This is a genomic window from Hyphomicrobium sp. (genome assembly GCF_035548195.1).
Taxonomy (GTDB): domain Bacteria; phylum Pseudomonadota; class Alphaproteobacteria; order Rhizobiales; family Hyphomicrobiaceae; genus Hyphomicrobium_B.
Window position 1 is genome coordinate 162501 of record NZ_DASZTY010000035.1, and the last position, 57671, is coordinate 220171.

At 59.3% G+C, this 57671-nt stretch carries 49 protein-coding genes, 1 tRNA gene and 1 pseudogene (2 of these 51 cut by a window edge); 21 read left to right on the plus strand and 30 right to left on the minus strand.

The window, feature by feature from the left end; translation table 11 throughout:
* A protein-coding gene (locus VHB22_RS14375; protein WP_325457666.1) for a M23 family metallopeptidase crosses the window boundary here: on the plus strand, nt 1-1405 show its 3' portion. 641 nt of this gene lie to the left of the window's left edge; 1405 of the gene's 2046 nt are visible here — the last part of the coding sequence; the start codon falls outside the window, past its left edge; the stop codon is at nt 1403-1405.
* 30 nt (nt 1406-1435) lie between these two features.
* On the opposite strand, the gene VHB22_RS14380 is transcribed toward VHB22_RS14375, so the two are convergent.
* The gene (locus VHB22_RS14380) at nt 1436-2017 is read right to left on the minus strand and encodes a hypothetical protein (protein ID WP_325457667.1); all 582 of its coding nucleotides are present in this window, start codon (nt 2015-2017) and stop codon (nt 1436-1438) included.
* A 208-nt stretch (nt 2018-2225) separates the two neighbouring features.
* Here VHB22_RS14380 and VHB22_RS14385 point away from each other — a divergent pair, with 208 nt between their 5' ends.
* Nucleotides 2226-2474, plus strand: coding sequence for a hypothetical protein (locus VHB22_RS14385; protein ID WP_325457668.1), 249 nt, complete (start codon nt 2226-2228; stop codon nt 2472-2474).
* A 6-nt stretch (nt 2475-2480) separates the two neighbouring features.
* Here VHB22_RS14385 and VHB22_RS14390 read toward each other — a convergent pair whose 3' ends face one another.
* Nucleotides 2481-2816, minus strand: coding sequence for a hypothetical protein (locus tag VHB22_RS14390; RefSeq protein WP_325457669.1), 336 nt, complete (start codon nt 2814-2816; stop codon nt 2481-2483).
* Between the two features lie 533 nt (nt 2817-3349).
* On the opposite strand from VHB22_RS14390, the gene VHB22_RS14395 reads away from it, so the two are divergent.
* The gene (locus tag VHB22_RS14395) at nt 3350-4222 is read left to right on the plus strand and encodes an AraC family transcriptional regulator (RefSeq protein WP_325457670.1); all 873 of its coding nucleotides are present in this window, start codon (nt 3350-3352) and stop codon (nt 4220-4222) included.
* Between the two features lie 71 nt (nt 4223-4293).
* Here the strand turns inward: VHB22_RS14395 and clpB are convergent, their stop codons facing one another.
* Entirely contained in the window at nt 4294-6891 is a 2598-nt protein-coding gene (clpB, locus tag VHB22_RS14400) for an ATP-dependent chaperone ClpB (RefSeq protein ID WP_325457671.1), read from the minus strand.
* Between the two features lie 194 nt (nt 6892-7085).
* Here clpB and VHB22_RS14405 point away from each other — a divergent pair, with 194 nt between their 5' ends.
* A complete protein-coding gene (locus VHB22_RS14405) occupies nt 7086-7859 on the plus strand; it encodes an MOSC domain-containing protein (RefSeq protein ID WP_325457672.1) in 774 nt (257 codons plus the stop codon).
* Between the two features lie 21 nt (nt 7860-7880).
* Here VHB22_RS14405 and VHB22_RS14410 read toward each other — a convergent pair whose 3' ends face one another.
* From VHB22_RS14410 to VHB22_RS14435, 6 genes are all read right to left on the minus strand, one after another.
* On the minus strand, nt 7881-8732 hold the full coding sequence (locus VHB22_RS14410) for a DUF4167 domain-containing protein (RefSeq protein ID WP_414652745.1): 852 nt from the start codon (nt 8730-8732) through the stop codon (nt 7881-7883).
* Between the two features lie 514 nt (nt 8733-9246).
* On the minus strand, nt 9247-10134 hold the full coding sequence (prmC, locus tag VHB22_RS14415) for a peptide chain release factor N(5)-glutamine methyltransferase (RefSeq protein WP_325457674.1): 888 nt from the start codon (nt 10132-10134) through the stop codon (nt 9247-9249).
* Between the two features lie 22 nt (nt 10135-10156).
* Entirely contained in the window at nt 10157-11236 is a 1080-nt protein-coding gene (prfA, locus tag VHB22_RS14420; protein WP_325457675.1) for a peptide chain release factor 1, read from the minus strand.
* A gap of 63 nt (nt 11237-11299) precedes the next feature.
* Nucleotides 11300-12031 carry a helix-turn-helix domain-containing protein gene (locus VHB22_RS14425; protein ID WP_325457676.1) on the minus strand — a complete coding sequence of 244 codons (732 nt, stop codon included), beginning with the start codon at nt 12029-12031 and terminating at the stop codon, nt 11300-11302.
* A gap of 88 nt (nt 12032-12119) precedes the next feature.
* Nucleotides 12120-14414 (minus strand): phosphoenolpyruvate--protein phosphotransferase, encoded by a 2295-nt coding sequence (gene ptsP / locus VHB22_RS14430; protein WP_325457677.1) that lies wholly within the window; start codon nt 14412-14414, stop codon nt 12120-12122.
* Nucleotides 14415-14484: 70 nt separating this feature from the next.
* Nucleotides 14485-15747, minus strand: coding sequence for an aspartate kinase (locus VHB22_RS14435; protein WP_325457678.1), 1263 nt, complete (start codon nt 15745-15747; stop codon nt 14485-14487).
* A 230-nt stretch (nt 15748-15977) separates the two neighbouring features.
* Between VHB22_RS14435 and ubiG the strand changes: the two genes are divergently transcribed.
* From ubiG to VHB22_RS14450, 3 genes are all read left to right on the plus strand, one after another.
* Complete coding sequence (ubiG, locus tag VHB22_RS14440; protein WP_325457679.1) at nt 15978-16763, plus strand: bifunctional 2-polyprenyl-6-hydroxyphenol methylase/3-demethylubiquinol 3-O-methyltransferase UbiG; 786 nt, start codon at nt 15978-15980, stop codon at nt 16761-16763.
* Between the two features lie 17 nt (nt 16764-16780).
* Complete coding sequence (locus VHB22_RS14445; RefSeq protein ID WP_325457680.1) at nt 16781-17440, plus strand: rhomboid family intramembrane serine protease; 660 nt, start codon at nt 16781-16783, stop codon at nt 17438-17440.
* A gap of 132 nt (nt 17441-17572) precedes the next feature.
* A tRNA-His gene (locus tag VHB22_RS14450) sits at nt 17573-17649 on the plus strand.
* A 24-nt stretch (nt 17650-17673) separates the two neighbouring features.
* On the opposite strand, the gene VHB22_RS14455 is transcribed toward VHB22_RS14450, so the two are convergent.
* Both VHB22_RS14455 and mprF read right to left on the minus strand, forming a co-directional pair.
* Entirely contained in the window at nt 17674-19038 is a 1365-nt protein-coding gene (locus tag VHB22_RS14455; RefSeq protein ID WP_325457681.1) for a virulence factor family protein, read from the minus strand.
* Between the two features lie 15 nt (nt 19039-19053).
* A complete protein-coding gene (gene mprF, locus VHB22_RS14460; RefSeq protein ID WP_325457682.1) occupies nt 19054-21687 on the minus strand; it encodes a bifunctional lysylphosphatidylglycerol flippase/synthetase MprF in 2634 nt (877 codons plus the stop codon).
* 612 nt (nt 21688-22299) lie between these two features.
* Here mprF and VHB22_RS14465 point away from each other — a divergent pair.
* The 4 genes from VHB22_RS14465 to VHB22_RS14480 all read left to right on the plus strand — a co-directional run bounded on the left by VHB22_RS14465 (nt 22300) and on the right by VHB22_RS14480 (nt 25169).
* Nucleotides 22300-22563: a DUF5985 family protein gene (locus VHB22_RS14465; RefSeq protein ID WP_325457683.1), complete on the plus strand. Its 264-nt coding sequence runs from the start codon at nt 22300-22302 to the stop codon at nt 22561-22563.
* The gene (locus tag VHB22_RS14470; RefSeq protein WP_325457684.1) at nt 22560-22835 is read left to right on the plus strand and encodes a DUF5985 family protein; all 276 of its coding nucleotides are present in this window, start codon (nt 22560-22562) and stop codon (nt 22833-22835) included. Before VHB22_RS14465 ends, VHB22_RS14470 begins: the two co-directional genes overlap by 4 nt.
* A 253-nt stretch (nt 22836-23088) precedes the next feature.
* Entirely contained in the window at nt 23089-24327 is a 1239-nt protein-coding gene (locus VHB22_RS14475; protein WP_325457685.1) for a HAMP domain-containing sensor histidine kinase, read from the plus strand.
* A 317-nt stretch (nt 24328-24644) separates the two neighbouring features.
* Nucleotides 24645-25169 carry a hypothetical protein gene (locus VHB22_RS14480; protein WP_325457686.1) on the plus strand — a complete coding sequence of 175 codons (525 nt, stop codon included), beginning with the start codon at nt 24645-24647 and terminating at the stop codon, nt 25167-25169.
* A 16-nt stretch (nt 25170-25185) separates the two neighbouring features.
* Here VHB22_RS14480 and glpD read toward each other — a convergent pair whose 3' ends face one another.
* Both glpD and VHB22_RS14490 read right to left on the minus strand, forming a co-directional pair.
* A complete protein-coding gene (gene glpD, locus VHB22_RS14485; protein ID WP_325457687.1) occupies nt 25186-26679 on the minus strand; it encodes a glycerol-3-phosphate dehydrogenase in 1494 nt (497 codons plus the stop codon).
* Nucleotides 26680-26743: 64 nt separating this feature from the next.
* Nucleotides 26744-28669: a sodium:solute symporter family transporter gene (locus VHB22_RS14490; RefSeq protein ID WP_325457688.1), complete on the minus strand. Its 1926-nt coding sequence runs from the start codon at nt 28667-28669 to the stop codon at nt 26744-26746.
* A gap of 529 nt (nt 28670-29198) precedes the next feature.
* Here VHB22_RS14490 and coaBC point away from each other — a divergent pair.
* The 5 genes and pseudogenes from coaBC to VHB22_RS14515 all read left to right on the plus strand — a co-directional run bounded on the left by coaBC (nt 29199) and on the right by VHB22_RS14515 (nt 34323).
* On the plus strand, nt 29199-30443 hold the full coding sequence (gene coaBC / locus VHB22_RS14495) for a bifunctional phosphopantothenoylcysteine decarboxylase/phosphopantothenate--cysteine ligase CoaBC (protein ID WP_325457689.1): 1245 nt from the start codon (nt 29199-29201) through the stop codon (nt 30441-30443).
* Nucleotides 30440-30907: pseudogene (dut, locus tag VHB22_RS14500) on the plus strand (dUTP diphosphatase); the annotation flags it as partial. The gene coaBC and the pseudogene dut, both read left to right, overlap by 4 nt.
* 242 nt (nt 30908-31149) lie before the next feature.
* Nucleotides 31150-32151 (plus strand): cysteine synthase A, encoded by a 1002-nt coding sequence (cysK, locus tag VHB22_RS14505; protein ID WP_325457690.1) that lies wholly within the window; start codon nt 31150-31152, stop codon nt 32149-32151.
* Nucleotides 32152-32168: 17 nt separating this feature from the next.
* Nucleotides 32169-33005 (plus strand): HesA/MoeB/ThiF family protein, encoded by an 837-nt coding sequence (locus tag VHB22_RS14510; RefSeq protein WP_325457691.1) that lies wholly within the window; start codon nt 32169-32171, stop codon nt 33003-33005.
* Nucleotides 33006-33099: 94 nt separating this feature from the next.
* Nucleotides 33100-34323: a site-2 protease family protein gene (locus VHB22_RS14515; protein WP_325457692.1), complete on the plus strand. Its 1224-nt coding sequence runs from the start codon at nt 33100-33102 to the stop codon at nt 34321-34323.
* Nucleotides 34324-34327: 4 nt separating this feature from the next.
* Here the strand turns inward: VHB22_RS14515 and VHB22_RS14520 are convergent, their stop codons facing one another.
* Nucleotides 34328-35326 (minus strand): D-glycerate dehydrogenase, encoded by a 999-nt coding sequence (locus VHB22_RS14520; protein ID WP_325457693.1) that lies wholly within the window; start codon nt 35324-35326, stop codon nt 34328-34330.
* A 185-nt stretch (nt 35327-35511) separates the two neighbouring features.
* Here VHB22_RS14520 and VHB22_RS14525 point away from each other — a divergent pair, with 185 nt between their 5' ends.
* The gene (locus VHB22_RS14525) at nt 35512-36105 is read left to right on the plus strand and encodes an SH3 domain-containing protein (RefSeq protein ID WP_325457694.1); all 594 of its coding nucleotides are present in this window, start codon (nt 35512-35514) and stop codon (nt 36103-36105) included.
* A 24-nt stretch (nt 36106-36129) separates the two neighbouring features.
* Here the strand turns inward: VHB22_RS14525 and irrA are convergent, their stop codons facing one another.
* The gene (gene irrA / locus VHB22_RS14530; RefSeq protein ID WP_325457695.1) at nt 36130-36570 is read right to left on the minus strand and encodes an iron response transcriptional regulator IrrA; all 441 of its coding nucleotides are present in this window, start codon (nt 36568-36570) and stop codon (nt 36130-36132) included.
* A 265-nt stretch (nt 36571-36835) separates the two neighbouring features.
* Here irrA and fabA point away from each other — a divergent pair, with 265 nt between their 5' ends.
* From fabA to VHB22_RS14550, 4 genes are all read left to right on the plus strand, one after another.
* Nucleotides 36836-37360, plus strand: a complete 525-nt coding sequence (gene fabA, locus VHB22_RS14535) for a 3-hydroxyacyl-[acyl-carrier-protein] dehydratase FabA (RefSeq protein WP_325457696.1) — start codon at nt 36836-36838, stop codon at nt 37358-37360.
* A gap of 64 nt (nt 37361-37424) precedes the next feature.
* Nucleotides 37425-38657, plus strand: a complete 1233-nt coding sequence (fabB, locus tag VHB22_RS14540) for a beta-ketoacyl-ACP synthase I (RefSeq protein ID WP_325457697.1) — start codon at nt 37425-37427, stop codon at nt 38655-38657.
* Nucleotides 38658-38789: 132 nt separating this feature from the next.
* Nucleotides 38790-39668, plus strand: coding sequence for an enoyl-ACP reductase FabI (fabI, locus tag VHB22_RS14545; RefSeq protein ID WP_325457698.1), 879 nt, complete (start codon nt 38790-38792; stop codon nt 39666-39668).
* 50 nt (nt 39669-39718) lie between these two features.
* Nucleotides 39719-40564 carry a glutamate racemase gene (locus tag VHB22_RS14550; protein ID WP_325457699.1) on the plus strand — a complete coding sequence of 282 codons (846 nt, stop codon included), beginning with the start codon at nt 39719-39721 and terminating at the stop codon, nt 40562-40564.
* 113 nt (nt 40565-40677) lie between these two features.
* Here VHB22_RS14550 and pnp read toward each other — a convergent pair whose 3' ends face one another.
* The 15 genes from pnp to VHB22_RS14625 all read right to left on the minus strand — a co-directional run.
* The gene (pnp, locus tag VHB22_RS14555) at nt 40678-42879 is read right to left on the minus strand and encodes a polyribonucleotide nucleotidyltransferase (protein ID WP_325457700.1); all 2202 of its coding nucleotides are present in this window, start codon (nt 42877-42879) and stop codon (nt 40678-40680) included.
* A 172-nt stretch (nt 42880-43051) separates the two neighbouring features.
* A complete protein-coding gene (gene rpsO, locus VHB22_RS14560; RefSeq protein ID WP_325457701.1) occupies nt 43052-43333 on the minus strand; it encodes a 30S ribosomal protein S15 in 282 nt (93 codons plus the stop codon).
* A gap of 211 nt (nt 43334-43544) precedes the next feature.
* The gene (gene truB, locus VHB22_RS14565) at nt 43545-44465 is read right to left on the minus strand and encodes a tRNA pseudouridine(55) synthase TruB (RefSeq protein WP_325457702.1); all 921 of its coding nucleotides are present in this window, start codon (nt 44463-44465) and stop codon (nt 43545-43547) included.
* 49 nt (nt 44466-44514) lie between these two features.
* A complete protein-coding gene (rbfA, locus tag VHB22_RS14570; protein WP_325457703.1) occupies nt 44515-44919 on the minus strand; it encodes a 30S ribosome-binding factor RbfA in 405 nt (134 codons plus the stop codon).
* 139 nt (nt 44920-45058) lie between these two features.
* Nucleotides 45059-47779: a translation initiation factor IF-2 gene (gene infB, locus VHB22_RS14575; RefSeq protein WP_325457704.1), complete on the minus strand. Its 2721-nt coding sequence runs from the start codon at nt 47777-47779 to the stop codon at nt 45059-45061.
* An 11-nt stretch (nt 47780-47790) separates the two neighbouring features.
* Nucleotides 47791-48471 (minus strand): RNA-binding protein, encoded by a 681-nt coding sequence (locus tag VHB22_RS14580; protein WP_325457705.1) that lies wholly within the window; start codon nt 48469-48471, stop codon nt 47791-47793.
* Between the two features lie 34 nt (nt 48472-48505).
* Entirely contained in the window at nt 48506-50149 is a 1644-nt protein-coding gene (gene nusA, locus VHB22_RS14585; protein ID WP_325457706.1) for a transcription termination factor NusA, read from the minus strand.
* Nucleotides 50150-50153: 4 nt separating this feature from the next.
* Nucleotides 50154-50792: a ribosome maturation factor RimP gene (gene rimP / locus VHB22_RS14590; protein ID WP_325457707.1), complete on the minus strand. Its 639-nt coding sequence runs from the start codon at nt 50790-50792 to the stop codon at nt 50154-50156.
* Nucleotides 50793-50918: 126 nt separating this feature from the next.
* A complete protein-coding gene (trmB, locus tag VHB22_RS14595) occupies nt 50919-51587 on the minus strand; it encodes a tRNA (guanosine(46)-N7)-methyltransferase TrmB (protein ID WP_325457708.1) in 669 nt (222 codons plus the stop codon).
* A gap of 195 nt (nt 51588-51782) precedes the next feature.
* On the minus strand, nt 51783-52988 hold the full coding sequence (gene metK, locus VHB22_RS14600) for a methionine adenosyltransferase (protein WP_325457709.1): 1206 nt from the start codon (nt 52986-52988) through the stop codon (nt 51783-51785).
* 210 nt (nt 52989-53198) lie between these two features.
* Complete coding sequence (locus VHB22_RS14605) at nt 53199-53663, minus strand: helix-turn-helix transcriptional regulator (RefSeq protein ID WP_325457710.1); 465 nt, start codon at nt 53661-53663, stop codon at nt 53199-53201.
* 111 nt (nt 53664-53774) lie between these two features.
* Complete coding sequence (gene lnt / locus VHB22_RS14610) at nt 53775-55400, minus strand: apolipoprotein N-acyltransferase (RefSeq protein ID WP_325457711.1); 1626 nt, start codon at nt 55398-55400, stop codon at nt 53775-53777.
* Nucleotides 55400-56428 (minus strand): hemolysin family protein, encoded by a 1029-nt coding sequence (locus tag VHB22_RS14615; RefSeq protein WP_325457712.1) that lies wholly within the window; start codon nt 56426-56428, stop codon nt 55400-55402. The genes lnt and VHB22_RS14615 overlap by 1 nt, the downstream gene beginning before the upstream one ends.
* A gap of 20 nt (nt 56429-56448) precedes the next feature.
* A complete protein-coding gene (ybeY, locus tag VHB22_RS14620; RefSeq protein ID WP_325457713.1) occupies nt 56449-56961 on the minus strand; it encodes an rRNA maturation RNase YbeY in 513 nt (170 codons plus the stop codon).
* Nucleotides 56961-57671, minus strand: partial view of a PhoH family protein gene (locus VHB22_RS14625; protein WP_325457714.1) — the 3' portion only. The gene runs 291 nt beyond the window's last position; only the last 711 of its 1002 coding nucleotides appear in the window; its start codon lies beyond the right edge, outside the window; it ends in the stop codon at nt 56961-56963. Before VHB22_RS14625 ends, ybeY begins: the two co-directional genes overlap by 1 nt.

Below are 57671 nucleotides of genomic sequence, written 5' to 3' on the forward strand. Positions count from 1 at the left end.
TCCCGAGGAAGACGGCCAGGAGCTCGACACGCAGGAAGTCCAGGACATCGTCGAACGCAGCGCGAAAGATGCCGCCAGCGTCCAGGCTGTCGATGGCTCCGGTGCCCCGATGGATGGCAACTCTGGCGCAAGCGCTAGCCCCGCTGTCCCGGCGGCCGACGGCTCTTGGCAACCCGCATCCGCGACGGCTGATAATCTCAATACCACGGAAATTTACAAAACCGTCGAAGCTCCGGACGATCCGTCTGACGACATCGAAGGCGGAGAGGTCATTGTCGTCAAGGTCGGACCCAAGGACACGCTCGCGAAGATTCTCTCGAAGGCTGGTGCGCCCGAATGGGATGTCCATAGCATGATCGAAGCGGGCCACGCGATCTTCCCTGAAAATGCACTTGTTCCCGGCCAGGAAGTCCGCATCACGCTCGTGCCATCGCTGGCCGATCCGAATAAGAAAGAGCCCGCACGCTATTCGATTTTCTCCGACGGACATGACCACCTCGTCACGGTCAGCCGCAGCGCCGCGGGTGAATTCGTCGGCTCTTCGCAACCGCCCTTCAATGCGGAACTGCAACAACTCGCGAGAAACGAAAACGACGATCCGCAAAGTTCGAGTCTTTACTCGGCCGTCTACTATGCCGGGCTCGCACAGCATCTTTCGCCCGACACGATCACACAAATATTGCGCATCAACGCTTTTGACACGGACTTCCGGCGCCACGTACGCCCCGGAGACACGCTCGAAATGTTCTTTGACATGAAGGACGAGCAATCGACCGACGGGCCGCCCGGCGAGCTTCTCTATACCGCGATCAGCAGCGGCGGAGCGCTCTATAAATTCTATCGTTTCCGCTCAGAGGACGGCGTCGTCGACTTCTACGACGACGCCGGCAACAACTCGAAGAAGTTCCTTCTTCGCAAACCCGTTCGCGGCAGCGACGTGCGCATCACATCGGGCTTCGGCGTTCGGTTCCACCCGCTCCTCAACACGCGAAAGATGCATACTGGCGTCGATTGGGCCTGCGCGACGGGCACACCGATTATTGCCGCTGGCAACGGCACGATCGAAGAAGTGGGTCGCAAGGGATACTACGGCAACTACGTCCGCATTCGCCACGCCAACGGCTATCAGACGGCCTACGGCCATATGAGCCGCTTTGCGCATATTCGCCCAGGCATGAAAGTCCGCCAGGGCCAAGTCATTGGTTACGTCGGCTCGACCGGATTATCGACGGGTCCGCATGTCCATTTCGAAGTTCTGGTCAACAACCGTTTCGTCGATCCGATGTCGATTCAAGTGCCGCGCGAGCGCAAACTCGAAGGCAAGGATCTCGTCGAATTCCAGAAAGAGCGCGCCCGCATCGACGAGCTGATGCACCGCGCCCCGGTTATGACCGCGAACAAGTGAGCATCACCGCGTTTCACAGCGGGCGATCGTTCACGCTTTGAATGAAAGCGCATAGTTGAAAGCAATCAACAGTGCGAACACCGCAAGAATTCCAACAAACTCACGGCGAACGTCCTTGGACGCGGGAACGAATTCGTCCGCGTCCAAATTGCGAAATCCGAATTCGTAGGTAGCCCAGACCAGAAACGCAGCAGCCGCGAGAATTCCGAACATGCCGGGCAACAGGGCAACCGCGAAAACGACCGGAAGCACCACCGCCACAAGCGCTCCTTCCAACGCTCCGATAAATGCAACGAACGGCTTCTGACCATGCTTTATCTGTTCTTGCATGCTGGCTCTCAGCGTTGCGGAACCTAAAAGAATCGACAGAACGATCAGATGAACTTCATTCGTGTCGATCTTGATCCAACGCCAATCGATCCAGCCGAACAAAACTCCGGCGATCTTCTCAACGAGCGCCTCGTAGCCGGCCGCCCAATCCTTGACGAGTCCATAAAGCTTCACCGGACTCAAATCGTGAATAAGGTTGAGAACACTCAGTCCCCCAAGCACCCATCCGAGAATGCTAAGGCCGTTAAATCCGCGCGATTGCGTATCAGTATGCTCAGACAAGGCTTCCCCCCAACCCACGCATTCTCAGAAAATATCGACGTCCTTCCACGTCGATATTCAAATAACGAGCACATAATTCACGAGAGAGAAAGCTGATTTAAGCGAAACGCATCCAAACAATCTGGCGTCGTCGCTCAAAAACGAATCGGTGAAATGCTATAAGCATCGCGGGGAGGTTCGCTTACAACGGAATATGAGGAACGAACCTATGAAAGTTTTTGCAGCCCTTGTTGCTATTGCAGCGGGCATTCTTCTCACGCCCGTTGCAGCAAGCGCGCACGAACGCGTCACCGATGCTGCGCTCGGCGGTTTGGCCGGAGCGGTTGTCTTCGGTCCCGTCGGCTTAGTGGCTGGCGGCGTCATCGGCTACACGGCAGGCCCGAAAATCGCTTGTAAAATCGGAGCAAAACGTTGCTATCGTCGCGCCCATCACCGGCGCGACCGCCGCTATCGGTAATTGATTTCAGACAAACTCGGGCGCTCCAGACAAAATTGGACCGCTCAACAGAAACGCCAGGGTCGATGCCCTGGCGTTTCTGTTTGTCGACACTCGAATGTGCCGCCTCTTACCACCAGCACAAGCCGATGCAGTATGCATACGGGCGATAGTAAGGACGGTAATACGGCCGATAGTAAGAACGATAATAGTAATGGCGACGGCCATAGTAACGTTGCCGCCAAGCATGGCGATGGCGCCAATGACGATTGTGCCACACGTGATGACGGCGCCAGCGGCGATGATGCCGCCAATGACGATGATGCCATCCACGGTGTCGCCACCAGCGACTATGATGCGCATATCCGCAATGGCGACGTCCGTGACGCCACCAGCAGCGATACCGAGCCTGGTGAACGACTAAGGCATTCGTCCGCCCGGTCTTCAGCGCAAGCAAATCGGTCGAAAGTTGTGCGGCGTTGACGCGGGGAGCGAATGCACCGAACGCCAGCGCCATCGCGCCGCACAACGCGATAAGCGAAAGTAATTTTCTCATACAGATCCCCCCTTTTTAGGTGTTGCCCGCCTGGCCGCCTCCTCATTCCCGACGGGTCTACGCCCGATACTGCATCTCGCAGATGACAGTACAACCTTTATATGCACCCCCGCCGCACGTTCGCTCCGCTTGCGAAGACGGTGTTGCAACGAGGCGGCAGTCGTTCACCAAACGATCCATGTCCCCGCCCTAAAAACATCCAATGCGCGCGGAACGCGCGACGCGCAACCGGCCCGCGACGACACATGCGGCCGCAACAACCTATGCCGGAAACGCCAATGCGATCGCCGGCTGGATATCTGATACGAGTTGATGTCAGGCCGTTGAGATGGAGGCGGAAGTGATCAAACCGCTTATTCACGCAATATCGCAGGGTCGCCGCATACCCGTGTTCCGTAATCCTTTCCTGAGCAGCGCCAACAGCCTTTGGGCCGGTTTTCCCCTCGAAGAATCCGACTCTAAACTGGAGGAAATCTCCACAGCTTATTTTCCTCATGCGATGGTTTTCGTCGTCACCCATGGTTCCGGAACGGCACATTGGAAAGATCGCGGCACGCAGGTTCATCATAGCGTCGTTCCGGGCGCGCTTAGCATCTCGCGCAGCCATTGCGAGCTGCGCTCGTCTTGGGCGACCAACGCCTGGTCCAGAGTGGCTGTTCAGCTCGATAGTTCGAAGCTGCGGTCGATTGCGCCTTCTTTCGTGGAGGGCGCGTTACCCCCGATGTTGCCGACACGCGATAGCATGCTTGAAAGCTTGGTGCTCGCCATGCGGGATGAGGTCAAGGTGGGATGCCCTTCCGGAAGATTGTTCGCGGAAGCGATTTCTATCGCCTTGGTCGAATACCTCGCGGGCCGGTACGCTACTTCTGACGATCCCCAAAGCTCATCCCTCTTATCACCGGCACAGAAACGGGGCATCTCGCACTACGTTCGCGAGAACCTCGCAGACGATATCAGCGTAAGCGAGCTTGCCGCGATCGTAGGTATGAGCCCGGCTCACTTCTCGCGGCAGTTCCGCGCGACCTTCGGCGTCACACCCTATCGGTTTGTCTTGCAGGAACGGATCACACGGGCAAAAGATCTGCTCGAAACAACCACACTGTCGTCTAGTCAGATAAGCTTGGCTCTGGGCTTTTCGAGCCAAAGCCACTTCGCGAAACTCTTTCGTCAGTTTAGTGGCGTCACACCCAAACAATACCGGGCGGCTCTGTAGGTCTTGGGCCTGAAACCCCGCTTTGAGTGAGAAGCGGACGCGACGCTCATCGCATCGCGTCCGAAAGTGCATCAAGCCGCCGCTTTAATCGGCCAGCCGTTGATCGTCAGCTCGCCGTCGCGGACGGACACGTGCACCGTGTCACCGTCCTTGACGCCACCCGCGAGGATCTGCTCGGCGAGCGGGTCCTGCACGTTGCGCTGAATAACGCGCTTCAATGGCCGCGCGCCGTACGCCGGATCGTAGCCGCGATTGGCGAGCCACGTCTTGGCCTGCTCGTCGAGCTCGATCTTAATTTTGCGATCCGCCAAGAGCTTCTGCAGACGCTGCATCTGAATGTCGACGATCTTCGTCATATCCGCACGCTGCAAGCGGTGGAACAGGATGATATCGTCGAGACGGTTGAGGAACTCTGGCCGGAAGCGTGAGCGAACCTCGGCCATCACCTCGTCGCGCACGGCCTCGGTCTCCTCGCCTTCCTTCTGGTTGACGAGGAATTCCGCGCCGATGTTCGACGTCAGCACGATCAGCGTATTCTTGAAATCGACCGTGCGGCCTTGGCCGTCGGTCAGGCGACCGTCGTCCAATACCTGCAAGAGCACGTTGAAGACATCGGGATGCGCCTTCTCGATCTCATCGAACAGGATGATCTGATACGGCCGCCGCCTGACGGCCTCCGTCAACACACCGCCTTCCTCGTAACCGACATACCCCGGAGGCGCGCCGATCAAACGCGCAACCGAATGTTTCTCCATGAACTCCGACATGTCGATGCGGACGAGCGCCGTGTCGTCGTCGAAAAGATAGCCCGCGAGCGCTTTCGTCAGCTCCGTCTTGCCGACGCCGGTCGGACCTAAGAACATGAAAGAACCGATCGGCCTGTTCGGGTCTTGCAGACCCGCACGCGCACGTCTGACGGCCGTCGAAACGGCAATGACCGCTTCCTTCTGGCCGATGACGCGCTTCGACAATGCGTCTTCCATCTTGAGCAGCTTGTCGCGCTCGCCTTCGAGCATCTTGTCGACCGGCACGCCCGTCCACCGCGACACGACGGCCGCGATCTGATCCGGCGTTACCGCTTCTTCGACAAGCGCACCCTTACTGCCCTCCTGCGCTTCGACCTCGGCAATCTTTTTCTCAAGCTCCGGGATTTTGCCGTAGCGAAGTTCGCCTGCGCGTGCGAGATCGCCTTTGCGCTGCGCCTGCTCAAGCGCATTGCGCAGGTTATCCAGCTCTTCCTTGAGCTTTTGCGCCGAACCGAGCTTCTGCTTTTCCGCTTCCCAGCGCTGAGTCAGCGCTTCGGACTTCTCTTCAAGATCAGCAATTTCTTTCTCGATGCGCCCAAGGCGATCCTTCGACGCTGCGTCCGTTTCCTTCTTTAAGGCTTCGCGCTCGATCATCAGCTGCATGAGATCGCGGTCGATCGCGTCGAGTTCCTCGGGCTTTGAATCGACCTGCATGCGCAGACGTGACGCCGCCTCGTCGACAAGATCGATGGCCTTATCGGGCAGGAAGCGGTCGGTGATGTAGCGGTTCGAGAGCGTCGCCGCCGCAACAAGCGCGCTATCGGTGATGCGCACGCCGTGATGCAGCTCATACTTCTCCTTGATGCCGCGCAGGATTGAGATCGTGTCCTCGACCGTCGGCTCGGAAACGAAGATCGGCTGGAAACGCCGCGCCAGCGCTGCGTCTTTCTCGATGTGCTTGCGATATTCATCGAGCGTCGTCGCGCCGACGCAATGCAGTTCGCCGCGTGCAAGCGCAGGCTTCAGCAGGTTGCCGGCATCCATAGATCCTTCGGTCTTGCCCGCACCGACGATCGTGTGCAGCTCGTCGATGAAGAGAATGATATTGCCGCCCTCGGCCTCGACCTCGGAAAGGACAGCCTTCAAACGCTCTTCGAACTCGCCGCGATATTTCGCGCCCGCGATCAGCGCGCCCATGTCGAGCGCCAGCAGCTTCTTGTTCTTAAGGCTCTCCGGCACGTCGCCCTTGACGATGCGCAAGGCTAGGCCCTCGGCGATAGCCGTCTTGCCGACTCCCGGCTCGCCGATCAGAACGGGATTGTTCTTCGTGCGCCGCGACAGCACTTGGATGGTGCGGCGGATCTCTTCGTCGCGTCCGATCACGGGATCGAGTTTGCCGCTCGCCGCAGCTTCCGTCAGATCGCGCGAGTAGCGCTTCAGTGCGTCGTAGGCTTGCTCGGCCGACGCCGTATCCGCAGTACGGCCCTTGCGCAAATCGTTGATCGCAGCATTGAGCTTGTCCGCCGTCGCGCCTGCATCGCGAAGTGCCTTTCCGGCAGGGCTCGACGTGTCGAGCGCAAGCGCCAGAAGCAGACGCTCGGCGGTGACGAACTTGTCGCTCGCCTTGTCGGCAAGCTTCTCGACGGAATCGAATAGCCGCGCCGCTTCCGGCGAAACGTAAACGCCGCCAGAGCCGCCGGTCACTTTCGGTAGCTTTGCGAGCGCAGCCTCGACGCTCCGGAGCGCAGCGCGAGAGTCGCCCCCGGCGCGTTGAATAAGTCCACTCGCGAGTCCTTCCGGATCGTCGAGCAAAACTTTGAGCAGATGCTCGGGCGTGACTTGTTGATTGTTCTCCCGGAGCGCCATTGCCTGGGCAGATTGGATGAAGCCCTTGGCACGGTCCGTGTAGCGTTCAAAGTTCATATCGCCTCCTCTTGCGCACGCCTCCCGCCCCTAAGGCACGAGAAGAATGCCATGCGAATTGATTTCAATCATCAAGCGCGGCCAAAGACCCAATCGTCGGCATCCCACCCCCGCCTGATATGTCTGGCGATATAGGAATCGGGCAACGCCCAAAAAAGAGGCTGTGACGGGAAAACCCGAGGGAAATTCGCGGCATGGCAGAAATTGGCTCGGCAACGATCGAGGCTATTTATCGCTATCCGGTTAAGGGATTGAGTCCGGAGCCGCTAGAAAGCGTCGTGTTAACGCCGTCCGAGACTCTGCCCTTCGACCGGGCCTACGCCATCGAGAACGGCCCTGGCCCCTTCGACCCTGCCAATCCTAAGCACCTGCAGAAAATCCATTTCGTCATGCTGATGCGCAACGAGCAGCTTGCCAAATTGCGCACGCACTTTGACGACCTGACCCACACGCTGACGGTAACGACGGCTGGAAAGCAAATTGCTCGCGTCGACCTGCGGACGCCCGAAGGCAAGACAATCATCGAGGACATCATCGCGGCCACGGTGACATCAGGCCTGCGCGGCCGTCCGCGTGTCGTTTCAAGCCCGGGCCACAGCTTCTCGGACGTTGCCGCGAAGTGCCTTCACGTCATTAACTCGGCAAGCCTTCGCGTTCTAGAAGCCATGCTCGGGGCAGCCGTTGACCCGCGCCGGTTCCGCCCGAACCTCGTCCTGGACGGGCTCGCGCCATGGCGCGAACGCGAACTCTTGGGCAAACGCCTTCGCGGCAACGGAACGACACTCGAAATTTTCAAACGCACCGAACGATGCGCAGCGACGAATGTCGATCCTGAAGCAGCGGTGCGCGCCGGCGATATACCGGCATTCCTACTGAAAGCCTTCGGCAACACCGACTTCGGCGTCTACGCACGCGTCGTCGAAGGCGGACGGATTGCCCCTGGCAACGCATTCGACGTCACCGGCTGAACCGCCGCGTGCGCTGCCGAACTATTCCTGATCTTCGTTTGCAGGAGGCGGTGTTGTTGTGGCCGCTTCCGTCGGCGCTTCTCGGCGAGGACGGCGCACGGGACGGCGCAAGAACGCCGGTTGCTCCTGCTCGGCGGGAACCTGCGAAGCTTGCGCAGGTGCGGGAGCGGAACGCTCGCGTTCAGGCGCGGGTGCGGGCGGCTGCGGCGCGGCGTCGGATCGGAAACCACCGTTCCCGCCATTGCCGAATTCGCGATCGCCTCCGGCACCATTGGAGCCCTGATACCTCTCGCGGCGGCGATAGCCGCCCTCCTGCTGCCCGTCGCCGCCATTTCCATGCGGCCGGCGATCGTCGCGATATCGGTTTTCACCCGAACCATTCCGGTCATACCGCTCGCCGCGGAACTCGCGGTCGCCACGATCATAGCGCTGACCGTCGCGATCATGACGGTTGTTATTGTAACGCTGATCCCGATCGTGCCGGGGACGATTGTCGTAGCGGTTCTGATGATCGAAATTGCGAGGTTGCTGCTGGTGCGATCCTTCGCCGCCCGGCTGCTGCGCTTGGACGCCGAATTCATCGCCGTCGTCTTCACCGGCCTCATCGCCGTCGCCGTCACCCGGCCCGGCAAGCGTATGAGTGCGGGCCGCACCGTTATTGCCGAGCGGATCCATGCCACCCTGCTGCGCCATCTGCTCGCGATAACTCAGGATGATGCGATTATAATGCTCGGCGTGCTGAAGATAATTCTCAGCGAGCACGGGGTCGCCGGAGGACAGCGCATCACGCGCCAGCGAAACATATTTCTCGGCGATATGCGATGGGGTGCCACGGATCTTCACGTCCGGACCCGAGCTCTCGAAGCTCCGCATCAGGGGATTTTGTGATTTGCGGTTATTGTTATTATTCCGACCGCGACCACGGCGGTTCTGCTGTCCTTGCCTCATGGGCTCCCGTTCACAATCGTTGAGTTTTTAAAGTCCACGCGTGCCCATCGATGATGGGCCGCGTCATGGATCCTCCGATCCAATTCCGAAAATCGATCCTAAAGTCGCCTGTGCCCCACACAGGCAGAAGCCCCTTGGCCTATCGCCCGTTATCCGGGCAAATCGCGATGTTCCTTGTCACGACGACTGCAACTGACGTCCAAACCGTCCTGCAAGGAGCGTTTTCGCAGCGCTCGCGGCGTCGAGAAAAATAGGGCTCGACACCCGCCATTCAGCGGACAACGACGTCCGCGAAAGTTGCGCTGATGATCAGAGATAGGAAGGCCGGTTTATTGCGCCACATGCGAGGCGTCGCCTGTACCAGGCACATCCGATCAAACTCGTCGGAACTGATATTACCTCGGAAACCTAGATCCGCAAACAGAAATGATTGAAGCCGTTAAAGATGTATCTTCATGGCCACAGCACGCACGTGTCCCCCAAGATCCCTTTTAGTCCCTATTGGCTGCCACCCCTCGGCACAAAATATCCGTTGCACGTCAGTGGCTTGCCCGGAACCGACCTCGACGATTATGCACCGTTGACCAGCGGGCTTCGAAGCCCCCTCGGCAATCTCGCGATAGACGTCCAAACCGTCTGCACCACCGTCCAATGCCAGCAGTGGATCATAATCGCGCACCTCTCGTTCGAGAGCCGGGATATCGCCGGTCGCTATATAAGGTGGGTTTGAAACAACGAGATCGAAGGGCTCCTCGCATCCGGCGAGACCACGTGTCGCAACAAACCGCACACGATCCTCAACGCCCAGGCGCCCCGCGTTAAGTTTGGCGACGCCGAGCGCCGCGGCGCTGACATCGGTTGCGACACCCCGTGCGCGAGGCAATTCAGCTAACAGCGTTGCAATCAAAATCCCCGAACCCGTCCCGATATCGGCAAGGTGTAGCGGTCGCTCCGCAAGCCCCTCCGATCTCACGATCTCAAGCGCAAGATCGACAACCGTTTCGGTGTCCGGCCGCGGATCGAGCACAGCCGGGGTAACGACGAATTCGCGACCGTAGAATTCGCGAACACCGAGAATTCTCGACACGGGTTCGCGCGCAAGCCGCCGCCGGACTGCATCGCGAATGCGCGCTTCGGCATCTCCGAGAAGCGGCTGCTCCGGTCTGGTCAGCAACGCCGTCCCGTCGATCCCGAGAAGACCTTGCAGCAGAACCCGAGCGTCCCGGCGGGCGGACTCGAGGCCCGCATTTGCGAAAGCCCGCGTCATCCGCTCCAACGCTGTTGCAACCGTTTTTAGCTGATCTGATGTCCGCTGATGCGGCTGCATGATCGTCACCCACGCGCTCAGTTTAGGCGGCGCTCAGTTCAGCCAGCATTGTCGCCTGATGATCTGTGATGAGGGCGTCTATCAACTCATCGAGCCCGTTCCCCGTCATTACATCATCGAGATTATAGAGCGTCAGATTGATGCGGTGATCGGTAACGCGCCCTTGCGGAAAGTTGTACGTCCGGATGCGTTGCGAACGATCGCCTGAGCCAACCTGCGATTTCCGCGCATCCGAGCGCTCGGTGGCGGCTTTCTCGCGTTCAAGCTCATAAACCCGCGCCTTCAGCACGTTCATCGCCAAACGCCGATTCTGATGTTGCGATTTTTCCGCCGAAACGACGACGATCCCCGTCGGCAAATGGGTCATGCGCACTGCAGAATCCGTCTTGTTGACGTGTTGGCCGCCCGCACCGCCCGCGCGCATCGTATCGATGCGAATGTCTTCGGGCCTGATATCGATGTCGATGTCCTCGGCTTCCGGCAACACCGCGACCGTCGCAGCCGAGGTATGAATGCGCCCGCTCGCTTCTGTCGTTGGCACGCGCTGAACGCGATGCACGCCAGACTCAAACTTCAACCGGGCGAACACGCCCGTACCGCTGATCGAAGCGATAATTTCCTTATAGCCGCCGAGGTCATTCTCTGACGCCGAAATGACTTCGACTTTCCACCCCTTGAGATCCGCATAGCGTGAATACATCCGGAAGAGATCGGCCGCGAATAGCGCCGCTTCGTCGCCGCCCGTCCCGGCGCGCACTTCGAGTATCGCGCTCTTCTCATCGGCCGCGTCCTTGGGAAGAAGCGCAATTCGGAGCTTATGCTCCAAATCCGCGATCTGTTCGGAAAGCGCTGCGCGTTCGGCGTAAGCTAATTCGACCATCTCCCTGTCTGCACCAGGGTCGCCGATCATCTGTTCGAGATCCGCTTTTTCGGCCTCGGCCTTACGCAACGCCTCAATCTGCGCCACGACAGGAGATAGCTCCGAGAATTCCTTCGTGAGTTTGACATAAGCGGCTTGCGACACGCCATGATTGAGTTCGTCCTGGATCGCCATCCAGCGCTCCGAAAGACGGTCGAGTTTATCTCGCGGCAATGAGGTCATGATTTAGGTGATGCAGTCCAGTTCGACCGCAATCGACAGTCTGCGGCCCTAATCGGCGCGCATCTAATACGAACCGCCCGCAATCCGCAATTTGTCACCGCGGCGCGAACGAGGATCATTCACCTCAATCCAGCGGAAGCCATCCCGAACCGGGGCGAAACGCTCCTGAAAATAAACGCTGACATAAGTTACCGCCGAGCTGAATGGGCGCGCGATAAGATCGAAAATCGACGCGTGAAACAGGAGAAGGAACAGAAGCGGCACCGATAACGCATAAAGCGCCCTCTGCGGCCTCTCGCGGATCTGATGTATCGCGTCTTTCGGCAGCCGCCGGGCGCCATTTGCGATCGCCGAGCCCGCACGGACAAAATGTCCGCCGGAATGGGTCTGGAAACCATGCCCGGCCTCTTGGTGGACATACGGCGCGGCGGGCGGAGGAGGCGCCGCATCGAAGGACGCGATCAATCCGCCGACGGCATTGAGAACGGGACGGCCATCGATGGATGCCATCGCCGTATAGGCCATGATCATCGGCGCCGTTTGGTGCCAGGGCGGCAGATGCTCGACCTGTCCGCTTTCCAACGCCTCGATAACATCGGGATGGACGCGCAAGTAATAAGCGGCTTGCGGAAGCGTGAGACGCAACGCGCGGCGCAAATCAGCGAAGAACCGGGCAATCAATTCCCGATCCCGCGATGCCTGCACATGACTGGAAAATGGGCTGCGGTCATACTCAATGCACTCCGTTCGCGCATAACCGCCAGCTGAAACGTTCCGCCCAACGCCTCGACGCATACATCATCCGGCACTACGCACCGGCCCCTTAACCCTCACCTCCATCTTGGTTAAAAAAGAGTTTTTGTCAAAGATCTTTTGAGCGCGCTCAGCCTTCTAGAGCGACATTTTCTTTTTCAGCAAATTCCAGCAAGGATATGCGCACGTCCTTGGCACCTTCTTTCAGAAGATCCTCGACGCATTCGGTTGCTTTTTCCGCGTTGAGCGAAAGGATCATGGTCTTGATCGGACCGATCGACGCCGGCGCCATTGACAAAGACCTAAGCCCAAGCGCGATCAATGTCATCGCTTCGAGCGGATTGCCCGCCATCTCGCCACAAAGCGTGACGGGAACTTTGTGCTTCTTGGCAGCCTTGATCAATGAGCGAAGAGCCCTCAGAGGCGCAGGCGTAAGCACATCGAACCGGCTCGCCACGCGCGCGTTCGTGCGATCCGCCGCGAACAGGAACTGCATCAGATCGTTTGAACCGATCGAGACAAAGTCCACGCGTGTCAGGAACGCGTCCAGATCGAACAGTAATGCCGGGACCTCGAACATCGCTCCGATAAGAACATGGCTCGGCAACTGATGCCCGTGCTTCGTCAGAAACGCTTTCTCGCGTTCGATCAACGCTCGGATGGCGCCCAGTTCATATGGCGCCGAAACCATCGGGATCATGACGCGGAGTTCCCGCCCTGCCGCCGCCTTGAGCAGCGCACGAATCTGCAATCTGAAAAGTTCCGGCCGGTCGAGAGCCATGCGGATAGCACGCCAGCCCATCGCCGGATTCTCTTCCTTCGGCTGGCGAAGATACGGAAGAACCTTGTCGCCGCCGATGTCGAGAGAACGAAAGACGACCGGCTTTCCCCGAGCTTCCTCGATCACCGAACGGTAGAGTTGCGTCTGCCGGTCGAGTCTCGGAAAGGCGTCAGAGAGCATGAACTGCAATTCGGTGCGGTAAAGCCCGACGCCGTCCGCCCCGGACTCGTCGAGGTGAGACATATCGACGACAAGCCCGGCGTTCATCATCAGCGTGACGCGAATGCCGTCTTTGGTGATCGCAGGCCGGTCGCGCAAAGACTGATAGCGTTTCTGCCTGCGCGCCCGGAACCGCACCTTGTCGGAATAGGCCGAGATCACCTCATTGGTCGGGCGCAGATGCACCTCGCCCGTCACCGCATCGACGATGGCGGCATCTCCCGCCGAAACGCGATCGACGATCCCGGCAGCTTGACCGATCGCCGCTATTCCCAGCGCCTTGGCGACAACGGCGACATGGCTCTGGCTCGAACCGTCTTCGACGACGAGACCGCGCAGCCGGCTACGGTCGTAATCGAGCAGCTCCGCCGGACCCATCGTGCGTGCGACCAGGATTGCATCGGCGGGCAGCCCGCTGCCGTCCTCCGAGCTTTTTAGCCGTCCAGCCAGCACCCGCAGCAACCGATCCGAAAGATCATCGAGATCGCGCTGACGCTCCCGCCAGTAATTATCGTGCTGCTTCAGCATCCGCGTGCGCATTGCGTTCTGCACGCGCTCGACCGCCGCTTCCGCCGTCAACCCGCCTTCAACCGCCTCGCGCAGGCGCCGATGCCAACCCTTGTCGTGAGCGAACATGCGATAGGCTTCCAGCACATCGCGGTGCTCGCCAATCGTCGAGAGATGCTCGTGCTCGAACATCTCGTCGATGTTCACCTGCAGCCTGTCGAGCGCCAGCTCCAACCGTTCCATTTCCGCGACCGGATTGTCGGAAAGCAGATGCGTGACGACGATGCGCGGTTCGTGCAGCACGACGTGACCGAGCGCGATCCCTTCCGCCAGAGGCTCACCCTCAATCGCCATCGGTTGCGATAGGGAAAATTCCAGCGCCGCGCCCGTCCCTGCGACCGCACCCGAAACCAGGTTCTCCGCGATCACCATCGCGGTCGCCTGCAGCACCTCGACATCCTCGTCAGAATATTCTTTCGGCGTCCGGTTCTGGATGACGAGCACGCCGAGCACCTGCCCCGAGCGCGAGATCGGCACCGCCAGCAGCGAGTGATAAATTTCTTCGCTTGTCTCAGGACGGTATGAAAAGGCCGGATGGCTCGAAGCTTCCGGTTCGTTGACCGTTACGCCGAGTTCCGCGCACCGGCCGACCAAACCCTCGCCCCGCTTCATCCGCGTGTTGTGAACGGCAGACGGATTGAGGCCCTCTGTCGCGAAAAGTTCCAGCGAACCATCCTGCCGTTTCAGATAGATCGAGCACACCTCCGCGACCATCACGCCAGAGATTTGCCGGACGATGCGATCGAGTTTTTCCTGGCCTTCCCCGCCGTCGGCCATGATCTCCCGAAGCCCGCGCATAATGACGCGAAGCGAGGTTTCGCTTGGTAAGGGTCTCGGGTCGTTAGGCCGCGCAATCATACCATTCGTCTCCGCCCGCCGCGGGCGGTCCGTCACAAGAATGAGTGAGCGCGGCTAAAACAGCACGCGCCTAGTCGCTGTCGAGTCCATAAGCCGTATGCAACGTGCGAACGGCGAGTTCGGCATAGGCAGCATCGATCAATACACTGATTTTTATCTCTGACGTCGAGATGGCGTGAATGTTGATGCCTTTTTCCGAAAGAGTTTGGAACATTTGTGCCGCCACACCCGCATGACTGCGCATGCCGACGCCAATGACGGAAATCTTCACGACATCGGCGGAGCTCTTGACGTCAAAATGCCCAATGGCGGCCTTCGCCTTCTTCAAAACGTCGAGCGTCCGCGGCAGCTCGGCGGCCTGGACCGTGAATGTCATGTCAGTGTGCTTGCCGTCCGGCGTGACGTTCTGAACGATCATATCGACGTTGATGCTCGCATCAGCAAGCGGTCCGAAAATACGCGCCGCGACGCCCGGCTTATCGTCGACCTTCAGGAGCGTCACCTTCGCTTCGTCCTTGGCATAGGCGATGCCGCTCACGACCTGCTGTTCCACGATCTCTTCCTCGTCGCAAACGATGGTTCCGATATCTTCGATGTTGTCGGCCCGGAACGGTTTCATAGCCTCGGGCGCGACGAAGCTCGACAGTACGCGCGTCTTCACTTTGTAGACCATTGCGAGCTCGACGGAGCGAGTCTGCAAAACCTTTGACCCGAGCGACGCCATCTCAAGCATCTCTTCGTAGGAGACTTTAGCAAGCCGCCGTGCCTTGGGAACAATCCGGGGATCGGTGGTGTAGACACCATCGACATCCGTATAAATGTCGCAGACGTCGGCTTCGAGGGCTACGGCCACCGCGACCGCGCTCGTATCGGACCCGCCTCGCCCAAGCGTTGCGACGCGGTCGCCCTTGGGCTCGATGCCTTGAAAGCCGGTTATGACGGCGATTTCTCCGCCGTCCAGATGCTTTTTGAGGTCGCCGCCCGGAACATCAAGGATACGCGCCGCGCCATGGGCCATGTCCGTTTTGATCGGTACTTGCCAACCCGTCCACGAGCGCGCCTTCAATCCCATCGCCTGGAGCGCGAGTGCCAGGAGGCCCGCCGTCACTTGCTCACCCGTCGCGACAACCGCATCGTATTCGCGCGGATCGTAAAGGGGGGAGACCTCTTTCACCCAGGCAACGAGTTGGTTCGTCACGCCCGACATCGCCGATACCACGACGGCGACTTTGTTGCCGGCATCGGCCTCACGCTTGACGTGGCGAGCCACATTCTGGATGCGTTCGATGTTGGCGACCGACGTGCCGCCGAATTTCATCACAACCGTCGCCATCCTGAACGGGCTTCCTATGCCTGTTGCAAGCTCGCACGGGCCCAGAAAGGACCGCCTGAGCCTTGTTGTCTGGAATGAATCCCGCGCTTCTTAGCGGCTCGCACGCCGTCCGGCAACTACCGAACGGCCGATTGGCGGAGCCCAGGCAGACGATCGTACATGCGATGCGGTCGTCGAACGCTTGACAATCTTCCCGCCGCGCTGGCGACTACACCCAACGGAGCCCTGAGATGACCGCCGCGAACCAGCACAACGATACAACCGCCGCAAGCCCCACCCTTGATCCCGAAGAGGTGCAACGCTTTTCCCGGCTGGCGGCGGAATGGTGGGATCCGAATGGAAAATTCCGCCCGTTGCATCAGATCGGACCGCCGCGACTGTCGTTTATCCGCGATCGAGTTGTAGCGAACTTCAATAGCGACGCGGGCGCGCTTCGGCCGCTGGCCGGGCTGACGGCCTTGGATGTCGGCTGCGGCGGCGGCCTCGTCGCAGAACCGCTGGCGCGCATGGGAGCGACCGTGACAGCGATCGATCCGTCCGAGCGCAATATCGCGATTGCGAAGGGCCACGCGGAAGCCCAGGGCCTCACCATCGATTATCGTGCCGTCCGCGTTGAGGATTTGATCGCGGAAGGACGGAAGTTTGACGTTGTCGCCTGTCTCGAGGTCGTCGAACACGTCCCCGATCCGGAAAAATTCGTTGCCGAATGCGCAGCCCTCGTTCGCTCTGGCGGGGTCGCGGTTTTCTCGACACTCAATCGCACGTTCAAAGCATGGGCGCTCGCCATCGTCGGCGCCGAATACATCCTCGGCTGGCTGCCCCGCGGCACGCACCAGTGGGAACGCTTCATCACCCCTGAGGAGTTCGAGCGCTATGCCAAAGCCGCCGGGCTCATCAACCCGCACTTCGAAGGCATAAGCTACAATCCTCTAAGAGACGCATGGACTCGCAATCCTGATACGGACGTCAATTATCTGATGTCGGCCCATAAGCCGATTGTACTGGCTGAAACCTAGTTCGTGAGCGAAACCGCATGTTCCCGATCGGCGACGACGACACGACGGTTAGAACGACGCCGGTCGTGACCTACGGCTTGATCGCCGCCAATGTTCTCTTCTTCCTCATTGAACTAAACGGCGGCGACAATTTCATTCGCGAATGGGCCTTCATCCCGAGCCGCTTCAGCCACGATCCGGCGGGCGACGCGCCAACCATCTTCACCGCCATGTTCCTGCACGGCGGCTGGATGCACCTCTTCGGCAACATGCTCTATCTCTACATCTTCGGAGACAACGTCGAAGATCGGCTCGGCCACCTCGGCTATCTCATTTTTTATCTCGCCTGCGGGATCGCCGCGACATTCGCGCAGTATTATTTCACCAGCCACTCGAACCTGCCGAACGTCGGTGCTTCCGGCGCCATCGCCGGTGTGCTTGGCGCCTACATCCTAATGTTTCCCCACGCACGCGTCGACGTCCTCGTTATCCGCCAGATTATTTCACTGCCCGCGATAGCCGTGATCGGCTTCTGGATCGTACTGCAACTTTTTAGCGGCTTCGGCTCGATCGCCCGCACCGACGAAACGGCGGACGCCGGCGGCGTCGCCTACATGGCCCACGTCGGCGGCTTCGTCGCAGGCATTGTATTGGCTTTACTGTTCGGCGGGCGCGGTGGTCCGTCGCGAACGGCCTGACGAGGCCAATCGGCCCTTGACCCTCGGGATGAGCTGTGGTGATAGCTGAACCTGGAAATTGAGGCGCGCCGGTTGCGAAAAGCATGGATGGCGATACCGTCCTCGATTTATCGCTTTGTGAACAAAGCGTGTGCCGCCTTAGCTCAGTTGGTTAGAGCGCTAGATTGTGGATCTAGAGGTCCCCGGTTCAACTCTGGGAGGCGGTACCATCCATCGTATGACTGCCGAGAACTTTACTTCTCCGCGCTCACCGCACGCAGCCTATCGAGAATGATCCGCGCGATCTCCTGGTAGTCCCCGCCGAAGTGATGCCCGCCCGTACGTGGCACCAGCGTCGCCCCCTTGAGCTCGGGTAACGTGCATCCGGTGTTGTTGTCCTTCTGCTCCTCAACGCTATAGACGCACATGACGCGCTCCTTCGGCAGCTTCGCCATATAAGGCCCAAGAGGAATGTCCGCCGACGAGCTAATTCCGAGCCATCCTGCCATCGACATCTGTGTGCGCGCGACAGGCTCCGGCCCAAGCAGTGCAATCAGTTTGATCTCGTTTTGCGTCGCCGGATCGAGCTTCGGCCAAGCGAGCGGAATGGCACCGGCACCGAACGAATACCCCGCGAGTGAAATATTTCTCACGCCCCAAGCGCCTCTGTAATGGCGGATGATCCGTTCGATATCGGCCGCCATCACTGCGGGATCTTTCTTGCTCCAGAAATAGCGCAGCGCGTCGACCCCGATCACCGCGACGCCGTCCCGCGACAGCATATCGCCGATCCGCTTATCGATGTCGCGCCAACCGCCATCCCCCGAGAAGAAAACGACGAGATCCTTTGCTTGCTTCGCTGGAAGCTCTTCAAGCGGCAGATCGCTAAGACCCGCAGTCGTCACCGCTGCAACATCGAACGCCGCGTTGATCGCCGTGCCGCGTGACGCCGTATCCTGAATCGTCCCCGCTTCCATCTTCGAGCCCGGATTTGCATCGATGAAGGGCTGCAAGTTCGGATGATCTACATCCGGCGCAATAACGATCCACCGCCCAGGCAATTTCACCGGAGCATACGCAAACGTGCCGGCCTTCGGCCCGGCAGTCGGCGTCACGTCGCATAAGGGTCGCGTCGACGCGAGCGACGGCGAAAACCCGAAACTGACCGCACCCGCAAGCGTGTTAGACGGCGACTGCGCCAAAGCGAGATAGGCGAGCGTTCCTGACGATCCGATACCGAACAGAACTGGCTGCTGCCAACTTTGCATGCCGATCTGGCGCTCAGCGATACGCGCCAGCTCTTCGATATCTCCGAAAAGATCGATGCAGTGCTTGCCGCCATCGGCGGGATTGAGAATTGAACGGATAACTTTCGGATCGATCACGGCAACAGCCGCACCGCGATCTGCAAGAATTTGCGCTAATGTCCCACCCAAAGAAGTTGAGGCACCCGGATCGGACAACAGAATAATGAAAGCCGACGCCTCGGATTTGGGTGTAACAACCTCGACCGCGCCGAAACGACCCTGCTTAACGGTTGCGGCGGCAGAGGCCGCGTCCGTCACGACGATAGCTGCAAGCAAAAACGCAAGCGTAGCGAACACAGCCCTTTGGATCATTTCCTCACCCGCACGCTAGACCTCATGGCGTTGGCGTCGCGCGATCGCACGTTGCGGGCTCGCACTGATCAGCCCGGCAATATCAAACAGCGTCTGCGGCAGACGAAGACTATGCTCGTAAGCGAGATACTTCGGTCGCCACTCGGGCTTGAACTTGCTCTTGAAAATGCGAACGCCCTCGAAGTTGTAAAGCCGGTCGCCATAGCGGAAGAAAAGCCCAGCCAACCGCGCCCACCGCGACGCAAGCCTATGTTCCGGCAAACCGGAGAGAGGTGCCATGCCGAGGTTGAACCATTTGTAACCCTCGGCCTTCACGTGTTCCAACAGCATCACGACCAGATAATCCATGACGCTCTCGGGCGCATCGGAAACGTGTCGCATCAGGTCGAGCGAGGCCGTTGCGGCGGCAGGTTTTCTCAAGATGTTCGCAAACGCCACAATACGTCCCTCGTGCCGGACGACGGCCACGTCATGCCGTCGCAAGTAATCGTCATTCCAGAAACCAAGCGAGAAGCCTTTCTCGCGTCTCCCGCGCACCGCAAGCCAAGCATCAGAAACGCGCTTCAGAGCCGGAAGAAATTGTTCCACATCCTCAGCTTTGATGATCTCGAACGAAACGCCCGTCCGTTCGACGCGCGAGCGCGTTTGCCTGAGCCGCCGTCCGACTTTGCCGTCGAGCGTAAAGGCTTGGAGATCGACCCACGCGTCTTCGCCAAGCTTGACGAGAGAGAACCCCGCATCGAGATAGACAGGCAAGTGCTCGGCCGCAACTTGATAAAAAACGGGTGTCCCGCGATGCTCGTCGGCTGTTTCCTTGAAACGCCAAACCAGATCGATGAGATCTGTACTTCTGACTGCAATTGGATCGCCCATCGCAACCCATGTCGAGCCGCGCACGCCGTACATTACAAACCCGTCGCCGCTTTGTGAAAATAGAAAACGCTTGTCGCCTGTGAATGCCAGCTCAGACGTGATCTGCGTCGAGGCTCGTACGATCGCTTCGACTTCCAGCATTTCGGAGGCCGAAATGGCTCGCCGTTGCGGCGTTGTCCTGTGCAGCAATTGGTACGCGGCGATGACGACGACGATCGTCGCCGCCCCAAGCGTCGCACGTAGAAAGCGCGACGCATCCTGGTGGTACGCGAATTCCCACCAAAGCGAATTGTCGTAAGGCACGCCCCGATAGATCGCGAGACCAATGAAAGCCGACGCACCGACGGCAACCGCGACAGCGAGCAGCACCGGAGCGGAAAGCCGGCCGGAAAGCGCCCCGCCCTGCCTATAGAATTCTCGCCTCCCGCCCACCAGAAGCGCAGCGACCGCGACGCAGATCAACGCCTGCCCGAAATTGAAACCTTTGATGACGGAAAAAATGACGCCGCCGCCGAGCAGCACCAGCGCCAATTGCCACGCCGAGCGCAGGCGATGGGCCAAACCATTCGCGACGATAAGGAGAATCGTACCGACGAGGCTCGCAATAAAATGCGACGCCTCAACGAACGGCAGAGGAACGAAATCGCGGACAACCGACATGCGCTGTGCCGGAAGCGTCCCGGAAATCAGAAGCACGAGGCCGCCGAAAAAAGTCGCGATCGCAGCGAGCGGCGGAATAATCGGTTCGAACAGCGTCGCCGAGGTGCTGCTGTCTTCATGCGCCGCCCCCGGCCTTGCGCGCATCTCGTAAACGACCAGCATCGTCGCGGCGATGGAAACAGGCACAAAGTAGTAGATAAGCCGGAACAACAGCAGCGAGCTAACAAGCTCGGGAGACGGCGCACCCTTGGCCGTACCGAGGAGCACGATCGCGTCGAAGACGCCGAAGCCGCCCGGCACGTGGCTGATCACACCAACCACCGTCGCCAGCGAGAACACGACTAGAAAGCCTGGCAGCGTGAGGTTGAGATCGCTCGGCAGCAACACCCAGAGCGCAGCGGCAGCAGCCGCGACGTCGGCCATCCCGACCAGGATCGCCGCAAGCGTGACACCCGCACCGGGAAGCGGCAGACGCCAGTTACGAATAGCGATATTGGCAGGCTTCGTCGCAACGAAAATAAGCCATCCCAAAATAGAGAGAAGAATAATCACACCCAATAGTCGGCACGCTGCGGCGTTAACATCGATCAAGGTCGCAACGAGCTCAGGGTCGAGTGTCAGACAGATGCCGGCAATCGCTGCAAGTCCCGCCCAGAAGCTCAAGGCGCAAAGCACGACAACCGCCAGCACCTGATCGGCCTTTACGTCCCACGCGCGGTAGAGGCGCATACGCACGGCACCGCCCGTCAGCACGCCGAAACCCAACGTGAAAGTCACCGCATGACTGATGAACGATGTGATGGCGGTGACGCGCAGCGGCACGCGATCGGCGCCCACCAGCCGAAGCGCGATGAAGTCATAACCAATCAATGCCAAGTATGATGCCGCGGTCGCAAGAGCAGCGAGGCCCAAGCGTGAGAGCGGAAACGCCGCCACGACATGGTGGACCTGCTGCCACGAGATGTTCTCCAGGTTTTTGTAGAGAACAGTCGCCGCATATGAAAAGGCCGCAAGAGCTACCAGCGCCCCGACGGCAGCCCAGTCGATGCGCTCGAACCAGCCTCGGTGCGGGCTATCGGGCTTTTCTGTGCAATCTTTTTGTCGAGGCGTCGGCAAAGATTTTGGCTCCGTAGCCGCGCCGAGCAATGGTTGTTCGCGGCGGGGCGGCCCTACTACTACGCTTTCGGAAAAAAAACAGCTCGGCCTGTCGCGGCTCGTGCTCCTGGTTTTGTCACCGAAACGCGACAAATGCCCGATACCGGGGTTGCATTGAGTTTTCTGTGAGGCAAAGTGTCGGTTGAATCGCCGTCTTGCACCGCCGCGACGGCCATTGACATAGAAGGATACTAAACCATTGGCGGACCTAATTCCTGAGGATCTCCGCGACTTTATCCTCAGACACATAGACTCCATTGCCCAGCTCGAGGCGCTATTGCTGCTCCGTCGCAACCTCAGCGAGGCGTGGACGGCGGAGGTCGGCGCAAGGCGGCTTTATATAAGCGAAGCCGAAGCGACGAACGCCCTCGACCAGCTATGCGAAAGCGGGCTTTTGACTTGTGATGAGGGGCGTTATCGATTTGATCCCCAATCCGATGAACAGCGCCAAATGGTAGAGAGATTAGCCGAGTCCTATTCTCGGCATCTCATCCCGGTAACGAACCTCATTCACGGGAAGCCACGGCGACTGCGAGAATTTTCGGATGCGTTCAAGATCAGGAAGGAGCGGTCGTGATCGCAGCGATCATTTATAGCCTTTGCGCTTTGACGGCGGCGGTCTGCGCCTACCTCCTGCTGCAAGCCTACCGCCGCGGAGGTTATCGATTGCTTTTGTGGAGCGGACTTTGCTTCGCCGGCCTGACCATCAATAATCTTTTCCTGGTCTGCGATAAACTCGTCTTTCCCAACATCGATTTTTCCCTTTGGCGCAATGCCTCCATTTTGCTCTCCATGGCCATCCTTCTTTACGGCCTAATTTGGGATACCGAGTCATGAAAGATTTCAGTGCAGTCATGTTGGGAGCAGCCGCCATGGCGGATCTGGTCGCTTCACTTTTTTTCCTGCGATTTTGGCGACAATCTCGCGATAGCCTTTTTCTATGCTTTTCGATTGCCTTCGCCATCGACGCAGCGATCCGCCTGATGCTGGGGCTCGGCCATATCTCCGACGAGCAGCAGCCTTTTTTCTATCTCGCGCGGCTGGCGGCGTTCTGCATCATCATCCTCGCCATTGTGCAAAAAAATTGGCCTCGTAGACGCGACGTCTAGCCTCGCCAGCCTGATGTTGCCCCGCGCATTTCCGCCTGAGGCGACTGACATCGAGAAGTGTCCGCCGGGGGCCTCTCCCATTAACGTTGCGCCTGCTGCGAACCGATGAGGAGTTCGCCGATGCACATGCATAACCTTCGGATGGAATCGACAACGGTGGAAAATGCAGGATTTTCATATTATCCGGCGCCCCAAATCACCTACATGGGTCTAGGAATGCACACGAAGTCCCAAGGATCGGACGAATTCTGCGATGACCGCTGCGCTCACGCCCGCACGACAGCAGATGCGCGACACCATTTCGCCACGTGCAACCACCGACGACGCTCGACCGATCGTAACCATCGATCTTGATAGAGCAGAAATCGTTACGGCGAACGCCCCCGGCTCCAAAGCTCTTGGACTGTTCGAGTATGCGTCGTTTCCGACGGCACTCGACCCCTCGACGCCGGCGCTCGCGCGCTTGCGCGAACTCGCCGCATTGGGGTGCATCACCGGCAAATCTGCCGAGTGCCTGAAATTTTGGAACAACGGACAGTTGCGGTCCGTCAGGTGCACGATAACACGCGAGGTGACCGGCGGACCAGGAGTCTTTGTGCTGCATATCATCGACCAACTCGGGGTCGAAACGCCGTCAACGGCAACGCCTCCCCACGGCAATCCCAAGGATGCGGGCCCCACGGCACCGCATGCAAATCCGGGCATTGCAGAAACGTCCGACAAAATCGCGCGCGATAGACCTGAAAGCAATTTTCCCACGCCCGCCCAAGGCGTCGCGGAACCTCAGCGCACCTCATTATCGCACCTGGATCCCGACCATCTCGCAAAGCTCGCGCATGAACTCAAAACGCCGCTCACTGCAATTGCCGCCGCCGCCGAAGTCATGCGTGATGAACGCCTGGGCGCAATGGGAAACAGCCGTTATTTGACCTACGCCGCCGACATCCACGAAAACGCCGCGCACGCGCTTGACGTTATCGCGACACTTCTGTCGGAAAGCGGCAGGGCGAATACCGCAGTTCCCCGTCTCATCGCCCTCGATCTCAACGCCATCGTCGAACGTACGGTATCGAGCGTGCAGGCTCTTGCCCAATCTCGCGGCCTCACGCTCGCTTTCGAAGCAGAGGAGAGGCGGCCGCACGTCGTCGCCAACCCAACGTCATTGCGTCAAATCCTTCTCAATCTCTTGACCAACGCTATCAAATTCACGCCGCCTGGCGGCGATATCCGCGCAGCGACAGGCTATCTCTCGGACGGCCGGGTTTTCCTGACAATCAGCGACACCGGTCCCGGCATAACCGAAACGACAGCGGCACAAACCGAATCGAAAAAAGAAACAGCTCAACCTTGGCTCAGCGGTAGCGGCATCGGCTTGCCCCTCGTGCAGCATCTCGTGCGCGACATGAGCGCAGAAATCGAAATCGATAGCGCGCCCGGAAAAGGCACGGAGATCTTGATCACATTCGGCGATTTCGCGCGCTGGCCGACATAATTTGCGAAGATCGAATGGCAGAAATTCCCGGCCGATCCGCATTTCAAAATTATAAAAATTCTAATGTGATTTCAGCCGTTTGCTAATGGTTGACCGCCGCATAGCGATCAGGCTAGCTCACGTCACGGTGTCGTAGCGACTCCGCGCGCCGACGAACGGCGCCAACCGATACCGGGGCCTTGAACCCCGCATATTGGAGCCAAGGATGAACCGAAGTTACTGCGCGTCTCATCGCGCGACCTGCCATCACCTTCGCGTCGGTGGCCATGCCGATCTAACCCCGCAAATTAAAACGGCACTAGCGGAGGATCGCAATCATGACTGATGCAATGTCGAACGCGCGCTCCGACGGCACACCGTCGACGGCCAAAGTCGTGCCGCTTCCCGCCAAGGCACCGGAAAGACTCGTTGGCGTCGGCTTTCGCTGTTGGCTTGCCGGCCTTGCGACGGGCGACATCAAATGTTGGGAAGACGCATGGAATTCGTTCTCAGGCATGCTTGGCCCGGAACAAGCCAAGGCGCTCCTTCTCGATCTTTCAAAATTCGTACGCGCCGTTAAGGCCAACGCCCAGCGCAATATCGAAGTATCGCCGACAGGCTGCAGAAGCTTCTGCCGTGACGAGTGTCTGGCTATCTCGATCATCGCCGCCTGCCAACATAACGAACGACAGGCGCTAACCGCATCGGCAGCCGCGCTAATCGGCTCGGACGATATCGGCGATACGCTAAACGGTGCCCAGGCGCTCGCAACCGCACTCCGTCAGGCCAATCAGCTACTCTGTCCGGAATCCGTTTGTCCGGCGACATGCGCGCTGCGCGCACAGCGCCGCCGTCTGATGTAAAGCGACAACCGGCAGCTCAGAATTTATCAAGATAGGCCTGGATCGTATCGGAGGCGCGCACGCGCTCATCGGCGTCGAGATGCAGGCCTGCTTTCGTTCGGCGCCACAACACGTCTTCGGCTGTCACAGCCCATTCCTCAGCCTTGAGATAAGCAATCTCCGCTGATCTCAGTCCGGCACCGATGTCTTCACCGAGATCGCACTCGGATGTTGCGCCATCGATGATACGCGAGGTCCTCGTGCCGTAGCGACGGGCGAGCCGCAAGAGATAGTGCCGTTCGAATCCGGCGTTGGAGCGAGCGAATGCGCTGAACCACATATCGAACGTTTGATCTTCGAAATCGCCCCCCGGCAGCGCGACAGTCGATGTTAGGCTCACGGGCATCGCCGGAAAGTACGGCGCGATCAGATCGAGTGTCGCTTCGGCAAGCTTGCGATAGGTGGTGATTTTGCCGCCGACCACATGCACGATCGGCGGCGTTCCGACGGCTTCGAGTTCCAGTCGATAATCGCGCGTGACGGCAGACGCAGTCTTGCTGCCATCATCGTCCAGCGGACGGACGCCCGCGAACCTCCAAACGATCTGCTCCGTCTCAAGCGGCACGCGGAGATAGCGATTGACCGCATCGAGCAAATACAGCTCCTCGGCAGCACTTGTGCCGACGGCTCGCGGATCTCCCGTCAACGGCTCCTCGGTGGTGCCGATCAACGTGTAATCGTTCTCGAACGGCAGGGCAAAGACGACACGGCCATCCGCATTCTGAAATGTATAAGCGTCGTCGGCTCCGGCGATGCGCGGAACGACAATGTGACTGCCCTTGACTAGCCGAACGGCATCCGCCGCTGTCTTTCGCGCGCCGTTAGCAAGCCTTGCGACGTTTCGAACCCAAGGTCCGGCCGCATTGATGACGACGCGCGCCGCAACCTTCCCGCAACCTGTCTCTAAATCCCAAACATCGCCTTCCGCCCTCAAGCTCTTGACGGGCGATCGCGTCTCGATGCGCGCACCGGCTTCGCGGGCGGCGATCGCATTGGCGACCACCAGCCGTGCATCGTCGACCGCGCAATCCCAATAGGCAAAACCGCTTCTCATGTCAGGCGACAACGGTACCCCAGCAGGATCCACACGAAGGTCGACCGTCTGCGATCCTCCCAACGTCTGGCGCGCCGCCAGATGGTCGTAAAGGAAGAGCCCGGCGCGGATCAGAATCCCCGAACGCATCCCTGGCACGCGTGGTAGAACGAACCGCATCGGGCGAATGAGATGCGGCGCTTTCGCAAGCAGAACTTCACGCTCGGCCAGCGCTTCTCGAACTAAACGAAATTCGAAATGCTCAAGATACCGGAGGCCGCCATGGATAAGTTTTGAGCTTGCCGATGAGGTCGCGCCAGCCAGATCGGCCGCCTCCGCGAGCAGAACCTTCAGGCCGCGCAGAGCCGCATCGGCGGCAATGCCGGTACCATTGATGCCGCCGCCAATGACGGCCAGATCGTAGATTTCATCCGGCATCCATCAGGCGCCCGTATCGCTGTCGACAAACGAGCTTAGATGACTCGCCTTCCCGCGCGAAGGCTCAACGCTCCGCAGTCCGTTTCCGGTTTCTGAACAGGAGACTGATAACGATCGCGATGACAAAACTCACCGGCACCGCAAGCAAAACGATGGATGCGGGCTTCAGGCCGCCCCAGTTCGCCACTGTCGCCGCCTGTTCGCGCAGCGCCGACCAGGCGACCGCCTGCGCCTGAGGATCGTGCGCGGCTAAGAACGCAGCGTTGAGATCCCTGAACTGGTCGAGAGCCTCCACCCCCGCGTCCGACAGCGCACCCGATAGGCGCGCCATTTCAACGGGCCAGACGTGAACACCCAGAAGATAAACGAGCGCAAGCCCGAAGCCCACGAGCATCGCAGCGATAGCGCCCTTCGAATTCATATGCCGCCAATGCAGCCCGAGTACGATTGGCGTGAAAAGACCGGAAGCCAGCAGCGCGAACCCCTCGGCAAGGAGAAGTCCGCTGCCTATTGTTTCCATGCACGCGAGCACGACGGCGATGACCGAAACACCCGCTCCGAGACTCGCCGATCGGTAATCCAATCCGCTTCGCTGGGGCAGGGAAGCAGCCCGCACCTCGGTATCGACCTCTGCAAGCCCCGCGAGCAAAGCATGACCTACAAGAATCGCGGCCAGAACGATGCCAAACAGCAATGGATACTGCAGATGCCGTTTAACCCCGCCAATCAGCGGTGCGGCGACGACAAAACCATCCTTGGTAAAGTCGAGATCCTGAAGCCTGAGGAATCCGCGCTGCTCCGGCGCTTTCGTACAAGCGGCAGCAATGGCCGCCGGATCGCGCCAGCGCGCGCCGCAGATCTTGACCCACCCGAGCTCGCTCGCGCGGGCGACGGCTTGCGGAATTGCCGCCGTTTCTATGCCTCTCGCAAGGGCCTTTTCGAAATCGATCCGGCTGTAGACTGCAAGCGGTGACAGGCTTGCCGCAAGGACCGCAACGGCTGCAAGCGCAAAGGCGCTGCGGCGGACAGCCGTCCCCGGCGCAACGACGGCCTGGGAGACATGACGGCCAAGAAGGTGCGGCGCCGCGACGACACCGAATGCCACGGCCAACAGCAAACCGGCGAAGTTCCGCATCGACAGCTGCAGAAAGGGTGACGTCATCGGCGTCAACGCATCGACGTCGGCGAGCCTATTGGTGACAAGCGTCATGTTGAGCTGCAGATGATTTTCGAGCGCCGCTCCGAGGGTGAGATACGGAACGGTCCAGCCGCGCGCATGAGCCGCGAGGGCAACGAGCGTGACCAGCAGTCCAATCAGGACAGCCAAAAAGCCGATCCCGGCGGCTTTCCGTATCTGCAGGATGCTGCCGACGAGCCAGACGGCCGCGACGCTTAGGCCCACGGCCGTCACAGCCTCAGACATTTCGATATGCGCGAGACTTTGAAGAGCGTAGGCACCCGCCTTGAGGTTGGCAGCCAAGAGCAACACGGTTGCAACAGCCGTGATCAGCATCGCGAGTCGGCGCGGCGCGACGCTGCCATAACGGAAAGCAAAGAAACCGCTGATCGAACGCGCTGGATACAGTACGAAACGTGGTGCCACGAGGATCGTAAGCAACGTCAGGCCCGCAACCAATCCAAGAGGAAGCGCCAGTCCGTCATAGCCGAGCGCCGCTATGAAGCCGGTGAAGCCGAGAAGCGTCGCCGCACCGACAGCTTCGCCCGCAAAGGCCAGCGAAGGCCACGGGCCCTCCCCCGAGACTTCTCCGCCCGCACGCCAGGCGTAAGCAAACGCCAGCGCGGCCAGCACAACGAACACGCCCTGCGCCGTAATCCAGAAGCCGAGCGGCAGTCCGCCTAGACGAAAGAAATTAAGCGTAAGCGCCGAAAGCGGGAGTGCAATTGCGAGGACGAGCCAAACCGCCAGGGCTAATAAAATGAGACGAGGCGAGGGTCGGCTCGCACCGGAAATATCCCCAAGGCGGCTCATCTCTGCTTTATGCCCCCGATCGCGTCTTGATGCGTTATTGCCGCGAGAAAGACGCCTCGATCAAGGCGTGACCCACAAAACAGGTGCAGAATTTTTACGCGGACTGCCGGAAAAATGAGATCAGCTCCGGCGCGATGGCGAGGACCCTACCAGCTCTCCGACGAAAAGGCCGCAGCCGGATCATCTCTTCCCGGATTAATCGGCCACTTTGGTACCCGACAATGAATTGGGGTGGGCCGCAGAACGGCGCCACCCCAATAGTTTCGTCCCTAGACTTGGACCATTATTCGTTTTTCTTTGAAGCTTGCGGCCGGTCCGAAAGGCCTCAAGCGCGCGCACCATGTACCAACATTCATTCTGCGTCAAGTCACCGCGCGACATAAAAAATTTGGCGTAGAGCGCACAAATTTTTATCACAAGCCACGGTCTACCTGCACCTTCGCGAGGCCCTTAATCCCGGCCCCTCTTAACTTCCGCCAAAGCGAATTGTGCTACTGTCCGCCTGCGTCCAGGATCGGGTTTTAATAATTTGTCATCGGCGAAGCGTATCCTTCTGATCATCGGCGGCGGCATCGCCGCCTACAAGTGCTTGGACCTCATTCGCCGCCTACGCGAACGCGGATATCATGTGCGCGCCGTCCTGACCAAAGCGGCCCAACACTTTGTCACACCGCTTTCGGTTGCAGCCCTGACCAATGAGCGCGCCTTCACTGACCTGTTCGATCTTGATGACGAAAGAGAGATCGGCCACATCCGCCTGGCCCGCGACCCCGATCTCATCGTTGTCGCACCCGCGACCGCCGATTTGATTGCACGCATGGCCGGCGGACACGCCGACGATCTCGCAACGGCAATTCTGCTGGCAACGGATAAACCCGTACTTGTCGCCCCGGCAATGAACCCGCACATGTGGCTCAACCCGGCGACGCGCCGCAACGTCGAGCAGCTGAAGCGCGATGGCCGACTCTTCGTCGGTCCCGCGATTGGCGAAATGGCCGAGCGTGGTGAAGCGGGCCCCGGTCGGCTCGCCGAAGTCCCCGATCTTCTTGCCGCCGTGGAATCGGCGCTCGATGCCACGTCCGATACCAGGCCCGATCGAGGTCCGCTTGCCGGCCGTCATGTTATCGTGACCAGCGGACCGACGCACGAGCCCATAGATCCCGTGCGCTATCTCGCAAACCGCTCATCGGGGAAGCAAGGCCAGGAACTCGCGATTGCCGCAGCGAATCTCGGCGCCGACGTCACGCTTATATCTGGCCCGGTGAGCCTTCCGCCGCCCGCAGGCATTCACGTCGTCCGCGTCACAACGGCCTCTGAAATGCTGGAAGCAGTCGAGGCAGCTTTGCCTGCCGACATAGCGATATTCGCCGCCGCCGTCGCAGACTGGCGCATCGCCGAACCCCACGCAGAGAAAATGAAGAAATCTGCAACCGGCACAGCCCCAAATCTCAAGCTCAGCGAAAATCCCGACATCCTGAAAACGGTTGCGCATAGGAAGAAAAACAGGCCCGATCTGGTCATCGGCTTTGCTGCCGAAACCGGCGACATCCTCGCCCACGCCAAAAAGAAGCTGAAATCCAAGGGCGCAGACTGGATCGTCGCAAACGATGTCTCTCCGCAGACCGGCGTCATGGGAGGCGAGCGGAATACGATCCACCTGCTCACCGATGCCGGCATTGAAAGCTGGCCTGAGATGAGCAAAGCCGACGTGGCGGCTAAGATCGTAGACCGCGCCGCCAGACGCCTTGTACCGAAGCGCGCGGCCGCCGAATGAAGCGGCCCCATAAGCCCAAAACGGTGGCAGTTAAAGTCCGGCGCCTGCCGCACGCCGACGGCTTGCCTCTGCCGGATTATCAGAGCTCTGAAGCCGCGGGTTTCGACCTTTTGGCGGCGGTGGCCAAGAAAACACCCATCACGTTGTCGCCGGGAGAGCGCAAGCTCATCCCGACCGGTCTGATTTTCGAACTGCCGTCCGGAAGCGAAGCGCAGGTGCGCCCGCGATCCGGTCTCGCCGCCAAATTCGGCATCACCGTGCTGAACAGCCCCGGCACCATTGATGCCGATTATCGAGGCGAAGTGTCCGTCATCCTCATCAATCTTGGAAACGAACCGTTCGCAATCAAACGCGGCGAGCGGATCGCGCAGATGATCATTGCCCCTGTTACACGCGCGAAACTCCACGAAGTTACAAAGCTCTCCGCAACCAAACGAGGCGCCGGAGGTTTCGGCTCGACCGGAATTAGCGCGACATCATCCTCAACAGCGACGAAGAAAAGAAATGCGGTTGCGGCGCCCCGGCCTGATGCGCAACGTGAATCTCTGAAGAAAAGGCGGAAACGCTTCCCCTAAGCTGAAAAACGCTATGCATATTAAGGCCTTGCAATTTTCCGAGAGCACTTGAGCGATGCCCTCGAACCTGCGACAAACAACAACCACATCCCAATATGCGCGAGCCGCAAATCCAACCGTCGAGACAAGCCATGACCAAGACTCTTGAGATCAAGACACTTGAGGCAACGCGCACGTGGGGCCGAGGACGCGTCTATGACAGTATCGCCGAAACGATTGGACACACGCCACTCGTACGCCTGTCGAAGATCAAGGCTGCGGCCAACCTCAAGGCCGACATTCTTTTGAAACTTGAATTCTTCAATCCGCTCTCCTCGGTCAAAGACCGCATCGGCGTCGCGATGATCGATGCTCTCGAAGCCGAGGGCCGGATTACGCCGGGCAAAACAGTGCTCATCGAGCCGACGTCCGGCAACACCGGCATCGGGTTGGCGTTCGTGGCAGCGGCACGGGGCTATCGGCTCATTCTTGTGATGCCGGAAACGATGTCGATCGAACGGCGCAAGATCCTGACACACCTGGGAGCCGAGCTTGAGTTGACCCCCGGTCCGGGCGGCATGCCCGCGGCCCTCGCACGCGCCGAGGAACTGGCCAAATCCTTCCCTGATGCCCTGATCCCCGGCCAGTTCGATAATCCGGCAAACCCGCTCGTTCACGAAAAAACGACGGCCGAGGAAATCTACAACGATACAAAAGGCAAGGTTGATGCGCTCGTCATCGGCGTCGGCACGGGCGGCACCTTGACCGGCTGCGGCCGCGTTCTGAAGAAACGTATTCCCGGTCTCAAAGTCATTGCGGTCGAACCGACGACCAGCGCTGTTATTTCTGGTCAGCCTAAGGGGCCGCACAAAATCCAAGGTCTCGGCGCGGGCTTTATCCCGGGCAACCTCGAAACCGACCTGATAGACGAGGTCGTGACCGTATCGAGTGAAACCTCATTTGAAGTTTCGCGCATGGTCGCGAAAGTTGAAGGCATCCCCGGTGGCATTTCGACGGGCGCCAACGTCGCCGCAGCCATGTCTGTCGCCGAGCGGCCGGAATATGCGGGCAAAACCATCGTGACATTTGCGCCGTCGTCGGCCGAGCGTTATTTCTCAAGCGAGCTTTTCCTCGATCCGCAGGCGCGGAGCTAGGGTTCGAAGGGTTACAAATGCCGACGCTGACCGCAGAAGAGGTGCAACGCTACAAGCGTCACCTCGTGCTGCGCGACGTTGGCGCACCGGGCCAGCAGAAGCTCAAAGCCGCACGCGTGCTGGTGGTCGGCGCTGGAGGCCTCGGATCGCCACTCTTGATGTATCTTGCGGCGGCGGGCGTCGGTACTATCGGCGTCATCGACGATGACCACGTCTCGCTGGATAATCTACAACGACAGATCATCCACGGCACGCCGGATGCGGATCGCCCGAAAGTCGAAAGCGCACGCGATGCCGTTCACCGCATAAACCCGCTGGTAAACGTCGAAACGTATGCCGAGCGTCTGACCGCAGAGAACGCGCTCGATCTTATCGGCCGTTACGACATCGTGGCTGACGGTTCGGATAATTTCGCGACACGCTATCTCGTATCCGACGCCTGCTACCTCGCGAAACGGCCCCTTGCTTACGCGACACTGGGCGCCTTCGACGGCTACGTCTCTCTATTCAAACCTTACGAAACGACGAAGGACGGCACGCCTTATCCGACATTGCGCTGTCTTTTCCCTGAACCGCCGCCGGAAGGACTCGTCGCGAACTGCGCCGAAGTCGGCGTGCTTGGACCCATCGCTGGCGTCGTTGGGACGCTGCAGGCAACTGAGATGGTCAAGGAAATCCTTGGCATCGGCAACAGCCTTGCAGGCAAGCTTCTGATTTACGACGCCTTGGCGCCGCGTTTCGAAATCGTATCGATCGGCTGGGATCCTGATAACCCGCTCTCCGGGAATATGCCGACGATACATGACCTCTCGATCCATCGCGGACAAGGCAGGCGCGCCTGCGCCGCCGAATAACAATTGGCGTATTCGAAAAAAATTACCCACGAGCAGGCTCGCCCGTATCGCCATTCCGTGCGTAAATTAACGTCACGAACCGCAGGAGATACGCGTGCTGCCGCTATTCGCGAACGTCGCGTTCTTGTTCAAAGAGCTGCTCCGCATTCCGTTCGATGTCATGGCCGGCATCGAACGGCGGATTTATGTGCTGTCGAGCGTGGTCAACGCCCCGAAGGACATTTGCTGGTCCGTCGTATCGGCGCACAAAATAAAACTTGAAAGCACGCCGCCGATGGAACTCGATACCGAGCCCGATCCGCTGCGGCCAGGTGTGTTTTCCGGCGTCTGCCGCTTCGGCGACCGTGCCCTGCCCTTCGCCTACCAGGTGCTCGAAGAACGGCCCGGCGAAGCGATCATGCTGCGTCTGCTGATGAGCGAATGCGATCCAGTCTACCGGCTTGGAGAAGACTACGTCGGTGCAGTCGCGGTTTCTGGTGACGACAAACAGGCGACGATAACGAACAGCTGCGAATTAACTCATAGAAAATTCTCAACGCGGCTGATCATGCCGCTGACGATACTGCGAGGCTCTCAAAGCCTGAAGCGCACCGCGGAAATTCGCGCAGGCAACAGCCATCGCACACCTGCCGATCAAATCAAAAGCGCCGGGATTACGGGTGCTTTGACATTCGCGAGCTTCTTCGCCCTCTTTGGCGGTTCGATTGCAGCGAGTCTGCTCGCCGTCATCTTCATCCATGAACTCGGTCATATCATCGCGATGCGATGGGCAGGCATCCCTGTTCGCGGAATTTATTTCGTACCCTTCTTCGGCGGCGTCGCTGTCGGCGAGAATTTCGGAACGGCAGAAGTCACGCGTGGCTTTGTGGCGCTAATGGGCCCAGCGTTCAGCATGCTGACGACGGTTCTGTTCGTCTTTCTAAGCAACCAAAGTAACGATCCATTTCTAGCAGACCTCGCGCTCGTCAGCGCTATGTTGAACGGCTTCAACCTTCTGCCGGTCTTGCCGCTCGACGGCGGACGCATTCTGCAGGCTTTAACGTCGCGGATTGCGCCGCACGCCGCGCGCATTGTGCACGCTATAACGCTCTGCATCGGCATCGGTCTGGCGGCGTTGTCCGGAGACTACCTGTTGCTCGGATTGATTGTGTTGATCACGCCCGCGGTCCTCAGCACCGCAGCGCGCGGAACAAGCACGCTTCGACCTTTATCGCTCAACGAGCTTGGGTGGCTCACGGCAGGGTATGCTGCGACAGCGACGTTCTACGTCACGGTTGCGTTGAACCTCTGGAACGAAACACCGATCGTAAGCGATTAAGCGCCTACAGCATCGCAGCATGAACGCGATCGGGCGGCGCATGCCCGTCAGCGTAGGCCTTGATGTTGATGATGACCTTCTCACCCATGTCGATACGGCCTTCGAGAGTCGCTGAACTCATGTGAGGCAATGCAACGACGCGGTCCGACGCAAGGAGCCGTGGATTGACGGCAGGCTCGTGCTCGAACACATCAAGACCCGCACCCGCGATAGCTCCCGTTTCGAGAAGCCGCGCCAGCTCGTTTTCGTCGATAATCTCGCCACGGGCCGTATTGACGATATAGGCCGAAGGCTTCAGCAGCTTGAGGCGGCGGGCCGATAAGAGATGATACGTGCCGGGAGTGTGCGGACAATTGACCGAAACGATATCGACGCGCGTAAGCATCTGATCCAGGCTTTCCCAGAACGTCGCTTCGAATTCTGCTTCAACGTCTTCGGGCAGGCGGCGGCGATTGTAATAATGGATCTGTAGGCCAAACGCCTTGGCCCGGCGCGCAACCGCACGCCCGATACGGCCCATGCCGATAATTCCAAGTCGCTTGCCGTAAATGCGGTGCCCGAGCATCCAAGTCGGCGACCATCCCGACCACTTCGTCGCGGGGTCGCGCATGTAGGCAGCACCTTCCGCCAGCCTGCGCGGCACGGCAAGAATAAGCGCCATAGTCATGTCGGCGGTATCTTCCGTCAGCACGCCCGGTGTGTTGGTAACAAGAATACCCCGGTTGCGGGCGGTATCGAGATCGACATTATCGACGCCGGTGCCGAAATTGGCGATCAATCTCAGACGCGGCCCGGCTTGTGTCAGCACCGAACGGTCGATGCGATCCGTAACCGTCGGCACGAGAACGTCGGCCATTTTAACGGCTTCAACGAGTTGCGCTTGGCTGAATGGCCTGTCGTCGACATTGAGCCGCGTGTCGAATAATTCGCACATGCGCGTCTCGACGGCGTCAGGTAGTTTGCGTGTGACAACGACGATCGGTTTTTTCAGTGGAGCAGGCATTCGCTTTCCGTTGCACAAATGCGGCTAAGATCGGCGCAGGGCCAAGTCCGCTTGAGAAAGTGCGGCCCCGTGTCTATCAGATGGCCTTCGCGAAGACAAAGTGCTGATTCACTCTGCCGGTCCACAGACGGCATTTATGGCCCAAATCGCATTCTTCCCCAAGTTAGGCCCACGAAACGCTCCCGATGCTCGAATCGTTTTCCTCGACCTTGAAGCGCACGTCACTCCTTTCGCGCGCTCGAGCCGCTTTTGTGGTCGTTGCCTACGGTGGGACCATTTTAGCAGCGGCACTGATCCCGTCGGGCGCTCAATCGGGAGAGTCCTCCGCTCCGACAGGCAGCGGCTTGCCCGTCCCCCGTTTCGTCAGCCTCAAATCCGACCGGGTTAATCTTAGAAACGGTCCAGGAACGGACTATCCGACTGGCTGGGTCTATCGTCGCGCAGGCTTGCCGCTCGAGATCGTGAAGGAATTCGACAACTGGCGCCAGGTCCGCGACGCGGACGGCGCCACAGGCTGGGTCCTGCAATCGTTCTTATCCGGACGTCGGACGGCGCTCGTTCTGCCGTGGGAGCGCAAAACCGGGACCCCGCCACCTCTGGTGCCTATCCGATCGAGCGAGAGCAATTCCGCACGCGTTGTTGCAAAAGTTGAGGCCGGCGTGATTGCCGATCTGCATACCTGTGACGGCCGCTGGTGCCGCGTGACCGTCGACGACTACAGCGGCTATATCCAGCAGAAGAAACTTTGGGGCGTCTATCAGGGCGAGACGATCAAATGAGGCAGGGGACGCGGTGCCTGGTCTTCATTGATCCTTTGCCAAACGGACGACCACGTCCACATGCGTGATCTTCATGCCTTCGGGCGGCTGCGGCAGACCTTCGACACGAATCACATCGCTTGGGATGTCCATCAGTTCGCCGGTGCTTTCGAGCAGAAAGTGATTATGATTGGACGTGTTGGTGTCGAAGTAAGCCTTGGAGCCTTCGATCGCGAGTTCGCGCACCAGACCGGCACGCTTGAACTGATGCAGCGTGTTGTAGACTGTCGCCAACGAGACGTGCTCTCCCAGCGCCGCAACCTCCGCATGCAACTGCTCGGCGGTCACGTGTCGGTCGCCTGTCTCAAACAAAAGGCGGCCCAGCGCGAGACGTTGCCGCGTTGGGCGCAAGCCCGCCTGACGCAGCTTGTCGGGTATCGTAGCGCTCGGTGCAATCTCAGGTGCGAATGGCAAATTCTCGGACATTTCTGTTTGAACAACCGTGCTGACGTTCCCACGTTGCACCCCATATGGGGCGACGCGTCGCTAACACAAACTATAATCGCATGGTCGAAAACCCGCAACTTGCGACAAAAATCCATTATTTGCGTCCAAACCCAGCCGTTACAACGCCGTGGCGGGCTATGCTAGGCGTTACGCCAGGGGTGTGTTAGGAGCCCAGGAAACGCGCGGTTGGCGGGGAAAAGCCGTTTAAACAAATGCCCCGAATGGCTGCAAGACGAGGGATTACATGGCGGAACGCCGTTCCAACTACGAATTTGACGACCTTTTGGCATGCGCTCGCGGGGAGCTTTTCGGCCCCGGAAATGCGCAGCTGCCGCTTCCGCCGATGCTCATGGTTGATCGGATTAAAGAAATAACCGAGACAGGCGGTGCGCACGGTAAAGGTCATATCGTTGCCGAACTGAAGGTGGCAGGTAACGAGCGCTTGGACTGGCTCTTTGCCTGCCATTTCAAAGGCGATCCGGTCATGCCAGGGTGCCTCGGCCTCGACGCCCTCTGGCAATTGACGGGGTTCTTCCTCGGCTGGCTCGGCCTGACGGGCCAGGGCCGCGCGTCGGGCGTCGGCGAGGTCAAGTTCACGCGGGAAGTGACGCCGGACGTCAAGCTCCTCGAATATGTCATAGACATAAAGCGAGTAATCGCCCGCAAGTTGAAACTAGCCGAGGCTGACGGCATCCTGAAAGCCGACGGCGAAGTGATATACACAGCCAAGGACCTGCGGGTCCTACTCAAAACGAGCGAAGGCACTTAAGCGTTTGCGCGTTGTCCCGACACACCAGCGGGCGCGCAAATAAACCGCAGGAGATGACGAGCGCATGCGGCGCGTAGTTGTGACTGGAATGGGTGTTGTTTCCTCGATCGGAAACAACACTCAGGAAGTGCTTGCTTCGTTGCGAGAGGCGAAGTCGGGCATATCGCGCGCCGAGAAATACGCCGATCTCGGATTTAAATGTCAGGTCCACGGCGCGCCGCATCTCGAATGGGAAAGCATGGTGCCGCGAAAGCCGCGGCGATTCATGAACCCCGGCGTCGGCTGGAACTGGATCGCGATGGATCAAGCGATTCGCGACGCCGGACTAGAACAAACGGATGTCATCAACGAGCGCACCGGCGTCATCGTGGGGTCGGGAGGGCCTTCGACGCGAGCCATTGTGGAAGCCGCAGAGACAACGCTTGAGACCGGCAGTCCGAAGAAGATCGGTCCTTTCGAAGTGCCGAAAGGCATGTGCTCCGGGCCATCCGCAGCCCTCGCGACCGCGTTCCAAATAAAGGGCGTCAACTACTCAATCTCATCGGCCTGCGCGACGAGCGCGCATTGCATCGGAAATGCCACCGAACTGATCCAGTGGGGCAAGCAGGACGTGATGTTCGCGGGCGGCTGCGAAGAACTCGACTGGACGCTGTCGGATCTCTTCGATGCGATGGGTGCGATGTCGACGCACTTCAACGACACACCCGAAAAAGCGAGCCGCGCCTATGACAAAAACCGCGACGGCTTCGTGATAGCCGGCGGCGCCGGCGTCGTGGTTCTCGAAGAGTTCGAACGTGCCAAAGCTCGCGGCGCCAAGATTTACGGTGAAGTCACGGGATACGCCGCAACATCGGACGGATTCGACATGGTCGCGCCGTCGGGCGAAGGCGCCGAGCGCTGCATGCGGCTCGCCCTCAAAGGCTTCGACGGCAAGGGCTTGCCTAAAATTGATTATATTAACCCGCACGGCACCAGCACGATGGTCGGCGATGCGAAAGAGATCGACGCCATCCGCGCCGTCTTCGGCGGCAGCATCCCGCCGATTTCCGCGACGAAATCGCTCACCGGCCACTCGCTTGGCGCCATCGGCGTACAGGAAGCGATCTTCTCGTTGCTTATGATGAACAACCGCTTCATCTGCGAAAGCGCCAATATCGAAGAATTGGACCCGGCTTTCGCCGATATTCCGATTACCCGCAGTCGCATCGACAACGCTGAACTTAACTGTGTGATGTCGAACAGCTTCGGTTTTGGCGGCACCAATGCCACTCTCATCTTCTGCCGGCACGATGCTTGAGTAACGCCACGGCTCTGGGCTCACCCAGAATCGTGGAACGGCAGACGGGCAAAGGGTATGAGAGTATATAAGCGCGGCAGCGGCTGGTTTGACGTACGTGGACGTACTTTTGGTGACAAAACGAGGCTTCCAATGACCGACATCGATATTGCCAAGCCGGGCCCAATCATGGCGGGCAAACGCGGCTTGGTGATGGGAGTCGCTAACGACCGGTCGATTGCCTGGGGCATCGCCCGCGTGCTGGCAGGGCAAGGCGCGGAACTCGCATTCACCTACCAGGGTGGAGCATTCGGCCGCCGCGCGGTTCCGTTGGCTCAATCGCTCGGATCGAAGATCATCGAAGAATGCAACGTCCTCGACCTCGCGAGCGTCGATCGGGTTTTCGAGCGCGTCCAGAAGGAATGGGGCAGCATCGATTTCGTCGTACATGCGCTCGCCTATTCCGATCCGAAAGAATTAGCTGGACGCTATGCCGACACGACCCGCGAGAACTTCGTCAACTCGATGGTGATCTCGTGCTTCTCCTTCACCGAGATTGCAAAACGCGCCTCGGCCCTCATGCCGAATGGTGGTTCGTTGATCACGCTGTCCTACGGTGGCGCAACCCGATGGGTGCCCTCCTATAACGTCATGGGCGTTGCGAAAGCGGCGCTTGAAGCATCCGTGCGCTATCTCGCTGCCGATCTCGGACCGCAAGGTGTCCGCGTCAACGCATTGTCGGCTGGCCCTATGCGTACTCTGTCCGGTGCAGGCGTGTCGGACGCCCGCGTCATCTTCAATTATCAACGGGACAATTCCCCTCTCCAGCGGACGCCGACGCTGGACGAGGTTGCAGGCTCAGCACTCTACCTTCTGTCGCCGTTGTCGGGTGCTGTTACGGGCGAGGTCCACTTCGTCGACTGCGGTTACAATATGGTCTCGATGCCGTCGCTCCAGAGCCTGAAGGAGCAGGATACCGAAAGTAAGGACCGGGCGACGCCGAGCACCTCGCCGTCGGCCGCGGCCGAGTAGGCTTGCAAGATCGTTGACGTCCGCGAACGGCCGTCGCAAACACTCGGCTTATGATTGGGGTCTTTGATTCTGGGCTCGGCGGGCTCACCGTACTTCGCACGCTCACCGAGCGGTTCAGCGCGGTCCATTTTGTCTATCTCGCCGACCACGCCCACGTCCCCTACGGCAACAGACCCTCCGAAGAGATCGTTGAATATACGAAAGGTTGCGTCGAAGACCTGTTCGTTCGCGGCGCCAAACTTGTACTCCTTGGGTGCAACACCGCAACGGCGGTTTCCCTAAGACGGTTACAGCAGCAATGGCTGCCAAAGAGCCGATGGGCAGGAACGCACAACGTCCTCGGCATCGTCGCGCCGACGGTCGAAGCTGCCACGCAGACGCCCTGGGCCGTTACCTCTCCCCAGTACCCGCAGAAATATAACACCGATACCATAGGCGTTTTCGGCACCACCCGCACCGTAACCTCCGGGGTCTATCCGGAAGAAATTCGCAAGCGCTGCCCAAAGGTGACGGTCGTTCAACAGATCTGCTCGGGACTGGCCGGAGCGATCGAAGAAAAGCGTCCCGAACACCTCCTCGAAGAACTCGTCCGCGAAGGCATCGCAGGCTTGCTTAAAGAAACCGGAGGGATGCCGCCGCACCGCGCGATCCTTGGCTGCACGCACTTTCCGCTGGTCGAACACCTGTTTCGAAAACATTTGCCGCCATTTACGCGCATCCTGTCCCAGCCCGAGGTCGTTTCCGATAGCTTCGAAGACTATCTCGCCCGCCGAACGAACTACCTCGGTGGCGAAGAACGAGGAAAGTTGAGCCTCTTGACGACCGGCGATCCCATCGAAGTCAGCGAAAAAGCGCGCGTCTTTTGGCCCGGCGTTCCTTCCTTCGCACGAGCCTGAAACATCTGGCTTCTATCGAAAATTGCCCCGCACACGCTGAGGCCGCATATGAACAAAAAGGCCGCTGGAATGATCCAACGGCCTTTCGTCAATAGATAATATGATCGTTCAGATCAGTTGCGGTCGCGGCGCGGTCCACGGGGGCCACCACGCCCGCCTTCGCGACGCGGCGGACGGCTCTCGAAGACTTCTTCCGGCTCGCCTTCTGCGCGCGGAATTTCCTGGCCCGTCTCCTGATCGACGATTTTCATCGACAGACGCGTCTTGCCACGATCGTCGAAGCCCAGGAGCTTCACATAAACTTCCTGGCCTTCCTTCACGACCTCGCCAACCGACTCCGGACGCCCGGGCGCCAGCTGCGAGATATGGACCAGGCCGTCCTTCGCGCCGAAGAAGTTCACGAACGCGCCGAACTCCATGATCTTGACGACCTTACCCTTGTAGATCTGGCCGACCTCAGGCTCCGACGTTATACCGCGGATACGGGCGAGCGCCTTCTCGATCGACTCGCGATTAGCCGACGCGATCTTCACCGTGCCATCATCCTCGATATCGATCTTGGCGCCCGACTCCGCGACGATCTCGCGAATGACCGAACCGCCGGAACCGATGACTTCACGGATCTTGTCGACCGGAATTTTGATCGTCTCGATACGCGGTGCAAACTCACCGAGTTCCTCACGCGCGCCTGTCAACGCCTTCGACATCTCACCGAGAATGTGGATGCGGCCATCGTGCGCCTGATCGAGCGCGATACGCATAATCTCTTCGGTGATTCCGGTGATCTTGATATCCATCTGTAGCGACGTGACGCCGTTGGCCGTTCCGGCCACCTTGAAGTCCATGTCGCCGAGGTGATCTTCGTCGCCGAGAATGTCGGAAAGCACGACGAAATCGTCGCCCTCCTTAATGAGCCCCATCGCGATACCGGCAACAGGAGCCTTCAACGGAACGCCAGCATCCATCAGCGCCAGCGACGACCCGCAGACCGTGGCCATCGACGACGAACCATTCGACTCGGTGATCTCCGAAACGACGCGCAGCGTGTACGGAAATTCTTCTTGGCTTGGCAACATCGGATGGATCGCGCGCCAGGCGAGCTTGCCGTGACCGATCTCGCGCCGACCAGGCGAACCCATGCGGCCGACTTCACCGACCGAATAGGGCGGGAAGTTATAATGCAGCAGGAAACGCTCTTTCTTCGTGCCTTCGAGGCTGTCGATGTACTGCTCGTCCTCACCGGTTCCGAGCGTTGCGACGACGAGCGCCTGCGTCTCCCCGCGCGTGAACAACGCCGAACCATGCGTGCGCGGCAGAACATGAACTTCCGACAAAATCGGACGCACCGTCTTCAGATCGCGGCCGTCGATGCGCATCTTTGTCTTGAGAACGTCGCCACGCATGATGTCCATCTCAAGCGCCTTGAACGCGTCCGAGAGCAACACCTTTTCATTTGGATCATCGGCCGGAACCGCAATGCCCTCCGTAACGGCCTTTTTCGCCTCGGCGACGAGGTCTTGACGCTTACCCTTTTCCTTCGTCGAGAAGGCTTGGCGTAGCGTCTTTTCGGCGAGCTTCTTCACCTCACCCGCGTACTTACCCTTGTCAGGGATCTGAATGTCCCAGGGCTCCTTCGCTGCCTTTTCCGCAAGCTTGATGATCGCCTGAATAACGGGCTGCATATGCTTGTGGCCAAACATGACCGCTTCAAGCATCTGCGCCTCGGGAAGCTCTTTCGCTTCGGATTCAACCATCATCACGGCGTCATGCGTACCGGCGACGACGAGGTCGAGCTGGCTGTCTGCCATCTCGTCGATCATCGGATTGAGAACAAACTCGCCGTTGATGAGACCGACGCGCGCAGCACCGATCGGACCAAGGAACGGCAGGCCCGAAAGCGTGAGCGCCGCCGATGCGGCGACCATACCCAGAATATCCGGATCATTTTCAAGGTCGTGCGACATGACCGTCACGACAACCTGCGTCTCGTTCTTGAAACCTTCGACAAACAGCGGCCGGATCGGACGATCGATTAGACGCGACGTGAGCGTCTCTTTCTCGGTTGGGCGGCCTTCGCGCTTGAAATATCCGCCTGGGATCTTGCCCGCGGCGTACGTGCGCTCCTGATAATTTACGGTGAGCGGAAAAAAGTCGATGCCGGGTTTCACGGAGCGGGCTCCCACGACAGTCGCAAGCACTGTCGTGTCGCCATACTGCGCCATCACGGCGGCATCCGCCTGACGAGCATAATGGCCCGTCTCAAGCTTCAGCTTGCGGCCACCCCAGTCAATTTCGACTCGATGGATATCAAACATGTTGGATCTTTCGTTTTCGCTTTTTCTATTCGGTCGGACCTGTCCGGTGGCCTCGTGCCAGCCGAACATCTATCGCGCCGGCACTGGAAGCGCCGGCGTCGTTCTTGTTCTATCTCTGCCTGCTGATGGACATCGATCGGCCCCGTCTTGAGCGCGAGACGCGTCGCGCGGCTTAGCGGCGGATGCCGTTCTTTTCGATGATCTTCTGGTAACGCGCGTTATCCTTGCTCTTCACATAATCGAGCAACTGGCGACGCTGACTAACCATCTTCAGCAGGCCGCGGCGCGAATGATTGTCTTTTTTGTGCACCTTGAAGTGCTCAGTAAGTTCGTTGATGCGATGCGTAAGCACAGCGATCTGAACCTCCGGCGAACCGGTATCGTTGCCCTTCGTTGCGTTGTCTTTGATTACGGCCGTCTTCGCCTCACGGCGGTGAGGTGCGATCTGCGACATCGGTTGCTCCTTTCGAATTTGGAGTTTGATAAAAGCGGCCAGAGCCGGGATGTCGTCCAGCGGGGTCGCAAACGAAAGCCGCGCGAGCGTGCCAGCACCTCGCGCGGTCGGCGCTACTTATACACGAACCCCCGCCGAACGCGAGATTGAATTGCGCGATAAATTAGCATGAAATTTCAGTCGCTTGCTCTCACGCCGCAGGGCAGGCCCCTTACCCAAGATTGAAAACCCTCGTCGGATGCAATGCACCCTTGGCAAGCTCGCCGAGCGCGATGAGACGCCCCTTGGAAGTTGCATACGCAGGCCCGGAGAGAATTGGTGCATCGCGGCCGCGGATGAGTACCGTCTGGCCGCGCGCGAGGCTGGCGGCGTCCGACGGCGACACGAGCAGCTCCGGCAAATCCGCCAGAGCTGCCTCGACCGGCTGAAGTAACTGTGAAAGCTGTTCGGGATCATCTGCGTCGGAAGCAGCCATCAACGCCTCCATCGTCACCGCGGCATCTTCCTCGAACGGACCGACCTGCGTCCGCCGCAAGGCAATGACATGCCCATGGCAGCCAAGCAGCCGCCCCATGTCGCGAGCCAATGCCCTGACGTACGTTCCTTTGCCGCAACGAGCTTCGAATACGCTCGTGGCGTCGTCCGGCATTTCGATAAGCTTGAGACTGTCGATAAAAACCGGGCGCGCCTCAAGAACGACGGTCTCGCCATCACGCGCCAGATCGTACGCACGCGCCCCATCCACCTTGATCGCAGAATAAGCCGGAGGCACCTGCATGATCTCGCCGTGAAATTGCGGCAGCAGTGCTTCGATTGCGGCGCGGTCCGGACGCAAATCGCTGGTTTTGGTGATGGTACCTTCGGTATCGTCGGTATCAGTCTCCGCACCCCACCGCACCGTGAAACGATAGGCCTTCTCGCCATCGACGGCGAAAGACACTGTCTTGGTCGCTTCACCCAGCGCGATCGGCAGAATTCCCGTCGCCAACGGATCGAGCGTCCCCGAATGCCCGGCCTTCTGCGCATTAAAAATGCGCCGAACGATACCAACAGCCTGTGTCGAGGTCATGTTGATCGGCTTATCGAGCACCAGCCAGCCGTGGACCGGCAAGCCTTTCTTGCGGCGTCCCATCTAGTCCTCTCTCATTCCCTCTCTCCATCCTTCATGAAAAGAGGGGGTTTCAGTCTTTTTTCTCGATGTCTCGGCGCACTTTTTCGCTGTCGAGCAAGCGGTCGATGCGCGTCGCCTCTTCGAATGTTTCATCCTCGCGGAAGCGCAAATCCGGCGCGTAACGAAGATTGAGCGTATGCGCGACTTCGGCACGGATATATTTCTTGTTGCGCGTCAGAGCTTCAACGACGGGCTTCACGTCATTGCCACCGAGCGGCATGACGTAGACGGTCGCGAGCTTGAGATCGGGAGATAGCCGCACCTCCGGGATGGTGACGACGTGCGACGCCAGCACCTCGTCATGAATATCGCCGCGTGACAGCATTTCTGCGAGCTTATGCCGGATCAATTCACCGACGCGCAGCATACGCTGCGATGGCGCTTTCGCGCCCGAATGCGAAGACTTTCTTGTCATTCTCTTCCCGCCGCGGACTCGGACCGCGTTCGGCCTCTTCATTAATCGAATTACACTTTGGCTCGAAGAGCCGCGCGCCAAGCCCCCCGCGGAGCGAGCCCGCGCGATTATTATCGCGCGGAATAGCTCTCGTGAGCGATTAAAGACTTCTTGCTATTGTCTCGACTTGGAAGCACTCGATCTGGTCGCCTTCGCGGATGTCCTGATAGTTCGCGAAAGACATGCCGCATTCCTGGCCCGAGACAACTTCCTTCACGTCGTCCTTGAAGCGCTTGAGAATGGCCAGCGTTCCTTCGTGAATGACAACGTTGTCGCGCAGCAAGCGCACCTTCGCGCCGCGCTCCACCTTGCCTTCCGTGACGACGCAACCAGCAACCTTGCCGACCTTCGAAATGTTGAAGACCTGCTTGATCGACGCGTAACCGAGGAACACCTCGCGCTTCGTCGGCGCAAGAAGGCCGGACATCGCCGCCTTCACCTCATCCACGAGATCGTAGATGATGTTGTAATAACGGATTTCGATGCCCTGGCTCTCAGCGGCCTGCTTCGCCTGCGCGTTGGCGCGGACATTGAATCCGATGACGATGGCTTTTGACGCTGCGGCGAGCGCGATATCGGATTCCGTGATGCCACCGACACCCGAATGAACCAACCGTGCCTCGACTTCGTCGTTGCCAACTTTACGCAAGGCACCGGCGATCGCTTCGACGGAACCCTGTACATCGCCCTTGACGACGAGCGGAAATTCCTTCCGCTCGGCATCCTTGAGCTGCTGCATCATCTGCTCAAGCGTGCTCTTCGATCCGGCCGAGCCCAAAGTCTCGCGACGCTTGCGCACGCGATAATCGGTCAGCTCGCGGGCGCGCGCCTCGTTCTCGACGACGGCAAATTGATCGCCCGCTTCCGGCGCAGAATCGAAACCTAGAACCTCTGCCGGAACCGACGGACCGGCCTCCTGGATATTGGCTCCGTGATCATCGAGTAACGCGCGAACGCGCCCCCACGCCGTACCGGCAACGATGATATCGCCGACATGCAATGTGCCGCGCTGGACGAGAACAGTGCCGACCGGCCCACGCCCGCGCTCCAGTTTCGCCTCGATGACGATACCGTCGGCTGTCCGCGCCGGGTTGGCCTTGAGGTCGAGAATTTCGGCCTGCAGATGGATAGCTTCGAGCAACTTGTCGAGGTTAGTATGCTTCAGCGCCGACACCGGCACTTCAAGCGTATCGCCACCCATGCTCTCGACGACGATCTCGTGCGACAGAAGATCGGTGCGCACGCGGTTTGGATCTGCCTGCGGTTTGTCGATCTTGTTGATCGCAACAATCATAGGCACTTTCGCCGCCTTGGCGTGATTGATCGCTTCAACGGTCTGCGGCATGACGCCGTCATCCGCCGCAACTACCAGCACAACGATATCGGTCACCTTGGCGCCACGCGCGCGCATGGCCGTAAAGGCTTCATGGCCTGGCGTGTCGATGAACGTGATCCGATCGCCGTTCGCCGCCTGGACCTGATAGGCGCCGATGTGCTGCGTAATACCGCCCGCTTCGCCCGAAACGACATTCGCGGAACGGATCGCATCGAGCAATGATGTCTTGCCGTGATCGACGTGGCCCATGATCGTGACGACGGGCGCGCGGGGTTCGAGCGACGAATCATCAGAGTCTTTTTCGCCGACGAACCCGATTTCGACATCCGATTCCGAAACGCGCTTCGGCGTATGCCCGAATTCCTGGACGATAAGCTCCGCGGTATCGGCGTCGAGCACATCGGTGATCTTATGCATCGCGCCCTGCTGCATCAGATACTTGATGAGATCGACCGCACGTTCTGCCATACGGTTCGACAGTTCTTGGATCGTGATGGCTTCAGGAATGACGACTTCGCGGGCAATTTTCTCACGCGGCTGCTGAATGCCCATGGCCTTCAGCTTTTCCTTCTCGCGCTTGCGCTTGAGCGAGGCGAGCGAGCGGACTTGAGCTTCGCGATCGAAGTTCGTGATGGTCAGCTTCTGACGCTGACGCCCTTCATCGTTGGTCTTGACAGCGGGGCGCGGGACCTTCGCGCCGCCCGGACCGCGCTTGCGGCTGTCGTCATCCTCGACCTGTTCGCGCGACACCACTGGCCGTTGTGTCCGAACCGGTTTTTCGATCGTGGTCGCATCCGACCCCGGAGCGCCGCGCCGAGGCGGAGTGGGCAATTCGATCTCGCGTGGACGACCTGCTTCGCGCGGCATGTAGGCCGTGTTCCCCGTCGGGCGGCTGCCTGTTCGCTGAAATGAGGGTCGGCCACCTTCGCGCGATTGAGATCCAGGGCTCGATTCGCGGCGCTCACGGGGAGCAGCCGGTTGGCGCGCAACAGGTGCCGCGGCTTCAGCCGGTTTTGGAGCGGCAGGTGCAGCGCCAGCAGACGCGCTTGTCGCGGGAGCTTCTTCAACGCGCGGCGGCGGCGGCTCCGGCGGGCGCACAGGCTCAAACCGAATAGGCTCTGCCTCTGGAACTTGGCTTGCGCCTTCGGCGCGAGCGGCAGCAAGCGCGCGTTCACGCGCAGCCCGTTCTTCGTTCGACAACGTTCGACTTTGTGTCGGAGCAGAAGGCGGAGACTTCGCAACCGGGGGTGGCGTTGCCTTTGCAGGCTTGGGCATCTCAACCGCCGGTGCCGATGGCGTCGCTTCAGTATCACTACCTGGATTGCCAAGCCTGCGCGTCTTTTTCTTCTCGACGACGACGGACTTGGAGCGTCCGTGACTGAAATTCTGCCGCACATGCCCAGACTCGACCGTTCGCTGCAGCGACAGCGGCTTGCGCGCTCCGACGCGAATGGTCTTATCGGTCTGGTCGTTCGAATCCGTCATGCGTTGTCCGTTCAGCCTTCGCTTTGCGCTTCAGAAAAAATAGTGGCGGTCTCTGTCGCCGGGGACCGGTAACGCGTCAGGCGCTCCGCTTCCTCGAGGAACCGATCCGACAAACCTCCGGGTGTGAGCGCAGCATGTACCACACTTCCGCGGCCAATAGCCAAGCTCATTTGCGCGATTGTCAGAACATCGACAATCCGTGCCTCTAAACCCCGAGAGCCTTGAATAGCCTTGAATTTCCGGTCGATTTTGGAGCGGCCGTCCGCCGCGGCATCCATACCGTGCAGTATTGCCGCCACAGAGCCCTTCTCAAGAGCGGCAAAAACTCTATCGAAACCGGCAATAACCAGGCCGGCCTTGTTGGCAAGCGAAAGCGTCCCGGAGAGCCGCTTAACCATTAAGGCATCGATGCGGTCGGCAAGATCCGCCGGTGCCTTGACACCGGTTTTCAAGCTCTTCGCAAACGTATGGTTTCTAACCGCCTTTTCAACCAGCCCACGATCACAACCGACCCAAACGCCGCGCCCCGGCAGCTTTCGATCGAGATCGGGGACAATCGCCCCATCCGGCCCCAGGACGAACCTGAGCAGATCCTTTGGATCAAGGCTTTGCCGCGTGACGGCGCACAAGCGCTCCGGGCCGGAAGCGTTGCCGCCCCGCACCGTCGCAAGCTGATGTTGCCGCTCTGTCATCACGCGCGCTGTTAGCCTCTCCGAACATCACCTGTTAGCCCTGAGCCTGAGCGCCGGCACCTTCCGATGCGGCTTCGGACTCGGCTTCGCCTTCCGGAGCCTTCTCCAGGTCTTCCGGCTTGATCCAACCCGCGTGAACGCGGGCGGCCATGATCATGTTCTCAACGTCCGTTCGCGAAAGCTCGAAGCCGTCGAGAATGCCTTTGTGCTTGACGGCCTCGGCGTCTTTTTCCTTTTTCCGCTCCGTCCAGCCGACGAGCTCATCCGTGGCGCAATCAGCGAAATCCTCGACCGTCTTGATGCCGTTTTCACCGAGCGCCACCATCATGGCAGTGTTGATGCCCGGGATCTCGGCCAACTCGTCGGCAACGCCGAGCTCGCGGCGCTTCGCGTCGCGTTCGGCTTCCTGCTGTTCAAGATATTCGCGCGCGCGGCTCTGAATCTGCTCCGCCGTGCCCTCGTCGAAACCTTCGATATGCGCAATCTCGGAAAGATCGACGTAGGCAACTTCTTCGATGCTCGCAAACCCTTCGGTGACGAGCAATTGCGCGATGACTTCGTCGACGTCGAGTGAATCCATCAGGAGTTGGGTACGTTCCGCGAATTCCTTCTGGCGGCGCTCGCTCTCTTCCTGCTCCGTCAAGATATCGATGTCCCAGCCGGTCAACTGCGACGCGAGCCGCACGTTTTGGCCGCGCCGTCCAATTGCCAGCGAAAGCTGCGCCTCAGGAACGACGACCTCGATGCGGTTCGAATCTTCGTCAAGCACGACCTTGGTCACCTCCGCAGGCGCCAATGCGTTGACGATGAAGCTCGCCGCATCCGGATTCCACTGGATGATATCGACCTTCTCCCCCTGCAGCTCGTTTACGACCGCTTGCACGCGCGCACCGCGCATACCGACGCACGCACCGACGGGATCGATAGAGGAGTCCTTTGAAATGACCGCGATCTTGGCGCGGCTGCCCGGATCGCGCGCAACGGATTTGATTTCTACAACCCCATCGTAGATTTCCGGCACTTCCTGCGCGAAGAGCTTCGCCATGAATTCCGAACGCGCGCGTGTCAGGAAAATCTGCGGTCCGCGCTGCTCGCGACGCACGTCGTAGATGTATGCTCGGATTCGATCGCCGAGGCGGACATTCTCGCGCGGGATCATTTCGTCCCGGCGAATGATGCCTTCCGCGCGGCCAAGATCGACAATGACGTTGCCGTATTCGACACGCTTCACCGTGCCGTTCGAAATATCGCCGACGCGATCTTTGAACTCTGCGAATTGCCGGTCGCGTTCCGCTTCACGCACCTTCTGAACGATGACCTGTTTGGCATTTTGCGCCGCGACACGGCCGAATTCCAACGGCGGCAGCGTCTCGGCGATCATGTCGCCCGCTTTGGCATCCGGATTACGCTTCTTCGCATCCTCGACCGTAATTTGCGTCGCATCGTTCTCGACTTCGTCGACGACGGCGAGAACGCGCGTTAGCTTGGCTTCGCCGGTTTTCGGATCGATCTCGCAACGAATGTCGTTTTCCGCACCGTAGCGCGATTTCGCAGCTTTCTGGATGGCATCTTCCATCGCCTCGATGACGATCTTCTTGTCGATCGTCTTTTCACGCGCGACGGCGTCGGCGATTTGCAAAAGCTCAAGCCGGTTGGCGCTAATGCCTGCCATGGCCATGTGATCAATCCTCCAGATCGTCTTCGTCGAGTTCGGCGCCGTCGCCGGGCCGACCAGAATGGCGCTCTTTGGCACGAGCGAGCGCTTCTCGTATCAATTCATCCGTCAGAACGAGCTTCGCATCCGAAATCAGGTGTACCGGCAGGCCGAGATGCTGCATGCCGTGCTCACCGGTATCGGCTTCAATACGAACCTCGCCGTCTTCGAACCCTTCGAGCACGCCTTTGAACTTCCGGCGGCCATCGATAGGTTCTGTCAGCTCGATTCTCGCTTCGTGGCCCGACCAATCTTCAAAATCGCTCGGGCGCACCAGTGGCCGGTCGATGCCCGGCGAGGACACTTCGAGACGATATGCTCCTGAGATCGGATCGGCGACATCGAGGACAGGCGAAACGTTCTTCGAAATCGTTTCGCAGTCGTCGATCGTAATCGACCCGTCGGGACGCTCCGCCATGAGTTGCACGATCTTATCGGCGGTACCACCGCCTTGAATCTTCACGCGAACCAGCCGGAATCCGAGATCTTCAAGCACCGGCTCGACCACAGCCGCGACTTCGGCAGCAACGCCCGTTTCGCGCAGAAATCGGCGCGTATCGGGGCCGCTCTCATTATGCGGGACGTTGCTGGTCGTCGGTTCCTGCAATGGTGATCCTAGGCTTAAAGTCCGTTAGGAGCGGGCCCGGAGGTCCACTCTCAATTTGTCATCGAGTTATTGGAATAAGCGCTAAATAAGCGAGAATTGGACGTTACGCAAGGGTATCCCGCGTAACTAAACCCTCAAAAATCGGAAATAGTACCGGCGGCGCCCCGCGTCGGTCGCTTTAGATTCATATTTCGTGGGCACCCAATCCTCGGGTTGCAAACGCCAGTCGACGGGATGTTCGGCCTGCCAGACAAAACGTGGCTCACATTGAAAAGCTTCAAGCATCGTGCGCGCATAATCGCCAATGTCGGTCGCGATCCGAAGCTCGGCGTTGCATTTAAGCGCCCGCGCAAGCAGATCGAGCAAGACAGAATTAACCAGACGGCGCTTGCGATGTTTCCGCTTCGGCCATGGATCGGGAAACAGGATAAATGCACGATCGAGAGAATGGGGCGCAAGCTTGCGCAAGATATCGCGCACGTCACCCATATGAACGTAAACGTTCTTTAATTCCTCGGCTTCGATAGCGCTCAGTACTTTGATAACGCCATCCTCGTAAGGTTCGCAGCCGATCAGCTTCACGTGAGGATTTGCCCGCGCCTGCGCGAGGAGATGCTCGCCACCGCCGAAGCCGATTTCAAGCCACCTCGGAGAACCGTCCGTAAGATTTTCCGGATCAACAGCGAAACGTGGCAGCACATCCCGCAGCAGCGCCGCTTGCCGTGCGCTTGGCTTCCGTCCCCGCCGGCGCCCATACGATCGAAGCTCGCGCTCGCTCTCTTTGTCGTCAATCATTCATCGTCGCTCAACACATCCAACCACGTTATGGCTGGACTTGATCCGGTCATCCAGCACCATTCAAGAAGCTGTCTGCCTGGCTCCGGATAGCCGCCCCGGGCAAAGGCAGTGGAGTGATCAGACTTGTGCAGATCTAAGCAAAAGCGGCCGCTCTCGCAGCCGCTTTCGGAAAGATGCCCTCGAAGGAAAATGTCAGCCGACGGCCTTGGCGATCTTTGGCGCGAGGTCAGTGCGTTCCCATGAGAAGCCGCCGTCCTTTTCGGCCGGACGCCCGAAATGGCCATACGCCGAAGTCCGCGCATAGATCGGCTTGTTCAATTCCAAATGGCTGCGGATGCCGCGCGGCGTCAGATCCATGACGGTCCCGAGCGCCTTCTCGATCACTGCCTCGTCAACCTTGCCGGTTCCATGCGTGTCGACATAAATCGACAACGGCTTGGCAACACCAATTGCGTACGAAAGCTGGATCGTGCACCGGTCTGCGATGCCCGACGCGACGACGTTCTTCGCAAGATAACGCGCAGCATAGGCAGCCGAACGATCGACCTTGGTAGGATCCTTACCCGAAAACGCGCCGCCGCCATGCGGTGCTGCTCCGCCATAGGTATCGACGATGATCTTGCGGCCGGTCAGGCCCGTATCGCCATCGGGACCACCGATGAAGAACTTGCCGGTCGGATTGATATGCCAGATCGTATCGTTACTGATCCAGCCGTCGGGCAGCGCCTTCCGAACGTAGGGCTCGATGATCTCGCGGACCTGACGGGAACTCAGATCTTCGTCGATATGTTGATGGGAGACGACGATCTGCGTGACGCCAACCGGCTTCCCGTCCTCATACCTGACCGTGACCTGACTCTTTGAATCCGGGCCGAGCTTCGCAGCGGCCCCAGATTTGGCTTTGCGCGCAGCGGCCAAGTCGAAAAGAATTTTGTGCGCATAGTAGATCGGCGCCGGCATCAGCTCCGGTGTCTCATTGCAGGCATAACCGAACATGATGCCTTGATCGCCCGCACCCTCTTCTTGATTGGTCGGCTGCTGTGCATCGACACCCGCTGCGATATCCGCCGATTGCGAGTGAAGCAGAACTTCTATGTTGCAATTCGCCCAGTGGAAGCCGTCCTGCTCGTACCCGATATCCTTTATGGCGTTACGCGTGATTGCCTCGATGGACGCAACCGTCACGTCCTTCGGACCGCGCGACTCGCCCGCGATAATCACGCGATTGGTCGTCGCCATGGTTTCGCAAGCAGCGCGAATAGTCCAAGGGTCGAGACCCTCTTTCGCACCTTCGCGATAAAATGCGTCGACCACTTCATCGGAAATGCGGTCGCAAACTTTATCCGGATGTCCTTCGGAAACGGATTCACTGGTGAATAAAAAAGACTTTCGCGCCACTATGGCCCCCTTGTTGAACGAGTTGTTTCCGAAGTGACCTACGGAAGGATCGGCCGGCGGATCGGGCGCCGACCTGCGAAAAAGCGCCGGTTTGTCGCAATACCAGCGATATCGGTCAAGCACCGGGCATTTGAGAAGTCCGGCTTGCAAGACCTCGCGGATGCCCGCGAAATTGAACGGAGAACGTGTTGCAGTAACAAAACCTGGCTCTTAGCTCTCTTCACCCGCAAGTGATCGCACTAGATCGACGATCGATCGGCGCACTTTGGGATCGGTAATCCGGGCAAACGCTTTATTCAGCTCAAGTCCTTCACGAGTCCCGAGAAAATCGACGACATAGCTTTCGTCCGGCTGTTCGGCAAACCCGGTCATCACGGTACCAGACGTCCGAATACCCATCGGAGCCTCGTCGTAGAAAAATTGCACCGGAACGCCCAGCACCTTCGCCAAATCGAATAACCGGCTGGCACCGATCCGATTGACGCCCTTCTCGTACTTCTGAACCTGTTGAAAAGTCAGACCCAAATGTTCGCCGAGCTTCTCCTGGCTCATGCCAAGCAGCATGCGACGCAATCGCACCCGCGAACCGACGTGGACGTCCATGGGATTCGCACGTCGTGAACCACGTGCAACGTCATCGCCCGAATCTTCTGCGATCGAAATGTCGTCCGCCATCGTGTCTACAGCCAACAGTTAAACCAGAGATAGCTGCACACTTCGTAGGTGTATGAGCGGCGGGCGTCAATCATCGAGCGCCGCCGCGACAAGTTGCCGTCAAATCGTTGATTAACGTCGGATTTTTCGCGCTCCGGCAGCGAAAGCAAAAAACACTGCCAATACGAGCGCCAGCATCCAATCGCCCATGCGCGCATAGACTGTCGGGGCAAGGGCCGCAGGCAAGGGACCGTCAAGAACGCCTCGCACGTCGAGATCGAGCGTTTGCGGCGCGCGCCCGTAAGGATCGACGACCGCCGAAATTCCATTATTGGCGGCGCGGACCAGCGGAAGACCTTCTTCGACCGCACGCACCCGAGATTGCAGAAAATGCTGATACGGCCCGGTCGAATGTCCGAACCAGCCATCATTCGTAACATTTATCAGAACGCCCGGCCGATCTTTGCCCTGCACGATTTCGCCTGGAAATAGCGCTTCATAGCAAACAAGACCCAGCGCAGGCGGTAGCCCAGGAATTTTCATCAAGGGACGTGGCGACACGCCTGCTGCGAACGCACCGCGTCCGTGCGTGATCTTTTGGATGCCAATGACCGAAAGCGCCGACTCCATAGGCACATACTCGCCGAACGGCACGAGCTTGATCTTATCATAGATTGCCTCGACCCCGGCACGCTCGTTAAGAGCCAGGATGCTGTTCAGTGTTTTTGTCGTCGGCAGTAGTCGCCGGTCTGGCCCGACCGGCGGATCGTGACGGATTGCCCCCGTGATCAACGTCGTACCGGGCGGCAGCATCGCCGAAAGCATGTCCAGCGCTTCCGGCGTCTCCAATGGGAAAAACGGCATCGCCGCTTCCGGCCAGACAAGATGAGTGATGCCCGCGAGGGAATCCTTTTCCCCTTTCGGATTGGCTAGCGATAGCGCGATGTGATCATTGAAGATACGCCGCTGATAGGCGGCCATCCATTTCTCGCGTTGCGGCACACTCGGCTGCACGATGCGAAGTTTGACGTCCGGCACAAAAGTCTCAGGCGCCGTCATCCGCCAGGCGCCGTAAGCATAGAGCACCGCGATCGGAACGACCGCAACCGCGCACGCTCGCGCAATCGCCGCAGCCGATAACATCTGCTTGCGGTCGGCCACGATCACCAGCGGCGCGGGAAAGACCAAGGCCGCAATTGCCGTCAGACCGTAAGCGCCGAAAATCGCCGCGCTTTGCATCAGCGGCAGCGGATAGGTCAGCGCGTACCCGAGAAGATCCCACGGAAACCCTGTCAGGACATGTCCGCGCAGCCACTCGGCAACAGCGAGCGCAATAGCAAAAACAAAAACGCGCGCGATGCCCTCGCACCAAAAAAACCGCGCCCCTGCTGCCGCCGCGGCCCAGAACAGCGCCAGTCCGGCAGGCAACAGCGTCACCGCGAACGGCAACAGCCAAGCGAACTTATCAGCCTCGACGAGAAACGCCTCCCCGATCCAGAACAGATTGAAAAAGAAATATCCGAAGCCGAACAGCCAGCCGGCACTGGCGGCGCGCCTCCATCCAGGGCTTGCGTCGATCAGCCAAACGAAAACCGGCAACGTCAGGAAAAGAACCGGAAAAGCGAAGATCGGAGCGAAGGCCAGGGCAGAAAGCCCGCCCGCCACAATCGCAACAGCCGCCCGCCGCCAGCCGGAAAGCCGCATCACGCGCGAGCGAACGGCGGCCAAATATGGCAATGTCTGGATTTGAGCGTCCATCACGCCTTCGGCGTTTCGGCGGACGCTTTCGCGCTTTGCGGAAGCGTCCGAGCGGGATGAATTTTGACTTTCTTCACCCGCCGCGGATCGGCATCGAGAATTTCGAACTCGATGCCCGATGGATGATGAATCAGTTCGCCACGCGCCGGAACACGGCCAAGCATCGAGAAGATCAGACCGCCAAGCGTATCGACGTCACTTTCTTCGTCATCGGGAACAAGTTTTAGATCGAGATGCTTCTCAAGTTCCTCGATCGGCGTCCGGCCCGCCGCAACCACACCGAGCTTCGGGTCCGAGACGATGTTGATTTCCTCATCCTCGTCGTGCTCGTCCTCGATGTTGCCAACAACCTGTTCGACGAGATCTTCGATGGTCACCAGTCCATCCGTACCGCCGTACTCGTCGACGACAAGCGCCATGTGAATGCGCGTCGATTGCATTCGGATGAGAAGATCGACCGCCGGCATCGACGGGGGAACATAGAGGATCTGGCGGCGGATCTTCATTGTCGTGATCGGTCGGCTGAGATCGATATTCTGTAGCTCGATCCTGCCGCTAACCACCTCGACGTTCTCGCCGTTGTCGGCCTTGGCAACTTTAAGCGGACGCCCCGAAGCTTCGGCCATGAACCACCGGAAGAGATCCTTGATGTGAATCATCCCGCGCGGATCGTCCAAAGTCTCGCGGAACAACGGAATGCGCGATACGCCCGCTTCTTCGAACGTCTGTACAAGCTCCGAGATCGGCTCGTTTTCGTCCAACGCCGTTATCTCTGCCCGCGGCACCATCAGCTCGGCGACACGGCTCGATCCGAAACGCAGCAAACGTTCCAGCATCTTGCGTTCGGCATCTGTGAAGCTCGTCGATGCGTCGGCGCGAAGCGCGCCTTCGAGCGCGTCGCGAACGCTTTGCGGAACAGCAAATCCGAGCTTGGCGCGAAGGATTTGAAACCAGCTCTGAGCGCCGAGCGATCGGCTGCCTTGGGAGAGCAAGTCGGATGCGGACTTATCGTTGGTGTGATCGGTCATAGCCATGAGGTCGGGGCCGGTCAGCCCTTTGTACCGGTTTCCAGCTCGCCCGTGTAGGGATTTGCTATGTCCAATTTCGAAAGAATTGAAATTTCAAGTGCTTCCATGCGTTCGGCATCGGCGGCTGAGATGTGATCGTAACCAAGAAGGTGCAATATGCCATGCACAACCAGATGTTGCACATGATGCGGAAGGGGCACCCTCTGCTCTTCGGCTTCCCGCCGCACAGTCTCCGACGCCAATACGACGTCACCGAGGAAGCCTTCGGGCGCGCCTTCGCCTGCCGGGAACGACAGCACATTCGTTGGCTTGCGCTTACCCCGAAATTGCCCATTCAAGGCTTCGACATTTGCGTCCGACGAAAGCGCTACAGCAACCACGGCCAACTGAACCGCATCGCCTAATTCTTCCGCAACCGCCTCGGCGGCGCGTGCGATAAGACTTGGTGCATCGGGGACGTTCGACCAATCGCCGTCGTCCTCGATCACCTCGACCCCGATCGAAGGGCTATTCCGTTGTAGTGAAGCGGCCATCAGCCTTGCTTTGGCTTTTCGTAAGCGTCGACGATCTTCGCGACAAGATCGCGCCGAACGATATCCTCGGCAGCGAAGCGCACGATCGAAATATCATCAACGCCCGCGAGCAAATCGACCGCTTCCACTAGGCCGGATTTTGTTCCGAACGGCAGGTCGATCTGCGACGGATCACCGGTCACGACCATCTTCGAGCCCTCCCCGATACGGGTCAGGAACATCTTCATTTGCATGCTTGTCGTATTCTGAGCTTCATCGAGAATCACGAAAGCGTTGGACAACGTGCGCCCGCGCATGAACGCTAACGGCGCGATTTCGACCACGCCCGTCTCGATATCCCGCTCGACCTTTTCGGGCGGCAGGACGTCATAAAGCGCGTCATAAAGCGGCCTGAGGTAAGGATCGACCTTATCGCGCATATCGCCCGGTAGAAACCCGAGCCGCTCACCGGCTTCGACTGCCGGTCGTGAGAGGATGATGCGTTCCACGAGACCGCGTTCCAGGCACTGCGCCGCAAACGCCACGGCAATATAAGTCTTGCCGGTACCCGCCGGGCCTAGCCCGAAAACAAGATCCTTTTTGTCGATCGCGCGAATGTAAGTGCTTTGCGTCGGCGTCCGCGCCTTCACGACCCGGCGGCGCGTGGCGATTTGCGCCTGCCCGTCGGCTGCGTTTCCCTCGGCACGAGCGTGGCGGATCAAACCGTCGAT

What these genes read in the sequence shown, in the direction of transcription:
- VHB22_RS14385 (WP_325457668.1), top strand. Translation starts at nt 2,226, where the DNA reads ATGAAAGTTTTTGCAGCCCTTGTTGCTATTGCAGCGGGCATTCTTCTC.
- VHB22_RS14390 (WP_325457669.1), bottom strand. Translation starts at nt 2,816, where the DNA reads ATGCGCATCATAGTCGCTGGTGGCGACACCGTGGATGGCATCATCGTC.
- clpB (WP_325457671.1), bottom strand. Translation starts at nt 6,891, where the DNA reads ATGAACTTTGAACGCTACACGGACCGTGCCAAGGGCTTCATCCAATCT.
- VHB22_RS14405 (WP_325457672.1), top strand. Translation starts at nt 7,086, where the DNA reads ATGGCAGAAATTGGCTCGGCAACGATCGAGGCTATTTATCGCTATCCG.
- VHB22_RS14410 (WP_414652745.1), bottom strand. Translation starts at nt 8,732, where the DNA reads ATGCGGAGCTTCGAGAGCTCGGGTCCGGACGTGAAGATCCGTGGCACC.
- prmC (WP_325457674.1), bottom strand. Translation starts at nt 10,134, where the DNA reads ATGCAGCCGCATCAGCGGACATCAGATCAGCTAAAAACGGTTGCAACA.
- prfA (WP_325457675.1), bottom strand. Translation starts at nt 11,236, where the DNA reads ATGACCTCATTGCCGCGAGATAAACTCGACCGTCTTTCGGAGCGCTGG.
- VHB22_RS14425 (WP_325457676.1), bottom strand. Translation starts at nt 12,031, where the DNA reads ATGCGTCGAGGCGTTGGGCGGAACGTTTCAGCTGGCGGTTATGCGCGA.
- ptsP (WP_325457677.1), bottom strand. Translation starts at nt 14,414, where the DNA reads ATGATTGCGCGGCCTAACGACCCGAGACCCTTACCAAGCGAAACCTCG.
- VHB22_RS14435 (WP_325457678.1), bottom strand. Translation starts at nt 15,747, where the DNA reads ATGGCGACGGTTGTGATGAAATTCGGCGGCACGTCGGTCGCCAACATC.
- ubiG (WP_325457679.1), top strand. Translation starts at nt 15,978, where the DNA reads ATGACCGCCGCGAACCAGCACAACGATACAACCGCCGCAAGCCCCACC.
- VHB22_RS14445 (WP_325457680.1), top strand. Translation starts at nt 16,781, where the DNA reads ATGTTCCCGATCGGCGACGACGACACGACGGTTAGAACGACGCCGGTC.
- VHB22_RS14455 (WP_325457681.1), bottom strand. Translation starts at nt 19,038, where the DNA reads ATGATCCAAAGGGCTGTGTTCGCTACGCTTGCGTTTTTGCTTGCAGCT.
- VHB22_RS14470 (WP_325457684.1), top strand. Translation starts at nt 22,560, where the DNA reads ATGAAAGATTTCAGTGCAGTCATGTTGGGAGCAGCCGCCATGGCGGAT.
- VHB22_RS14475 (WP_325457685.1), top strand. Translation starts at nt 23,089, where the DNA reads ATGACCGCTGCGCTCACGCCCGCACGACAGCAGATGCGCGACACCATT.
- VHB22_RS14480 (WP_325457686.1), top strand. Translation starts at nt 24,645, where the DNA reads ATGACTGATGCAATGTCGAACGCGCGCTCCGACGGCACACCGTCGACG.
- glpD (WP_325457687.1), bottom strand. Translation starts at nt 26,679, where the DNA reads ATGCCGGATGAAATCTACGATCTGGCCGTCATTGGCGGCGGCATCAAT.
- VHB22_RS14490 (WP_325457688.1), bottom strand. Translation starts at nt 28,669, where the DNA reads ATGAGCCGCCTTGGGGATATTTCCGGTGCGAGCCGACCCTCGCCTCGT.
- cysK (WP_325457690.1), top strand. Translation starts at nt 31,150, where the DNA reads ATGACCAAGACTCTTGAGATCAAGACACTTGAGGCAACGCGCACGTGG.
- VHB22_RS14510 (WP_325457691.1), top strand. Translation starts at nt 32,169, where the DNA reads ATGCCGACGCTGACCGCAGAAGAGGTGCAACGCTACAAGCGTCACCTC.
- VHB22_RS14520 (WP_325457693.1), bottom strand. Translation starts at nt 35,326, where the DNA reads ATGCCTGCTCCACTGAAAAAACCGATCGTCGTTGTCACACGCAAACTA.
- VHB22_RS14525 (WP_325457694.1), top strand. Translation starts at nt 35,512, where the DNA reads ATGCTCGAATCGTTTTCCTCGACCTTGAAGCGCACGTCACTCCTTTCG.
- irrA (WP_325457695.1), bottom strand. Translation starts at nt 36,570, where the DNA reads ATGTCCGAGAATTTGCCATTCGCACCTGAGATTGCACCGAGCGCTACG.
- fabA (WP_325457696.1), top strand. Translation starts at nt 36,836, where the DNA reads ATGGCGGAACGCCGTTCCAACTACGAATTTGACGACCTTTTGGCATGC.
- fabB (WP_325457697.1), top strand. Translation starts at nt 37,425, where the DNA reads ATGCGGCGCGTAGTTGTGACTGGAATGGGTGTTGTTTCCTCGATCGGA.
- fabI (WP_325457698.1), top strand. Translation starts at nt 38,790, where the DNA reads ATGACCGACATCGATATTGCCAAGCCGGGCCCAATCATGGCGGGCAAA.
- VHB22_RS14550 (WP_325457699.1), top strand. Translation starts at nt 39,719, where the DNA reads ATGATTGGGGTCTTTGATTCTGGGCTCGGCGGGCTCACCGTACTTCGC.
- pnp (WP_325457700.1), bottom strand. Translation starts at nt 42,879, where the DNA reads ATGTTTGATATCCATCGAGTCGAAATTGACTGGGGTGGCCGCAAGCTG.
- rpsO (WP_325457701.1), bottom strand. Translation starts at nt 43,333, where the DNA reads ATGTCGCAGATCGCACCTCACCGCCGTGAGGCGAAGACGGCCGTAATC.
- truB (WP_325457702.1), bottom strand. Translation starts at nt 44,465, where the DNA reads ATGGGACGCCGCAAGAAAGGCTTGCCGGTCCACGGCTGGCTGGTGCTC.
- rbfA (WP_325457703.1), bottom strand. Translation starts at nt 44,919, where the DNA reads ATGACAAGAAAGTCTTCGCATTCGGGCGCGAAAGCGCCATCGCAGCGT.
- infB (WP_325457704.1), bottom strand. Translation starts at nt 47,779, where the DNA reads ATGACGGATTCGAACGACCAGACCGATAAGACCATTCGCGTCGGAGCG.
- VHB22_RS14580 (WP_325457705.1), bottom strand. Translation starts at nt 48,471, where the DNA reads ATGACAGAGCGGCAACATCAGCTTGCGACGGTGCGGGGCGGCAACGCT.
- nusA (WP_325457706.1), bottom strand. Translation starts at nt 50,149, where the DNA reads ATGGCCATGGCAGGCATTAGCGCCAACCGGCTTGAGCTTTTGCAAATC.
- trmB (WP_325457708.1), bottom strand. Translation starts at nt 51,587, where the DNA reads ATGATTGACGACAAAGAGAGCGAGCGCGAGCTTCGATCGTATGGGCGC.
- VHB22_RS14605 (WP_325457710.1), bottom strand. Translation starts at nt 53,663, where the DNA reads ATGGCGGACGACATTTCGATCGCAGAAGATTCGGGCGATGACGTTGCA.
- lnt (WP_325457711.1), bottom strand. Translation starts at nt 55,400, where the DNA reads ATGGACGCTCAAATCCAGACATTGCCATATTTGGCCGCCGTTCGCTCG.
- VHB22_RS14615 (WP_325457712.1), bottom strand. Translation starts at nt 56,428, where the DNA reads ATGACCGATCACACCAACGATAAGTCCGCATCCGACTTGCTCTCCCAA.
- ybeY (WP_325457713.1), bottom strand. Translation starts at nt 56,961, where the DNA reads ATGGCCGCTTCACTACAACGGAATAGCCCTTCGATCGGGGTCGAGGTG.